The sequence below is a fragment of the Allobosea sp. 05L423 genome (assembly GCF_056397745.1).
Genome location: NZ_JBFTOA010000031.1, coordinates 1 through 45749, shown reverse-complemented (window position 1 = coordinate 45749; position 45749 = coordinate 1). Strand labels below are relative to the sequence as shown.

The following is a 45749-nucleotide window of genomic DNA, read 5'->3' as shown; positions in this document are numbered from 1 at the left end:
GCAACCAAATCAAAAGCCCGCCCCTCAAAAGGCGGGCTTTCGATCGTTCAGAGCGCAAGCGCCACCTGCTCACAAAGATCCACCCCGAAAACCAGGCAAACAGCCAAAGCCCCGAGCTCTCCGCTTGACCGCTCGGCAGGAACGCTGCCTAGTTCGGGGCTGGCTGTCACAGCTCAGCATCATTCCCGCATGATAAAGCGATGTCGGGACAAAGTGGCGTCGTTGTCGGGGGCGGGGATGCGTATTGCGTTACTTCACAAGGTCGGGCTCCGGTCTTTCTGGGCAGGAGCCACCGCCTTGTTGCTCGCGGGCTGCGCCGGGGATGTGAAGGGCGTGCTTCTGCCCGTGAGCTCGTCCGCTACGGATACGAGCAAGGTCACCATGCTGGTGGCGACGACCCGCGCGCCCGACGAGGATGCCGGCGTTCTGTTCTCGGGCGAGCGCGGCAAGCCCGCCTTCGCCGAGATCACTGTCTCCCTGCCGCCGGGGACCCGCCGCAAGGTCGGCGAGGTGCAATGGCCGAGCCGCCTGCCCGGCGATCCGGAGACGGAATTCGTCACGCTCAAGGTCGAGAAGCTCGACCGCGCCCAGGCGGTGTCACGCTTCCACAAGGCCGTGGTCAAGGTGCCCAAGCGCCGGGTGATGGTCTTCATCCACGGCTTCAACAATCGCTTCGAGGACGCGGTTTATCGCTTCGCGCAGATCGTGCACGACTCCAACGCCAACGTCGTGCCGATTCTTTTCACCTGGCCGTCGCGCGGCTCGATCTTCGCCTATGGCTATGATCGCGAGAGCGGCAATTATTCCCGCACGTCGCTCGAGAACCTGCTGCAGGATCTCGCGCGCGATCCGGCTGTCGGCGAGGTCTCGATCCTCGCCCACTCGATGGGGAACTGGGTGACGATGGAGGCGCTGCGGCAGATGGCGATCCGCAACGGCAGCATCCCGCCGAAAATCGCCAATGTCATGCTCGCCGCGCCGGATGTCGACGTCGATGTCTTCCGCAGCCAGATCTCCGACATCCACGGCAAGCTGCCGCGCTTCACTGTGTTCGTCTCGCAGGATGACAGGGCCCTTGCGGTCTCGCGGCGCGTCTGGGGCAGCACGGCAAGGCTGGGCGCGATCGATCCCGATGTCGAGCCCTATCGGACGGAGCTCGCGCAGACCGGCATCACCGTGCTCAACCTGACAAAACTGCGCTCCGGCGACAGCCTGAACCATGGCAAGTTCGCCGAGAGCCCGGAAGTCGTACAACTGATCGGCTCCCGGCTGGTCGAGGGGCAGCCGATCACGGATTCGCGGGTCGGCCTGGGCGAGCGCCTGATGCAGGTGACCGCCGGCACCGCGGCGGCCGTCGGCACGGCAGCCGGCCTCGCGATCTCGGCGCCGATCGCCGTCGTCGACCCGCACACGCGCCGGAATTTCAACGACACGATCGAGCAGGTCGGTCGGTCTGTCGGGGATGCCGGACAAGCCACGGGCGAGGCCGTGACCGCGCCGTTCGAGGCGGGAGCGCCGTCCGGCCGCTGAGAATGAAGCGACCCGCACGCCGGCTGTTGATGATGCAGGCCTTACCCTCCACGGACGCTCTTTCTCATCGGTCTGTGGAGGTCTAACCACGAAGGGATCGGGACGCCGCGAGGCGTCCGGCAGCTTCGAGGCCGCTATGCAGCATGCTTCCGACCACGCCGACATTCGCGATGCGGTTGCCAGGTTGTGCGCGGATTTCCCCGGCGAGTACTGGCGCAAGCTCGACCGTGAGATGGCCTATCCGGCCGCGTTCGTCACGGCGCTGACGGAAAGCGGCTTCCTCTCGGCGCTGATCCCCGAGGAATATGGCGGCGCCGGCCTGCCGCTCTCGGCCGCCGCCGTGATCATGGAGGAGATCCAGCGACAGGGCTGCAACGGCGCCGCCTGTCACGCCCAGATGTATGTGATGGGCACGGTGCTGCGTCACGGCACCGAGGACCAAAAGCAGCGCTATTTGCCGAAGATCGCCTCGGGCGAGCTCAGGCTCCAGGCTTTCGGGGTCACTGAGCCGACCAGCGGCACCGACACCACGGCGCTGCGCACCACCGCTCGCCGCGAGGGCGACCATTACATTATCAACGGCCAGAAGATCTGGACGAGCCGCGCGGCGCAGTCCGACCTGATGCTGCTGCTCGCCCGCACCACGCCGCGCGACCAGGTCGCCAAGCGCACCGACGGGCTCTCGGTCTTCATCCTCGACATGCGCGAGGCGCTGAAGGACGGGCTGACCGTCCGGCCGATCCGCACGATGATGAACCACGCCACCACCGAAGTCTTCTTCGACAATGTGAAGGTGCCGGCGCAGAATCTCGTCGGCGAAGAGGGCAAGGGCTTCCGCTACATCCTCTCCGGCATGAACGCCGAGCGCATCCTGATCGCGGCCGAGTGCGTCGGCGATGCCAAGTGGTTCATCGACAAGGCATCGAACTATGCCAGGGAACGCCATGTCTTCGGCCGGCCGATCGGCCAGAACCAGGGTATCCAGTTCCCGATCGCCAAGGCCTACGCCAATATGCGCGCCGCCGAACTGATGGTGCGCGAGGCGATCCGGCTCTATGAGGCCGGCGCCAATCCGGGTGCAGAGGCCAACATGGCCAAGATGCTGGCGGCGGACGCGTCCTTCGAGGCGGCCAATGCCTGCATCCAGACTCATGGCGGCTTCGGCTTTGCCGAGGAATACGACATCGAGCGCAAATTCCGCGAGACGCGGCTCTATCAGGTCGCGCCGATCTCCACGAACCTGATCCTCTCCTATCTCGCCGAGCACGTGCTGGGCATGCCGAGGTCTTACTGATGGCTGCTTCCGATAGGTCCGCACTCGACATCGATCACCTGCGCGGCTGGATCGGCAACGAGGATATCGGCGTCGACATCGTCAGCGAGGATCTGGCGCGGAAGTATCACGCGACATTCGATGATCCGGGCGAGGCGCCGAAGCCCGGCGAAGTGGTGCCGAGGCTGATCCATTTCTGCCTCGCGCAGCCGGCGGCTCCGACCGGCGCGCTCGGCCCCGATGGCCACCCCGCTCGGGGGGGCTTTCTGCCGCCCGTGCCGTTGCCTCGCCGGATGTGGGCCGGGGGCGCATTCTCCTTTTCCGGCGATCTCAGAGTGGGGGATGTCGTCAGGCGTATCTCCCGCATTGCCGACGTCGTGCTTAAGGAAGGGCGCACCGGGCCGCTCTGCTTCGTCACCGTGGAGCATCGCGTCGAGGCGAATGGAGCGCTCGTGCTGGAGGAGCGACAGGACATCGTCTATCGCGATCTCGACGGCGCCGCGGGCACGACAAAGCAGCCACCCTCTGCCGAGCAGGGCGCCCACCAGCGGCCCATGAGGGCCGAGGCGCCGCTGCTGTTTCGTTATTCCGCCCTGACGTTCAACGGCCATCGCATTCACTATGACCGCCGCTACGTCATGGAGGTCGAGGGCTACCCTGGTCTCATCGTCCATGGGCCGATGCAGGCGGCCCTGCTCTGCAACTACGCCACCGAGTTACGCGGAGCCCCGCCGCGCCGTTTCAGCTTCCGGGGGCTGTCGCCGCTTTTCGATGACGATGCCTTCGCCTTGCACGCGGCGGAGGAGGGGGCCGGATTGAAGCTCTGGACCGCCAAGCAGAACGGCACGCTCTGCATGACGGCGGAAGCCGCCTGGTCGTAAGGGCGCCAACCGCGGTCGTCGGTCAGCCGGCTCGGGCGGCGGACGGCGCCGCCTTCTCGGCGGCGCGCTGCCTCGGCCAGACAATGGCCCAGCTGCCGATGAGGACGATGACCTCCGACAGCGCTCCGCCGAGAAGCACCCAGGAGGGAGCGGCCGTCAGCAGCAGGACCAGCACCACCAGCATGCCGATGGCGGCGGCTATCGCCGAGAGGATCGCGATCGAGCGGAAATCCTGGGCGATCTCGAGCCAGATGCGGGGCATGACATAGAGCATTGGCATGCCGCTCATGACCCAGGCCATCACCGATATCTTGAAGAAGCGGGTGTCCTCGAGGCTTTCCGGCAGGATGAGCGGGAGCGCGAGCAGAATGACGATCCCGTAGACGACGCCGAGGGCAGCCAGCGGTATCGGCCAGTAGCGCAGCAACCGCCCGACCTTCGCGGAGTCGCGATGTGCCATGAGCGCCGTCATCTCCGGATGCATCATGTTGGCGAAGGCGGTGGAGACGATGCGCAGCGGCACGAAATTGACGAGCGCCGCCGCGATCGGCGCATAGGCTGCAGGCCCCGCGATCGTGGCGACCAGCAGTGCCATGCCCTGGCCCTGGAGGTTGGTGATGGTCACGCTCAGCAGCGACCATTTCAGGTCTCGCCAGAGTTTGCGATAGCGCCGCCAGACATGTGTGCCGAAGCTCAACCGTATGGGCCGCCGGCCGAACGCGAGCATCACGGCGATGCCGAGCGCGTTTGCCGTCATCATGACCAGAAACGTGTGTTGCAGGATGTGGGTGCCGTTCCACACCACCCATGCGGCGCCGAGGGAGCCACTGATCGTGAACGTCAGGTCGCTGGCGCTGACCAGCATCTGCCGATTGCGGGCGAAGAAGACAGTGCGGATATGCGCGCGTGCGGTCCACAGAGCGACGAAGGCGCCGCCGCCGAAGGCCCCTTCAGGAAGCCAGCCGCTCAGGGCGCAGGCGACGCCGACGCCGAGCAGCGCCGACAGCAGCGCGGCTGCCGAGCCGAAGGTGATCTCAAAGGCCCCGGCCGCGGCGACGCTGTGGCTGCGGGCGATGAAGATGCTCGCCGGCAGAGCCGTGAGCGCGCGGATATAGGTCAGGCCGATGCCGCCGACCACCATGACCAGCGCGAACACGCCGTAGTCCCACGCGGAAACGGAGTGCAGCAGGACGAGGTTGAGGGCGAGGTGAAACGCGCTTTGCAGTGCCTCGCCGCCGACCATGACGACGAGCTTCAGGATCAGGCGGCGCAGGGATTCGAAATTCATTGCTGCCCCTGCCGGCCGCGGGAGAGCATGTCCTCGACAACCGCACCGATGGCGCGGGCGACGGCCCGATCGCTGAACAGTGCGGAGAAGCGTTCGCGGCCCGCATGCGCCATGGGGGCGAGCATCTCCGGCGCGAGGATCACCTGTTTCAGCGCTTCGGCGAGAGCGCTGGGGTCGCCAGGCGGCAATAGCCGGCCGGTCACACCGTCCACCACCACCTCCTGCAGGCCCCCGATCGCCGAGGCGAGCGGAGGCCGACCGAATGCCATGGCTTCGATCGCGACGCGGCCAAGCGACTCCGGGCGACGGGACGGCACCACGACGATGTCGGCCCACTGATAAAGCGGCGTGGGATCATCGCGGAAAGGCTCGACCTTGACCTGCTCGTCGAGACCCGCGCTCGTCACTGCTTCGTGCAAGCTCTGTTCGAGGGCGGGGTCCTCGAAAGCGCTGCCGACGATTCGCACCTCAAGGCGGTCTCGCAGCTCTGGAGGCAGGGCGCTCACCGCTGCGAGCAGGATTTCCTGGCCCTTGATGCGGTTGATCCGGCCGAGCATGAGGACACGCAGCCGTCGCTTCCCGTCATAATCCGTCGGTGCCCAATCGGCGGGTCCGGCCACGCCATTGTAGATGACGTCCGCCGCATGATCGGCCGGGAGCGGAAAGGCGGCGCGCGTCGCCTGCGAGTTGAAGATCAGCCGCGCCCGGCCCCAGAGGATGAGCCGGCGCAGGAGCGTGCGAGTCATTCCCTCCGGGATTTCGTGGATATGCTGGATTGCCTTGCCGGCAAAGAACCGCGCCGCGAGGACATGGTCCACGATGACCGAGGTATTGATGTAGACGAGGTCGCAGCGGCGCATGCGCCGGGCCGCGCGCAACACGGCGCGGGGCAGCTCGACCGGGGCCGTGGCCATCAATCTGGGCAGGTTCCTGCGGCGCAGGACCCATAGCGGCTCGATGACGATCCGGCTGGCGATCGGCTGCAGCAGGCTGAGAATCGGACCCTCGCGCGGGAGCACGACCTCGATATCGGCGGCCGGGTAGGCCTGCCGCAAGGCAGCCACGCTCTCGGCGAAAGCGCGATCCGAGCCGTAGAGTTCATAGCCCTGATGAATGCAGGCGATACGCAGCGTCACAATCCATTTCCATTCGAGGACGCCGCCATCGCGCTTCCACCGATTCCGCATGGCCGGAAAGCGCGTCCTAACCATCTTCGATAAAAGGAGAATAAACCTCAGAAACTCAAGGTATTATTGGAGGTATGCGCTATCTTCACGCAGCTTTGCGCGCCTCCGGATAAAATCATGGCAAATACCGCTCCCTCGTTGCTGATCCTCGGAACACGGGGGATTCCAGCTGCGCATGGAGGCTTCGAGACCTTCGCCGAGAAGCTCGCCTTGTTTTTGGTCGAGCGGGGCTGGCAGGTCGGCGTGTACTGCCAGGACGAGGTTCCGGTCGTCACGCGCCGGTTTCACAGCGAATCCTGGCGGGGCATAGAGCTTATCCGCACGCAGGTGTCGTCATCGGGGCCGCGCGCGACCATCGATTTCGACTGGCATTGCGTGCGGCACGCGGCGCAGCGCCCGGCGCTCAGTCTCGTCCTGGGATATAATGGCGCGATCTTCCTGCCCTATCTGCGCCTGGCCGGGCGGAAGATCATGACGAATATGGACGGGATCGAGTGGCGTCGGCCGAAATGGTCATGGCCCGTCCGCAGCTGGTTCTGGATCAACGAGTGGGTCGCGGCCTGGTCCTCGAACCGTCTCGTAGCCGATCATCCGGTCATCGCCGATCACCTCGCGACGCGGCGTCCGCGCAGTGCCACGGTCATGATTCCCTATGGCGGCATGCCCATCAGGATGGCGCCGGCAAAGCCGCTCGCGAGGTTCGGGCTGGAGAGCGGCCGCTATCTGATCTCGATCGCCCGGATCGAGCCCGACAATTCGATCCTCACTCTCGTCGAGGCCTTCTCGTCCAAGCGGCGCGGCATGCCCCTCGTCGTCCTCGGCAATTTCTCTGATGAGAACGCCTATCATCGCCAGGTCAAGGCGGCGGCGGGGCCGGAGGTGATCATGCCCGGCGCGATCTACGATGACGAGACGGTAAGGGCCTTGCGCTTCCACGCGCGGGGCTATCTGCACGGACATACGGTCGGCGGGACCAACCCCTCTCTGGTCGAGGCGCTGTGGGCAGGGAACCCGGTCATCGCCCATGACAATCCCTACAATCGCTGGACGGCCGGCGAGGCAGGCCTGTTCTTCGGTGACGAGGCGAGCTGCTCCAATGCGATCGGGAGGCTGCTGGCCGATGACGAGCTGGCCGCGCGCCTGAAGCAGGCTGCGCTCGGGCGCGCCCGGTCCAGCTTCGAATGGCAGACGGTCCTAGAACAGTACGAGCGCGAGGCGCTTGCCCTGCTCGGCCTCGAGCCGGAAGCCACTTTTGCTCCTGTCGAAATGACCGGCAGCCGCCGGGGATGACGGTCAGCCGCCGGTCTCTGCTCGCGGGTGCAATAGGCACGGCGACCATCGGCGGCGGTCGCGCCCATGCCGCGCGGCCCCTCAGCGTCCGGCGCGGCGTCAATCTCTGGCCGTGGTTCTCGTTGACGCGGGAGCACCCGGCGCCGCGAACCGACTATGATTGGCCACCATTCCAGCTCGACCGGCAGGTTCCGACGCGGGCGGATTTGGCGCTGCTGCGTCGTGCCGGCCTCGACTTCGTCCGGTTGCCTGTGGACCCCGGTCCGTTCCTTGCCGGCGCTCCTGCCGCCAGGAAGTCATTGCTCGATCAGGTGATGGCCGCCGTCGCGCTGGCGCAGGGCGAGGGGCTCGCCGTGATCGTCAACCTGCACGCCAACGCCGCGACGCATTATTGGACGCCGTCGCGATTGTTCGGAAGCTTGGATGCTCCGGCGTTTCCGGCCTATCGCGACCTGGTGACGGAGCTGGCGTCGCGGTTGGGACGGAGCGATCCGGAGCGGACCGGTTTCGAGCCGGTCAACGAGCCGCTCCAGGCCTGCGGCTCCGCCGAATGGGGAGAGATGCAGAAGCGGCTTCTGGCCTCGGCCCGGCTGGCCGCGCCAGGGCTGACATTGCTGGCGACCGGCGCCTGCGGCAGCATGATCGCCGGCCTCGAACCCCTCCGGGTTCGCGAGCTCTCGCTCTATGAGCCGCTGCTCTTCACGTTTCACTTCTACGAGCCCTACCTCTTCTCGCATCAGGGCGCGCGCTGGATGAGCGAGCCGGTCTACCGGGCGCTCAACTCCGTGCCCTGGCCGGCGGCGCGGGGAAGCCTCGACGCCACCCTCGCTGCGGTCCGTGCTCGAATGGCGGCGCTGGGCGGGCCGGCACAGGGCAGCGGTGCGGCCGCCTATCGCGAGACCGAGCGTGTCCTGAAGGAGTATTTCGATGCCCAGCCGGACCGCCCCTTCATCGATGGCTATCTGCGCCGGGTCCGTGCCTGGGCGGAGCGCGAGAGCGTCCAGCCCGGCCGGATCCTGATGGGCGAGTTCGGAGCGCTGCGCTCCGGGCGCGGCACGGTCGCCTCCGCTCCGGACGATCGCGCCCGCTATGTGCGTGACGTCAGGCTCGGTGCCGAAGCGCTCGGCTTTCCCTGGGCGTTCTGGAATCTGTTCGACAGCATGGGGATGATGGACGACGTCAGCCGCCGGCTCGACCCGGCCATGATCGCGGCCCTCGGCCTGAGAATGCCGGATTGAGCCGGTCGGAATCGCGCCTTTCCGGTCGATAGAGGCACAGAATCACGACGACGAATTTCGACGGCATCGTCGTCTTCGTCGCGATGCTCTCCGAGCCGTTCAGCAGGATGATCCAGACGATCATCGGGAGCCAGACGCCGGAGCGTCCGCGCCCCAGCTCGTACATGAAGAGGCCGAAGGCCAGCGTCACGAGCGCGGTGATGATCGCCCCTTGATACAGCGTCATGCGCACGAACGGGTTCTCGATGCCCCATTCGAGCCCGTTGACGCGGCGCAGGGTATCGACGAGCTGTACATCCGGCCCGACGATGAGGTCGCCGATCGAAAACATCTGCAGCAGCTCGAACATCTCCTTGCGGGCATTGGCGCTGCCGCCGTCGGAGACGAAGCGCGTGGCCACGTCGTCGAAGAAACCAAGCGCCACCAGCCCGCCGATGGCGACGGGCAGGAGGGCTACGAGCACGCAGCCGATGGCGGCGGCGATCAGCGATATCCGCCCGCTCCGCAGCAGGGCGAACAGCTGTACCGTGCCGTAGCAGAGGCCGAACGCCAGCGACGTCAGAAGCGCGGTCCGGCCGCCGAAGACCACCAGGGCGGCGCTCTGCAGCGCGATGAGAACGCCGCGGACCGCCGGCGGCAGGGAGCGTGATCCGCTGATCAGGGCCATCAGATAGCAGGCGGTGATCATGGCGTTGGCCAGCGGATGGCCGTGAAACGCGCTGGAGCGGGTGTCGGTTTCGAAGACGGCGCCGTCGAAGCGGTAGGGAAAGAGCCGGAACTGCGTGACGAACTCGAAGAGCGCGAGCACGGCGTTGAGGGTCATGACGACATGCAGCATCGTCGTGAGCGTCGTCATGGTCTCGTCGTCGGCATCGACGAGCAACAGGACCAGCAGGCAGACGGCGACATAGGTGTCGACCATGCCGCCGAGGCCCGGCCCGTCGCGCAGCACGGTGACGATGATCGTCCCCATCGTCACCAGCAGCATGAACAGCGTCGCCGGCCGAGCGCTGACGAGATGAATGATGCGGCTGACCGGATCGCCGCAGCCGATCAGGCTCCAGCCGAACAGCAGCACGATCATGTAGGTCGAGGGATGGATCTTCGTGGCGGCGGCGCCGGTGAGGCCGTCGTAATTGTAGCCGACGAGCCAGAGCATGCCGCCCGACACGCAGAACAGCACCAGGACGGTGACGAAAAGACCGTAGCGCGTCAGCCCATCCAGGTGGGCCCAGCCCGGTGCCCCACGGGCCGAGGCGTCGGCCGTGGGATTGGCGGCAGACATCAGCCTCGCCCGTCGGCGTCGATCAGGATCGTTGCCGTCACCGTGCGACCCATGACGCGCGCGGATTCGACCGCCCGCATGATCTCCTGCTGACGCGTGGTGTAGAGGCGAGCGACGAGCACGATCTCCTCGACCATGCCGACCAGCGGCGCGATCTTCACATTGCGCTCCAGCGGCCCGCCGTCGATGACCACGACGTCGAAGTGACGGCTGGCATCCGCCAGCATTCGCATCGCATAGCTGCGCGCCAATGCCTTCTGCGTTGCAGCTTTCGGGCGGCCGGCTGACATCAGCGCAACATCCTTGGCGCCGCTGAAGTGAATGGCATCCTCGAAGCTGCATTCGCCCCGCAGAATATCCATGAGCCCGGCAGGGCCGCCCTGGACTGGTTCGGTCGTCGTATCGACCAGGAGGACGCGCTCTCCATGCTGGACCGCTGCGCTGGCGAGCAGGTCGGCTGCATGCTCCCGCTCATCGCCATCGGCCTCGGCCGAAATCAGCAGGGCGCTGCGTGCGGCCGGGACCGGCACATCCGTGGGCTTGAACAGCAGCAGCAGCGCGAGTTGCGCCGCGCCTTCCGCATCCGCTTTCCGTCCCGTCGAGCGCCGGAACCACCGGCCGAAACCGCGCGCGGGGGCCGTCCGGGAGCGCAGGACACCGATCACCGGAGCGCCGATCAGGGTCTCGGCCTGCGAGCGGGAGAGCAGATGAGGCGCAGCATATTCGCGAAGCAATGCGAGGCCGGCGCCGAGTCCCAGGCCGAGGACGGCCGCTGCCGCTGCAAGCGGAAGCGTCGGCGGCCAGCTCGCCTGCAGCGGCGGCTGAGCCCGGCCGATGATGCGGGCGTTGGTGGTGTCCAAGGTCGCCTGCTCGCGTGTTTCCTGCGCGCGCAGCAGGAACGTCGCATAGACGGCACGGACCGCTTCGAGATCGCGCTGGAGCTCGCGCAGCCGCACTGAAGCCTGGTCCGCCCCTTGCGTCTGGCGCGTCAGGGTCTCGAGCTTGGTGGCGAGGAGCTTCTCATTGCCGAGCGCGCGCTCATATTCGGTGCGCACGGATTGCTCGACCCGCTCGATCTCCGTCGCGATGAGGCGGCGGATGTGGACGAGCTGGTTTTGCACCGCGCCGATCGATGGGTGCCGCGGGCCGAACTGGCTCTGCAGGTCGGCTTCGCGCTGAACCAGCGTGGCCTCCTGCTCACGCAGTCTTCCGATGACCGGAGACTGTATTGCCTCCGTGGAGTTGCCGGCCAGGGCCCCGCGCCGGCGTTGCTGCGCGATCAGCTCGACCTGGGACCGGAGGGTGGCGGTGCGTGCCTGGGCGGCCGACAGCTGATTGCTGATCTCGCTGAGCTGCTGCTCGCTGATGAGGCGCCCGGACGCTGCGACGAGATTGTTCTCGGCACGGTAGCGCTCGACGGCGTTCTCAGCCGCCTCGACCCGCTTCCGCTGTTCAGCGAGCCTGGCGGTCAGCGACTCGGACGCCTCCGTCGCGGCACGGCTGCGCGCATCGGCCTGGTCGGTGAGATAGGCTTCGGCGATAGCGTTGGCGAGCTTGGCGGACTTGTCGGCGTCGCGCGTCGTCACCACCACGTCCAGCACCAGGACCTTGTCCGCGCGCCTGACGGAAACCTTCCGCCGGAGGCTGGCGAGCGTCCGCGCCTCGGCAGGTGTGAGAGCGCCATCCAGGGCCGGAGTATCTGCCGCGATCCGGCCGAGCAGGCGACTGAGAAGCCCGGCGCCGTTGAATTCCGTGTCCTCGGTGAGTTTCGTTGCCCTGATCGCCCGAGCCAGCACGCTGGTGGACTGGATGACACTGGCCTGGCTTTCGATCTGCGCCAGCCCGCCATCCGGAGAGACCGTATTGGGGTTGACGTCATTGCTGACGACGTTCCGGTCGCGCGGGTCGATCAGGATCTGCGTCGAGGCGGTATAGAGCGAAGGCGTCAGCAGCCCATAGGCGAGGGCCAGCCCCGCCAGCACGCCCGCGACGGCCAGGATCGTCAGGCGCCGATGCCAGAGGATGCGCCAGAGCTCGGAGACCTCGACGGCGCCATCCGGGCGGCGACGAAAGGCTTCCTGAGGAGGCGGCTGCACCGTTTCCTCCTGCCGATGAGCGGTCGCAGCCAGACTTGCCATTCCTCTACTCGGACAACGCAACGCGATGCCGCGGCGTCTTCCAGCCGCAGCTTCCAGGCGCGACACTGCCACGAACTCCTTAACAAGTGCCCCGATCGGTCGAGCCGCCCGCATGAGCGGGCTTGCACGCGGGGCTAACCAAATCGAAATGCGGGTATTGGAGAATGCCGGCTGCTTTGGCGCAGTTGCCGCAAGAAATGCGGCTGGGCTTGGATATGAGATTGAGATTGAACATGGGTGCTTCGCCCTTGCGGCGGTGGCATCTGGTCCTGATCGAGCGGCTGCGGGCTATCCCCGGCCTGGCGCTTTCGGTCGTTCCGCCGGCAGCGAACGCAGCCGACCCGCATCGACTCGACGGTCTCTTCCGCGTGGAGGGCTATCTACACGGCCTCCAGCCTGAGGGTCTTTTCACGGCGGCCCCGCCGGCCGAGGCGGCGGCCGTGGCTGCCGCGCCGGGGCACGACGAAGCCGACCTGCTTCTCGATCTCGGCAGCGATGAACCGTCCGGATCGACGCGGCGCTGGAGCCTGCGCTTCGAAGGGCGGGCGGGAGAAGCGGCGCTCGTCTCCGCTCTTCTCGCCGGTGGCGTTCCCTTGGTCGAACTGACGGAGAACGGGGCGCGGATCGCCGCAGCGCGGCCGGGCAGCGATCACGGCCGCATTCTGCTGGCGAAGCTCGACGATATCCTCAGCCGCTTGATCACATTCATCGTGGCAGCGGTCGAAGGCAGCCGCATGCGTGTGCCGCAGCTGCCTGCCGAAGCCGAGCCTTCGCCCCCGCCCCAGACCGGCCTCGCCCGGACCATGGTCCGGGCCCTGACCTCGAATGCGGTCGATCGCATCTATCGCCGCTGCTTCCATGCCCCGCACTGGCGGGTGGGCTGGCGCAAGCTGGCCGGCCCGGATCTGTTCGATCTGAAGCGCCATCCCGGCTCGGGCTGGCGCGACCTGCCCGATGACGGCACCCGCTTCTACGCCGATCCGTTTCCGATCCTGCATCGGGGGCGCCTCACGCTCTTCGTCGAGGATTTTCCCCATGCCACCGGCAAGGGCATCATCTCGGCGGTGGAGTTCGGGCCGGATGGTCCGACAGGGCGCCCCGAGCCGGTGCTCGAGCAGCCCGGCCATCTATCCTATCCCTTCGTCTTCGAACGGGACGGGCAGGTCTGGATGATCCCGGAAAGCTCCGGTGCCGCGCGGGTGGATCTGTTTCGTGCGACGGCGTTCCCCGGCGGCTGGGTCAGGGAGGCGACGCTGATCGACGGCGTGGTCGCGAGCGATGCGACGCTGATCGAGCACGGCGGTCTTTGGTGGCTGTTTGCCACGGTGCGCGATGGCGGCGGCTCCCATTCGGATGCGCTGCATCTTTGGTCGGCGCCGGATTTCCGCGGTCCCTGGAAACCGCACCCCCGCAATCCCGTGCTGATCGACATCGCCTCGGCCCGGCCGGCCGGGCACATGACCATCCGCGACGGTGTTCTGCTGCGTCCGGTGCAGGACTGTCGGTTCGGCTATGGCAAGGCGCTCGGCATTGCCCGCGTCACCCGGCTCGACCCCGAGGGCTTCGATCAGGAGGTCGAGACCATCATCCAGGCAGGTGCTCTCTGGCCCGGTCGCCGCATCCACAGCCTCAACCGGGCCGGCGGATACGAATTCATCGACGGCTCGGCAATGGCTCGCCGGCCGCTTCTGGCTCGTCTGCGGCCTGTGCCGGCGCTCGCCGATTCCTGATGGCGTGCTGGGCGCCGTCGGCAAGGCCGGCGAGCCGTCCGAGCAGCGTGCGGGCCCCCGAAACCGAATCCAGCGTCACCGCCTGGGTGGCGAAGCGCCGCTTGAAATCCTCGCCGCCGCAGAGGAAATCGACCATCGACAGGCCCTGGTCGATCGACCACTGGATGTAGTCCATCATCAGCACCATGCCCGGAGAGGCACGCTCATGGTCCGGATCATAAGTGGTGACGAAGGCCATCATCCTGTCGCGCTGCACCAGATTGATCGAGACCGCGACGATGCTGTCGCCGCATTCGAGCAGGAAGACACGCAGGATGCCGAGCTTCGCCATCACGCCGACGAGCGCGGCGAGAGCCGGCGAGCCTTCGTCGAACAGGTCCGAAGCATGGCCGTGGCGCTCGAGCCATTTGCGCTTGAGGGCGGCGACGCGCTGCAGCACCGGCTCCAGAGGTTCCCCCGGAGCCATCAGCCGGAAGCGGACCTCCCCTGATTCCTCCATGAACTTGCGCCCGCGCCGGTAGTTCTGCCGCGTCTTCTTCGACTGCTGGTCGAACCAGAGCGCGCCACGGTTCCAGGAGCCGCTCACGCGATAGTTGATCTCGCACCGGTGGTTCGGGCGCAGGCGAAGGGCTGCGTTGTCGTCCGTCACGATCTGGCGGGCCACCGCCTCGGGAACGAGCCGGTTGAGATAGGCCATGTCGAAGCGGCCGGCAGCGGCGATCGCGCGCCACATGGCGGCTGCGGCTTCGCGACTCCAGCCGGGAGCCACGAGGATGTCGCCATAATCGCTATGCTCCTTCGCGGCCCATTCGAGAATGCGGATGCCGCGGCGCCGGATCGTGGCGAAAGGCAGCACGGCCTCGAGGTTTTCGCCATTCCAGACCAGGCCGATCAGCAGCTCGCGCTGGTCGCGGCCCGGCGTGGTCCGCCACCAGGCGCTGATCCAGCCATGGCTCTGGAAGACGAGGCCGTCGGCTTGCCGCCACAGCGCATCCCAGGCGGGAGCCAGCGCCGTGAGCCGCTCTTGCGAGGTGACGATCTCCAGCTTTCGGCCGTCGACGGCGGCGAGCGCGGTTGGGGCGCTCACTGCTGTGTTCCCTCGATCTCGGCCTCGGAGCGGCGAGCGGGGCGCAGGCCGAGGCGACGCCGGATCTGGTACCACATGCGTTTCAGCGGCAGCAGATAAAGCCCCGACAGCGACTGGTAATCACGGACGCCGCGTTCCATCAGCCCGAACTTGAAGTCCTCGTCCGGCTTCGGCACGCACAAGGTTCCGAAAAGCCGATCCCAGAACGAGAACAGCAGGCCGAAATTCTTGTCGTAGTGGCGCGGATCGACGCTGTGATGCAGCTGGTGCCAGTGCGGACACAGGATGAGGTTGTTGAGCGGGCCGAACGAGATCTTGAAATGCGTGTGCCTGACGAAGTCCATCATCAGGATATTGCGCATGATGTAGACGTTCACGCCGAAGACGGTGAGTTCGACGAGGTTGAGCGAGACCAGCGACCAGATCCCGAAGCAGATGCCCGGGATCACGCCGTCCCAGGCCCGGTTCATCAACTCGTCGAGCGGGTGGACGCGGTCCTTGGTGATGCCCACCATCACTTCCGCGGAATGATGGACCTTGTGCAGCTCCCAGAGGATGGGAAAGCGGTGCTGCGCGACATGATAGAGATAATAGGAGATGTCATAGGCCAGCAGCATCGTGATCGTGAAGATCACGGTGGTCATCGGCCCGGCCGGCCCCGGAATGAGGGGCGGGTCGATCTGGAAGATCGTCGCGAGGATCTTGTTGGTCGCGTAGCCGACTGCGACGACGAAGGTGACGCCCGCCGGCAGCATCAGGAACGGCATGATCGCCTTGCGCGTCACCCAGAAGAGCAGATCCGCCTTCGCCGAGGGGTGAGTGATGATCTCGTTGGGGAAGATGAAATCGAAGAACTCCCGGAAGTTCTTCTGCTCGGCCGTCCGCCAATAGGCGACCAGCGCGCTGACCAGCGCCGTCAGCAGCAGCAAGCCCGTCGTCAAGAGGCTCGTCGCCGAAATCTTGTCGAGGATTTTGCTAATGAATTCGGTCATTCCGTCTAGCACCTGCGGCGGGGGGCGGTACCCTTAGGCCACAAGGCTATTAAATATTCGACACACCGCAGGAAAGCTCGCGCCTTATGGTTAAGCGCGGCTTCGGGCGGCGCGATTCCGCTGCGGGGCGCGGCTTCAGCCCCGCTCCGCCGCCAGCCGGCAGATCATGCGCGCGGTTTCGTAGGACTTCACGAAAGCCGGAACGGGCAGGAATTCGAAGCGCGAGTGGAAATTGCAGCCGCCGGTGAAGAAGTTCGGCGTCGGCAACCCGCGCGCCGACAGCGCTGCCCCATCCGTGCCGCCGCGCATCGGGATCAGCTTCGGTTCGATCTTCAGTGCATCGAGCGCGGCGAAAAGCAGATCGACCGGGCGGCGGTCGTCGCCCAGGCTGTCATGGATGTTGCCGTAGGTATCGGTGACATCAGACGAGACCCGTCCCCTCGGATAGCGCTGTGCGATCAGCTCCGCGACCGCGCCGATACGGCGCTTGCGCTGTTCGAACCGGGCCTTGTCGAACTCGCGGATCATCACCTTGAGCTTGGCCTCGCTCTGGCCGGCGGCGATCTCGGTGAACCAGAAATAGCCCTCGCGCCCTTCGGTGTTTTCCGGTGTCTCGGCGCGGTCGAACTCGGCGATGAAATCCATCGCCATCAGCAGCGGATTGACCAGCACGCCCTTGGCCGAAATCGGATGGGCGCTGACGCCGGTGAAGCTGATCTCGCCCTGGGCCGCGTTGAAGTTCTCGATGACGACCTCGCCGAGTTCGCAGGCGTCGATCGTATAGGCGAAGTCGCAGGCGAAACGCGTGAGATCGAGAGCCTTGGCGCCGCGCAGGCCGATCTCCTCGTCGGGCACGAAGGCGACGAGGATGTCGCCATGGGCGTCTTCGGGGCCAAGCTCGGCGAGTAGCGTCATGATCGCGGCGACGGCGGCCTTGTTGTCGGCGCCGAGCACGCTGGTGCCGTCGCCGACGATGACGTCCGCGCCGACCCAGGGCTTGATCTGCGGGTTCTCCTCGACGCGCAGCCAGATGTCCTGCTCGCGGTTGAGGCACAGATCCTGCCCTTCGAAGCGCAGGACCTGCGGGCGGATGACCGGCGAGAGCCCGACATCGACGGTGTCGAGATGGGCGATGAAGCCGATGCGCGGCGCGCCCGGCCGTGTGCCGGGCTTGCGCGCGGTGACGGTGGCGTGGTCGTCGATGACGATATCGGCGAGGCCGAGGGCGGCGAGTTCCTCGGCGAGAAGCGCGGCGAGGCGCTGCTGCCCGGGCGTCGAGGGCAGGCTCGTCGCCCGCGCGTCGCTCTGGCTCTCGACCGCGACGTAGCGCAGGAAGCGCTCCGTCAGTTTCGCCGCAATGGACATCTCGACCTCGCTTCGCGTCTCGCCGTGCCCCGCATCCTGCGGATGCCGGGCGCAGCGAGAGCTATCGCGTCGGCCTGCGCTTCGGCAAGGGCCGCCGAAGCGCAGCGGTCACGCCGCCTTGGCGAGGAAGTCCTCGGCGTAGTGGCAGGCGACCTGCCGGCCGTCGATCTCGCGCTTCTCCGGGCGCTCCACCCGGCAGCGATCGGTCACATAGGGGCAGCGCGTCGAGAACACGCAGCCCTTGGGCGGGTTGAGCGGGGAGGGCAGTTCGCCGCGCAGCACGATGCGCTCGCGCTTGCCGGCATCGACGCGCGGCGTCGAGGCGAGCAGCGCCTGCGTATAGGGGTGCAGCGGCCGGGCGTAGATGCGCTCCTTCGGGCCGTGCTCGATGGCATTGCCGAGATACATCACCATCACGTCATGGGCGATGTGACGGACGACGCTGAGGTCGTGCGAGATGAAGAGATAGGCGAGCTTCAGCTCTTCCTGCAGATCCGCCAGCAGGTTCAGCACCTGCGCCTGAATCGAGATGTCCAGCGCCGAGACCGGCTCGTCCGCCACGACGAGCTTCGGCGAGAGGATCAGCGCCCGGGCGATCGCGATGCGCTGGCGCTGACCGCCGGAGAACATGTGCGGATAGCGGGCGTAATGCTCCGGCCGCAGGCCGACCTTGGCCATGATCGCGCGCGCCTTCTCGGTACGTTCGGCCTTGGAGAGGTCGGTGTTGATCTTGAGCGGCTCCTCCAGGATCGTGCCGACCTTCTTGCGCGGGTTGAGCGAGCCATAAGGGTTCTGGAAGACGAACTGGACGGTGCGGCGCAGGCGCTTGCGCTCGCTCGCGGGCGGATTGACGGCATCGACCCCGTCGAGCATCAACGTGCCCGAGGTCGGCGTCTCGATCAGCGTCGCCATGCGGGCGAGGGTCGATTTTCCGCAGCCGGACTCGCCGACGACCGCGAGCGTCCGGCCGGCCTCGACCGAGAAGGACACCTTGTTCACCGCCTGCAACTGCGCCGGCGGGCGGAAGAGCCCCTGCTTGACCGGATAGATCTGCGTGAGTTCACGCGCCTCGATGACGGGGCTGCTCATCGCACGGCCTCCTTCGCCCGGCCGGCTTCGTCGCGGGCGCGATCGGCGTCGCGCTGGGGATCGCCGAGCGGATAGTGACAGCGTACGCGCCCGTCAGCCCAGTTCCTGAGTTCCGGCTGGACATTGCGCGAATGCTCGGTCGCATAGGCGCAGCGCGGGCTGAACAGGCAGCCCTTCGGCCGGTCGTTCAGGCCCGGCACCATGCCGGGGATCGTGGCGAGCCGCGTCGCGTTTTCGCTCCGCTCCGGCAACGCCGCGAGCAGCGCGGCGGAATAGGGATGCTGCGGATCGGCGAAGAGCGCGTCGACCTTGCGCTCTTCCATGATCTGCCCGGCATACATCACCATGATGCGCTGTGCCGTCTCGGCGACGACGCCCATATTGTGGGTGATGAGGACGAGCGCCATGCCGCGCTCGCGCTGCAGCGACATCAGGAGATCGAGGATCTGCGCCTGGATGGTGACGTCGAGCGCGGTCGTCGGCTCGTCGGCGATCAGCAGGCGCGGATTGCAGGCGATCGCCATCGCGATCATCACGCGCTGGTTCATGCCGCCGGACATCTGATGCGGGAAGGCCTTGAGGCGGCTTTCAGGTGCCGGAATGCCAACCTGCTCGAGCAGCTCGATCGAGCGGCGCTTTGCGGCCTTGCCGTCCATGCCCTCATGCTTCCTGAGCGTCTCGGCGAGCTGGAAGCCGATGGTGAAGCAGGGGTTCAGGCTGGTGCTCGGCTCCTGGAAGATCATCGCCACATCCTTGCCTGTGAGCTGGCGGCGCTCGCGGGCGGACATGGTCAGGAGGTCGCGGCCGTCGAAGCGCAGCTTGTCGGCGCGGACGCGGCCGGGATAGCCGACGAGGCCCATCAGCGCGAGCATGGTGACTGATTTGCCGGAGCCGGATTCACCGACCACGCCGAGCACCTCGCCCTCCTCCAGGGTGAGGTCGATGCGGTCGACGGCGCGCAGCGTTCCCTGGGAGGTGGGGAATTCGACGCTGAGGTTTTCGATTTCGAGCAGGGGCATGGGATCAGCGCTTCAGCTTGGGGTCGAGCGCATCGCGCAGGCCGTCACCCAGCAGGTTGAAGGCGAGCACGGTGATGAGGATGGCGAGGCCTGGGAAGGTGACGACCCACCAGGCGCGCAGCACGAATTCGCGCGCATCGGCGAGCATCGTGCCCCATTCCGGGGTCGGGGGCTGGGCTCCGAGGCCGAGGAAGCCCAGCGCCGCGGCGTCGAGGATCGCGGTGGAGACGCCGAGCGTCGCCTGCACGATGAGGGGAGCGGCGCAGTTCGGCAGGATCTCGGAGAACATCAGTCGGATGGTCTGCGCACCGCTGACCTGGGCGGCGATGACGTAATCCTTGCTGGCCTCGGTGATCACGGCGGCGCGGGTGATGCGCACGTAATGCGGCAGCACGACGATGGCGACGGCGAGCATCGCGTTCATCAGGCCGGGGCCGAGGATCGCGACGATGACGATGGCGAGCAGCAGGCTCGGCATCGTCATCAGGATGTCCATCAGCCGCATGATCGCGATGTCGGCGATGCCCTTGAAGTAGCCGGCGATCAGCCCGAGGACGATGCCGACGACGATGGCAATGGAGACGACGGCGATGCCGATCACCAGCGAGAGTCGCGCGCCGAAAAGCAGGCGCGAGAGGATGTCGCGGCCGATGGCGTCGGTGCCGAGCGGATAGGAGAGCGAGCCGCCCGCCTGCCAGAACGGGGGCTTCAGGAAGACCGCGTTGTTGGTCAGGTTCGGGTCATGCGGCGCGATCAGCGGCGCGAACAGCGCGCATACCAGCACCAGCACGATGACGACCAGGCCGGCGACGGCGCCGCGATTGGCGCTGAAATAGGTCCAGAACTCGCGCGCCGGATGGGGCGGCGTGCCGCTCGGTGCAGCGACTGCTGGGGCTTCGAGGGTTTCTGCGCTCATGGACGAGGGCTCCGATGGGAGCTGGAATGTGAAGGGCGGATCATTTGGCGTGCCTGATGCGCGGGTTGATCAGGCCGTAGAGCAGGTCGACGAAGAGGTTGACGCTCATCACGACGATGCCGAGCAGCAGCGTGCCGCCCTGCAGGACGGGATAGTCGCGCCGGCTGATCGCCTCGATCAGCCATTTGCCGACGCCGGGCCAGGAGAAGATCGTCTCGGTCAGGATCGCACCGGTGAACAGCGTGCCGACCTGCAGGCCGATGACGGTGACGACGGGGATCAGCGCGTTGCGTAGCGCATGCAGCGCGACGACGCGGATCGGCGCCATGCCCTTGGCCCGCGCCGTGCGGATATAGTCCTCGCCGAGCACCTCGAGCATCGCCGAGCGCGTCATGCGCGCGATCACGGCCAGCGGCACGGTGCCGAGCACGATCGCCGGCAGCACCAGATGCGACAGCGCCGACCAGAAGGCGTCGATGTCGCCGGCCAGCAGGCTGTCGATGGTGAGGAAGCCGGTGACCGGCTCGATGAAGTACTGCACCGCGATGCGTCCCGACACCGGCGTGATGCCGAGCTGCACCGAGAACAGCAGGATCAGCAGCAGGCCCCACCAGAAGATCGGCATCGAATAGCCGGTGAGCGAGATGCCCATCACGCCATGATCGAAGATCGAGTTTCGTTTGACCGCCGCAATGATGCCGGCAGGCAGCCCGACGATCAGCGCGATCAGGATGGCGCAGAGAGCGAGCTCGATGGTGGCGGGGAAGAGCTGGCCGAATTCCGTCAGCACGTTCTCGCGCGTCACGATCGACTTGCCGAGGTCGCCCTGCACGACGCGCTCGATATACTTGCCGTACTGGACGAGCAGCGGCCGGTCGAGGCCGTATTCGGTGAGGAGCTGCGCATGGCGGGCGGCGTCGATGCCGCGCTCGCCGGCCATCGTCTCGATCGGGTCGCCCGGCACGAGCCGCACCAGGAAGAAGGCCAGCAGCGTGATGCCGATGAAGGTCGGGATGACCAGGCTCAGCCGTGTGAAGATGAAGCGCAGCATGGTTCTGCCATTCTTGTCGGCCCGGGCATGTCATCTGCGCGGCGGCCTGTCTTGTCATTTTAGTCGAATTTGAATTCCGGCGCAGCGGAAACACCAGAATCCACGAAAGATCAAGAACGCGATGACAAAAACCGTGGATCGCCGTCAGAGGCCGCGGTTCTCGGATGTTCGGCTGGTGAAATACTTGGGAAAAACTGAGAAGTCTGGCGCAACAATGCGAAGTGTTTCGGCGCCGGCAAGGCAATGAATGCTCTGCTGGCGCCGCTGATCGTTGGGTGTTCAGATCCTACTTGGCGATCGACACACCATAGAACGGCTGTCCTCCGAAGAAGTGGATCTTGTAGTCCTTCACTTCCTTGCGGACCGGCGTGAAAGCCTGCGCATTGGCGAAGAGCAGGCCCGCGACATCCTCGTGGAAGAGCTCCTGGAAGCGCTTGTAGAGCTTGGTGCGTTCGCCCTGATCGGTGATGGTGTTGGCCTTGGCGAGCGCGTCCGAGGCTTCCTGGTTGCACCAGCGGGCCCGGTTGGCGCCGGTCTTCACACCCTCGCAGATCCAGCCCGAGAGCAGGATCTGGCTCGGATCAGGGTAGTCCCAGGTGTAGCCGAACATGCCGACTTCGTGCTCGCCGGCCCGGCCGCGCTTGAGATACTCGCCCCATTCGAAGGTCTGGATCGTCGCCTTGACGCCGATCCTGGCCCAGTCGGCCTGGATCAGTTCGGCCGCGCGCCGGCCGTTCGGCATGTAGGCGCGCACCACCGGAATGGCCCACAGCGTCGTCTCGAAGCCGTTCGGATATCCCGCCTCTGCCAGCAGCGCCTTGGCCTTGTCGGGATCATAGGGGCGCGGCTTGAGCTCGGCGTCATGCGACCAGAGCGAGGGCGGCACCGCCGCCGCAGTGGGGTTGCCGGTGCCCTGATAGACCGCGTCGATGATGGCGGGGATGTTGGTGGCGTAGGCCAGCGCCTCGCGCACCCGCTTGTCGCCGAAGGGCTTCTTCTGCTGGTTGAAGGCAAGGAAGCTCTGATCGGCGATGCTGCCCTGCAGCAGGTTGACGGTCGGCTCGGTCTTCATCGCCGGCAGGTCACCGGGATTGGGGTAGCGCGCGATCTGGCATTCGCCCGAGCGCACCTTGGCGAAGCGGACGGCGGCATCCGGGGTGATCACGAAGATCAGGTCGTTGACCAGCGCCATGCGGTCGCGATTGCCGACGGCCTTGGTCCAGTGATCCGGCACCGCCTTGAAACGGATGATCGCATCCTTCTGGTAGGACAGTAGCGAGAACGGGCCGGTGCCGATCGGCGCGAAATCGACCTGCTCCGGCGTGCCGGCCTTCAGCATCGCGGCCGCATATTCGGCCGAGAGGATGGACATCGGCTCGACCGAGAGTGCCGACAGCATCGGCGAGTTCGGCTTGGTCAGCGTCAATTTGACCGTGTAGTCGTCGACCTTCTCGATCGACTTCAGGCTCGGCTTCACGATCTCGCTGAAGAACTGGTAATTGCCGCTGCCGACCTTGTTGTAGGGGTTGCTCGCATCGAACATCCGTTCGAACGAGAAGACGACGTCGTCGGCATTGAACTCGCGGCTCGGCGTGAAGGCCTTGTTGGCGTGCCACTTCACGCCCTTGCGCAGCTTGAAGGTGTAGGTCAGCGCGTCGTCGGAGATCGTCCAGGAGTCGGCGAGGCTCGGGATGATCTGCGATCCCCCGCGTTCAGTCGCCGTCAAGCGCTCATAGATCTGCGCCGCCACGTCGTAGGCGGTGTTCTGGCTGCTGAATTGCGGGTTCAGGAAATCGGGACTGGCTTCGGAGCAGACGACGAGCGCCTGGGCGCTGGCGACGGCGGGCAGCAAAAGGACACTCAGCCCCAGCGTCAGAGCGAAGGAGCGGGCACGAGCGGACATGGCGTTTCTCTCGGATAGGCAAGGAGACGGATCGGGCGCGGGGCGTCATGCCCCATCGTCTCCGCCTCCCGAAACGCGGCCCCGCAGGGGCCGCGTCGTTTGGCACGCATCAGCCGCGCCGGATCGGGGCGCGGCTGGCACTTCGCTCAGTTGGCGATGTCGACGCCGTAGAAGACATGGCGGCTGAACGGCGAGAGCTTGAAGTCCTTCACTTCCTTGCGGACGGGCTTCAGCTGCACCGCATGCGCGATGGTGAACCAGGGCGACTGCTCCTTGAACACCACCTGCGCCTGCCGATAGAGCCTCTCGCGTTCGGCCTGGTCGGTGACGGTCTTCGCCTTCGTCACCAGCTCCTCGAAGGGCTGGTAGCAGAACTTGGCGACGTTCGAGCCGTTGGTCTTGGCCGAGTCGCAGCCCAGCAGCGTGTGCAGGAAGTTGTCCGGATCGCCGTTGTCGCCGGTCCAGCCGAGCATGCCCGTCTGGTGCTCGCCGTTCTGCATGCGCTTGCGGTACTCGCCCCATTCGAAGCTCTTGATCTCGGCCTTGACGCCGACCTTGGCGAGGTCCGCCTGCATCAGCTCGGCGATGCGCTTGGCGTTCGGGTTGTACGGACGCTGCACCGGCATCGCCCAGAGGTCGATCTCGAGCCCGTTCGGATAGCCGGCCTCGGCCAGCTCCTTCTTGGCGGCCTCCGGATCATAGGGGTCGTCCTTGATGGTCTCGTTGTAGGACCACATCGACGGCGGGATCGGGTTGATCGCCGCGATGCCGCTGGAAAGATAGACCGCGTCGATGATCGCCTTCTTGTTGATCGCCTTGTTGACGGCCCGGCGAACCCTGACGTCGTCGAAGGGCTTCTTGGTGGTGTTGTAGGCGAGATAGCCGATGTTCAGGCCGGGCTGCTCGAGGATCTGGACATTGGCGTCCTTCTTGATCGCATCGAGATCGGCCGGGTTCGGATAGGGCATGACATGGCATTCGCCCTTCTGGAGCTTGGCCCAGCGCACCGAGGCGTCCGGCGTGATCGCGAAGATGAGGTCATCGATCTTCGCCTTGCCGGCCCAATACTCCGGGAAGGCCTTGTAGCGGATGATCGCGTCCTTCTGGTACTGCACCAGATAGAACGGGCCGGTGCCGATCGGGTCCTGATCGAGCTTTTCCGGCGTGCCGGCCTTCAGCATCGCGTCGGCGTATTCCTTCGACTGCACGCTGGCGTACTGCATGGCGAGGTCGGAGAGAAACGGCGCCTCGGGCTGGTTCAGCGTGAACTTGACCGTATAGTCATCGACCTTCTCGACCGACTTCAGCAGCTTGGGCATGCCCATGTCGTTGAAGTAGGAGTGGTTCGAGCTCGTCACCTTGAAGAACGGGTGATCTTCCTTCCACTGCCGCTCGATCATGAACATGACGTCGTCGGCGTTGAAGTCGCGCGTCGGCTTGAACGTCTTGTTCGAATGCCACTTCACGCCCTTGCGCAGGTGGAAGGTGTAGGTCAGGCCGTCCGGCGAGATGTCCCATTTCTCGGCGAGCGCCGGCTGGACCTTGGTGCCACCGCGCTCGAACTGGACGATGGTGTCGTAGATCTGGGTGTTCGCGTCGAAGGAGGTGCCGGTCGTGTTGACGCTCGGCGCGAAGTTCTCAGGGCTGCCCTCGGAGCAATAGACCAGCGTCTTCGCCATCAGCGGCTGCGCCGCCATCAGCGCCGAGGCCGACAGCGTCGTCAACAGAATTTTCTTCATGGATGTCTCCTCGAACGCCTCTCTCCGCCGCCTCAGGCGGATGATGATCCCGTTGCATCGGAAGCTTCATGGGCGGAATTCCCCGAGCCGCCTTGTCAACAGCTTATTGAAAGTCGAGGGGCGCGAATAGTCGTCTCCGCGGGCATTTCGCGATCCGCGGAGGGGAGGGTAAACGATTGCGCTGTGCGTCCGCGTGGCCTGGAAAGAGGCGCCGCAGGGGCCGGCCAGCCTTCCGGCTAGAGCACCTCGCGCACGCGCAGCAGGGTGACATCCATATGACGGCCGATCGCCTCCGACAGGGCATCGGCGTCGCGCTTGAGCAGCGCCGCCATCATCTCTTCATGCTCGGCCACCGCGCCGGCCCATTTCTCCGGGCCTTCATTGCCGACGAAGCGCAGCCGCTTGATGCGCGACTGCAGGGTGGTGTGCATCTCGAGCAGCACCGGGTTGCCGGAGGCGGCGACGATGGCGCTGTGAATGGCCTGGTTGAGCTTGAAATAGTCGAGGCGATCGCGCGTCGCGTAGAGCGCCAGCATGTCCTGATGCATCTTGTGGATCGCTGCGATCGTGGCGTCGCTGGCCTGGGCGCAGGCGATCCGGCCGCCGAGTTGCTCCAGGCTCTTGATGACCTCGAGGATGTCGGCGAGGTCGCGCGCCGAGAACTTGCGGACCACGGCGCCCTTGGCCGGCAGGATCTCGACCAGCCCCTCGCTGGCGAGCGTCTTGATCGCCTCGCGCAGCGGCGTCCGCGAGACGCCGAGCTGCGTGCCGATCAGCCCCTCGTTGATGCGCTGACCGGGAGCGAGCTGGCCCTCGATGATCATGTCGCGCACGCGCTCCAGGACCTCGTCATGGAGGGTCCGCCGCGTGATCCGGGGGAAGTCGGCCGCCGTCTCGCTCATCGCTGCTCCATTGTTCTCGGCTGCTCCGTTACGGCATGCGGCTTCGTCGCTGTCAAACGGCGGCGAAGAGCTTGTCCTGGCGCTGGCGCATCGCCAGCAGGCCGGAATCGCCGGCGATCTCGACATCGCCGAGGCGGATCGCCTCGCCGGCCTTGACGGCGCGGACGAGCGGCCGGTCGGCGACGAGATAGAACGGGGCAGGGCGGTCGGCCGCGAGCGGAGCGGCAGGGCGAACCTCGGCGCCGATGCCGTCGATGCTGTGATGGTGGCCGCCCATCTTCAGAACCGTGCCGGCCGGGAGGTCACGCTGCGCCACCGCCACGAGATCCTGCCGCGGCCGATAATCCTCGCCATAGCCGGAGCGGCCGAGGCCGGCGGCGTCGAGGATGGAGGTGGCGACTTCCACGCCCAGCAGGTGGCGCGGCAGGTAGAGCGCCGCAGTTCGGCCGGTGCGGCTGACGACATGGCCCTTGCCGGCGAGCATCTCCCAGGTCTCGGCATTGTCTGAGCGTACGACGATGAAGACGCCGCCGGCGAAGCTCGCCTCTTCCGCCAGGCGGAGGTGATGGAACACGTCGATGCGGCGCGTGCCCGACATCAGGCCGCCCTCGCTGCGCTGCGCAAAGAGATCGGCGAGCTCCGGGATACGCGCCGGCGGTGCATGGAAGCCGGCTGCGTCGGCCGAGAAGCCGAGCGCGTTGGCGACCAGCGTCATCTCGCAGAGATCGGGCACGGCTCGCAGCGGGAAGGCCTCGCCCAGAATGCGCGCACGCTCCGCCGCATTGGCGACGATGGAGCGCGAGCCGGGCAGCCAGTGCTCGCGCAGCGCCGGCAGCGAGCGGGTCACCCCATTGCAGGTGACGTTGCCGGTGGCCGCGTCGAGCACGAAGTCGTACTCGCTCGACTTGCCGGCCGCGATGATGTCGAGGCCGAGCACCTCGGCCCAGCTCGCCAGCGCGATCAGCAGGCTCGGCTGGTCGCCGTCGACCGGCGTCACCACGACACCCTTCTCGCGGGCGAGGCGCGCCAGCCCCGGCCCGACGACGCTGTCGGCCTCCTTCGAGACAAGAGCGACATGGCGGCCGGCATCGATCGCTGCGAGGCTGTGGCGGGTCGCGCCTTCCGGGCTGCCCGTCGCTTCGACGAGCAGCTGGAAGGGGAGGCCGAGGACGATGCCGAGGCTCGCTGCTGCGACGCATTTGCCGCTGTCCCAAGCCGCACGCGCTTCGGCTGTGGTCTCGCACAGGGCGATTTCGGAAGGCGCGAAGCCGGCCGCGGCGAAGGCGCGCCCGGCGGCGTCGGCCGTCATGTCCACGGCAATGCGCGCGCCAACCAGCCGCGTGCGGCGCGACTGCGCCAGATAGCTGCGGCCGAAGCTGCCGCTGCCGACGAGGCAGGTTTCGACCGGTTCGGTGATCCCGGCGTAATGCGCGTGGAAATTCATCGCTCTCCTCCCGGCACGGCCGATGACGGCGTGGCCGCGCTTTTGGCGATGACTACAGCAATCTCGTTATGCTGCATACAGCATACTTGAGGCGATGAGAGGCCTGTGTTAGCGAGGAGGGGCAAGAATGCTGGGCAGCGGAGTGCGGCCATGAACGAGCGGATGAATGAGGCCCTGCCGGTGATTGCCGTTGCGATGGGCGATCCTTCGGGCATCAGCCCGGAGCTGACGGCGCGGATTCTTTCAGAGGCCGATCTCAGGGCGGCGGGGCGTTATGTCGTGTTCGGCGACAAGCGGCTTCTCGATCTCGGCATCGAGGATGGCGGCGTCGATCCGCAGGTTCAGGTCGTGAAGGACGGCGATGCATTGCCGCTCGGCGACAAGCCCGTCTTCGTCGATCTCGGCAACCACGACCCGGCCGATCTCCAGCGCGGCAAGGCGACGCTCGCCGGCGGCAAGGCTGCGACCGAGAACTTCCGCCGCGCGCTGCAGTTCGCCGCTGCCGGCAAGGCTGATGCGGTGTTCTTCACGCCCTTCAACAAGGCGGCGATGCGCTTCGCCTATCCCGGCTATGACGACGAGATCCGCTTCGTGCGCGATGCCATCGGCTTCGAGGGCGCGGCGAGCGAGTTCAACATCCTCGACAAGCTCTGGAACGCCCGCGTCACTTCGCATATCCCGCTCTCCGAGGTGGCCAAGAACATCACCCAGGAGCGCATTCTGCGGGCGCTGACGCTGGCGGACGCCAATCTGCGGGCGGCCGGCTTCAACCCGCCGCGCATCGCGGTTGCCGGCATCAATCCGCATGCCGGCGACGGCGGCAATTTCGGCCGTGACGAGATCGAGACGATCGAGCCGGCAGTTGCGGCGGCCAAGGCCAAGGGCTTCACCGTCGAGGGACCGTTCCCCTCGGATACGGTCTTCCTGCGTGCCAAGAACGGCGATTTCGACGCCGTGCTGACGATGTATCACGACCAGGGGCAGATCGCGATGAAGCTGATCGGCTTCGACCGCGGCGTTACCCTGATCGGCGGCTTCCCCTTCCCGATCTGCACGCCCGCCCATGGCACGGCCTATGAGATCGCCGGCAAGGGAATCGCCAATCTCGGCGCGACGCGCGCCGCGCTCTCGCTCGCCATCAAGATGGCTCAGGACGGAAAGGCGAGGGCGCGCGCTGCGGCCTGAGTTTCAGCTGCTTTCAGTGAAGCCGCCAATAAGAGCGGCGTCGCAAAAATCCAATTCCTAGGGAGAAAAACCATCATGAAGACCATTGCCATCTCGGCTGCGTTCGCCGGCGCGCTCGCGCTCGGCGGCGTCGGTGCGGCGCAGGCCTGGGAGCCGACCAAGCCGATCGAGTTCGTCGTGACCTCGGGCGCCGGCGGCGGCACCGACAATTTCGCTCGCATCATCCAGTCGATCATCACCAAGCATAAGTTCACCGAGCAGCCGATCGTGGTGGTGAACAAGGGCGGCGGCTCGGGCGCCGAGGGCTATGTCTATGGCAAGGGCGCCAAGGGCGATCCGAACCGCGTCATCTTCGGCACCAACAACGCCTATCTGCTGCCCTATGTCGCCAAGCTCGGCTACAAGTTCACGGACCTCACGCCGGTCGCCTCGCTCGCGCTCGACGAGTTCCTGATCTGGGTGAAGGGTGACGCGCCCTATGCCGACGCCAAGAGCTATATCGAGGCGGTCAAGGCCAAGCCCATGGGCTTCAAGATGGGCGGCAGCCAGTCCAAGGACACCGACCAGACGCTGACCTCGATGATCCAGGACGCCACCGGCGTGAAGTGGATCTACGTGCCGTTCCAGGGCGGCAGCGCCGCGGCCGTGCAGCTCGCCGGCGGCCATATCGACTCCAACGTCAACAACCCCAACGAGAATATCGGCCAGTGGAAGGCCGGCCAGGTGAAGCCGCTCTGCGTGTTCTCGCCGGTTCGCCTCGCCAAGAGCGATCCGGTCTTCGAGGGCAAGGGCTGGGGCGACATCCCAACCTGCAAGGAGGCGGGTCTGCCGCTCGAGACCTTCCAGATGCCGCGCACCGTCTGGCTGCCGGCCGACGTCCCCGCCGATGCCGTTGCCTACTACGCCGACCTGATGGAGAAGGTCTCCAAGACGCCGGAGTGGCAGGAGTTCGTGCAGCGCACCGCCCAGACCGCCCGGTTCATGAAGGGCAAGGAGCTCGCCGACTTCGTCGCCAAGGACGAGGCTGCGAACAAGAAGGTCTTCGAGAACGAAGGCTGGGTCGCGAAGTAAGGTGTAGTCGGCGCGTGCCGATTTGCCTCGGAACCCCGCAGTCATCCCGGGCTTGACCCGGGATCCATGCCAGAACCTCTATCGGGTAGGCTCAGGCATGGATCCCGGATCTCCGCTTCGCTCCGTCCGGGATGACCCGCTTCTCCTTTGAAACGCGCGTTCCCGCCGCCCCCCGCAAGGAGGAAACCACCGCATGATCACCCGCTTCTGGGCTGAAATCGGGACGGCGATCCTGACGCTGGTCTTCGGGCTCGTCATCGTGAAGGGCTCGCTGGAATTCGGCATCGGCTGGGATTCCGCCGGGCCGCAGCCCGGTGCCTTCCCGTTCTATGCCGGGGTGCTGATCGCGCTGGCGAGCCTCGGCACGCTGGCGATGACGGTCGGCCAGCGTGTGGCCGGCAAGGCCGCACTCGCCGAGTCCTTCCTCGATGCCGAGCGCGGCAAACGGGTGCTGTCCTTCCTGCTGCCGCTCATCGGCTTCGTGGTGCTGAGCGCGACGCTCGGCATGTATGTCGCGACGATCCTCTATCTTGTCTTCGCGATGCGCTTCCAGGGTGGTTACGGCTGGCTGCCGACGCTCGTCACCGCCTTCGCGACGGCGGCGTTCTTCTACTTCGCTCTCGAAAAATTCTTCCAGATCGGCCTGCTCAAGGGCCCGATCGAGCCGCTCATCGGCCTCTGAGGCGGCAGGGAAACGCGCATGGACAACGTCGCCAACCTGATGCACGGCTTCTCGGTCGCGCTCACCACGCATCATATCCTGCTGATGATGGCAGGCGTGCTCCTCGGCGTGCTCGTCGGGGTGCTGCCGGGGCTCGGCGCCCCCAACGGCGTCTCGCTGCTGTTGCCGCTGACTTTCTCGATGGACCCGGTCTCGGCGATCATCCTGCTGACCTCGCTCTACTGGGGGGCGCTCTTCGGCGGTTCGACCACCTCGATCCTGTTCAACATCCCCGGCGAACCGTCTTCGGTCGCCACCACATTCGACGGCCATCCCATGGCCAAGCAGGGCAAGGCGACCGAGGCGTTGTCCTTCGCCTTCCTCTCCGCCGGCTTCGGCGCCATGGCCGGCGTCATCCTGATCACGCTGCTCTCCGGCTGGGTCGCGAAATTCGCGCTGCGCTTCTCCTCGCCCGAGTATTTCGCCGTCTATTTCATGACCTTCGCGAGTTTCATCGGGCTCGGTGGTTCCTCGCCCTTCAAGACGGTCGTGTCGATGGCGATGGGCTTCGCGCTGGCGACGATCGGCATGGACTCGGTGTCGGGAAATGTCCGGCTCACCTTCGAGTTCGACGTGCTGCTCGCGGGCGTCAGCTTCCTGATCGCGGTCATCGGCCTGTTCGGCATCGGCGAATTGCTGCTGACGATGGAGGAGGGGCTGCGCTTCGAAGGTGTCGCCGCCAAGGTCCGCATCAGCGACGTGCTGCGCACCGCCGCGAAGCTGCCGCGCTACTGGCTCGCTTTGCTGCGCTCCTCGCTGATCGGCATCTGGATGGGCATCACGCCGGGCGGGCCGACCGCGGCCTCCTTCATGAGCTACGCCATGGCCAAGCGCTCCTCGCGCAACCCGGCGAAGTTCGGCAAGGGCGAGCCCGAGGGCGTGATCGCACCCGAGACGGCCGACCACGCCGCCGGCTCCGCCGCCATGCTGCCGATGCTGGCGCTCGGCATTCCCGGCTCGGCGACAGCGGCGGTGATGATGGGCGGTCTGATGATCTGGGGCCTCAACCCCGGCCCGACGCTCTTCACCGACCGGCCGGATTTCGTCTGGGGCCTGATCGCCTCGATGTATCTCGGCAATGTCGTCGCGGTGGTGATCGTGCTGGCGACGGTGCCGCTCTTCGCCTCGATCCTGCGCATTCCCTTCTCGATCATCGGGCCGATCATCGTCGTGATCTGCTTCATCGGCGCCTACACCGCCGCGAGCAAGGAGTTCGACATCTGGCTCGCGCTGATCTTCGGGCTCGTCGGCTACGTCTTCAAGAAGCTCGATTATCCGATCGCGCCGCTGGTGCTCGCCATGGTCATCGGCGACAAGGCCGAGGACGCCTTCCGCCAGTCGATGATCTTCAGCCAGGGTTCGCTCTCGATCTTCTGGTCGAACCCGCTGGTCTCGACGCTGATGACGATCGGTCTGGCGCTGCTGGTCATGCCGGTCGTCGGCGGCGTTGCCCGCCGGCTGCGCGGCACCAAAGCCGCCAGCACTGCTTGACAACCGTATCGCCCGCGCGAATTCCGCCCTGTCCGCCATACGAGATGACGCCATGACCGAACCCTACAAGGGCATCCTGCCGATCGCGCCGACCATCTTCCACGACAATGGCGACCTCGACATCGAGGGCAACAAGCGCGTCATGGACCTGATGGTCGATCAGGGAGTCGACGGCATCTGTATCCTCGCGAATTTCTCGGAGCAGTTCCTGCTCACCGACGAGGAGCGCGATCAGGTGATGCGGCTCTCGATCGAGGAGGTCGCCGGCCGCGTGCCGGTCATCGTCACCACCTCGCATTTCTCGACGCGCATCGCCGCCGCCCGCGCCAAGGCGGCGGCCGATGCCGGCGCCAAGATGCTGATGATGATGCCGCCCTATCATGGCGCGCTGCTCAGGGCCGACGAGCAGGGCATGATCGAGCACTTCAAGGCGGTCACTGACGCCTGCGGCTTGCCCGTCATCCTGCAGGACGCGCCGCTCTCCGGCGTCACCATGACCGTGCCCTTTATGGTGCGCCTGGCCAAGGAGGTGCCGCTCGTCCGCTACTTCAAGATCGAGGTGCCCGGCACGGCGAACAAGCTGCGCGCGCTGATCGAGGCCGGTGGCGAGGCCGTCGTCGGTCCCTTCGACGGCGAGGAGGCGATCACGCTGATGGCCGATCTCGACGCCGGTGCGACCGGCACCATGACCTCGGCGATGATCCCGGACCTGATCAAGCCGATCCTCGCCGCCCATGCCGCGGGCGATCGCAAGCAGGCGGCGGCGCTCTATGCCAAGGTGCTGCCGATCATCAACTACGAGAACCGCCAGTGCGGCCTGCGCTCGGCCAAGGCGGTGATGAAGGAAGGCGGCGTGATCAGGTCGGAGGCCGTACGCCATCCGCTGACCCCGCTGCATCCGAAGACCCGAGAGGGCCTGATCGAACTCGCGCGCGAGCTCGATCCGCTGGCACTGCGCTGGGGCAAATAGGGCGGATGGACGTGGCGTGCGCCCGTGCGCGCCGCTTCGTCTTTACAAAGCGCGGAGGGGCGGCGAGAACACCCGATGACGGCCGGGCCTGAAGGGCCGCGACACAGGGGAAGTTCCCGACGATGACCGAAGCTTTCATCTGCGGCTATGTCCGCACGCCGATCGGCCGCTTCGGCGGCTCCCTCTCCTCGGTGCGGGCGGACGACCTTGGAGCGGTGCCGCTGAAGGCCCTGGTCGAGCGCCATGCCGGCGTCGATTTCGGCGCGATCGACGATGTGATCTTTGGCTGCGCCAACCAGGCTGGCGAGGACAACCGCAACGTCGCGCGCATGTCGCTCCTGCTCGCCGGCCTTCCCAAGGAAGTGCCGGGCACGACGATCAACCGGCTCTGCGGCTCCGGCATGGACGCCGTCATCACGGCGGCCCGCGCGATCAAGGCGGGCGAGGCCGAGCTGATGATCGCCGGCGGCGTCGAGAGCATGTCGCGCGCGCCCTTCGTGCTGCCGAAGGCCGACAGCGCCTTCTCGCGCCACGCCGAGATCCACGACACCACCATCGGCTGGCGCTTCATCAACCCGCTGATGAAGAAGCAATACGGCGTCGACTCCATGCCGGAGACCGGTGAGAACGTCGCGGCCGACTGCAATATCAGCCGTGCCGATCAGGACGCCTTCGCCCTGCGCTCGCAGCAGAAGGCCGTCGCCGCCCAGCAGAACGGCCGGTTCGGCAAGGAGATCGTGCCGGTCGTGATTCCGCAGCGGAAGGGCGACCCCGTCGTCGTGGAGAGCGACGAGCATCCGCGCGGCGACACCACGCTGGAGAAGCTGGCCAAGCTGCCTACGCCTTTCCGCAAGGAGGGCGGCACCGTCACCGCCGGCAATGCCTCGGGCGTCAATGACGGCGCGGCGGCGCTGATCATCGCCTCGGAGAAGGCCGCGGCGAAATATGGCCTGACCCCGCTGGCGCGCGTCGTCGGTGGCGCTGCGGGCGGCGTCGCGCCGCGCGTGATGGGGCTGGGGCCGATCCCGGCGACCCGCAGGCTCTGCGCGCGGCTTGGCCTGAAGCCGACGGATTTCGACATCGTCGAGCTCAACGAGGCCTTCGCCAGCCAGGGCATCGCCGTGCTGCGCGACCTCGGCATTGCCGAGGACGGCGCGCATGTGAATCCGAATGGCGGCGCGATCGCGCTCGGCCATCCGCTCGGCATGTCCGGTGCGCGTATCGCCGGCACGGCCGCACTTGAATTGTCGCTGACCGGCAAGCGCCGCGCACTCGCCACCATGTGCATCGGCGTCGGCCAGGGCATCGCCATCGCGCTCGAAGCGGTCTGAGAGGCCGTCCGGCGCCACTGTAGCCGGCGTCATTCCTGATTGAGACAGGTCAATTCCAGGGTGTGGGCTCCATTCGAGCCCGCCCCAGAACCATCACGCGATCGACCTGGAAGCCCGAACGCTGCAGCGCGTCGTGGTCCTGCGGCCAGGCTGCGGAGCGCTCCAGGGAGATCGAGATTCGGGGCAGGCCGAGCTCGACCGCGAGCTGATTGGCAAAGCGCAGCATCGCATCGACCAGATGCGTTCCCGGCAGGCGCAGCATCGCCAGCTCGAAGATTTCGAGCGTGGTTCCTCCAGCGATGGTCTGCGCGACGCGGAAGGTGAACAGGGCATGCGGCATGCCGCGGGCATCGCGCAGGGCAAAGACGCCGCGCGGGCGGGCGCCGTCCTGCGAATGGTCGCGCACGAAGGCGGCCCAGTCATCGGGCGTTACCTCCGGATGCAGCATGGCGACGAGGCCGTAAACGGCGTCGGCTCCGGCCGGCGCGATGCGCGCGACCTCGAAGATGTCATCGCCGGTCACGTGCGGCTCTCCCGAATTTCTGGAGCGCACGGTGGTTGCGGGGGCGATGTTGTCGCATTGATCTGGATCAATTCCGCCGGCTACGGTGGCAAGCGTGCTTTGTGACCCTGTTGGCCTCGGCTATGGTCGCCGTGAAAAGCGGGAAGATGCGATCGTGAACTGTCACCCTTCGGTCTGTAGCGCTGCCAACCGCGGCGAAGGCAATTGCCGCACCTGCATGGTTCGCCTGGTGAGCGTTTGCGCCTCGCTCTCGGACGACGAGCTGGCGCTGCTCGAATCCCTGGCGCACACCACGCATTTCGCATCCGGCGAGACGCTGTTCACGCAGGGGCGCGAGGCCCACTCCGTCTACAATGTCACGGCTGGCGTGGTGCGCCTCTACAAGCTGTTGTCGGACGGGCGTCGCCAGGTCGTCGGCTTCGCCCTGCCGGGGGATTTCCTCGGGCTCGCCATGCGCGACGCCTATGGCTTCTCGGCCGATGCGATCGGCGATGTCGCGGCCTGCGCGTTCTCGCGCGGCGCCTATACGGCGCTGGTCGACGCCAAGCCGCATCTCCTGAAGCGCCTCCACGAGTTCGCCACGCATGAGCTGACGCTGGCGCATGAGCAGATGATGCTGCTCGGCCGGCGTACGGCCGAGGAGAAGCTGATCTGCTTCCTGCTCGGGATGCAGCAGCGCTGGGCACGGCTCGGCAAGCCATCGGTCACGGTGCCGCTGCCGATGACGCGGCAGGACATCGCGGACTTCCTCGGCCTGACCATCGAGACCGTCAGCCGCACCTTCACCCGCCTCGCCAAGGACAAGACGATCCTGATCGTGCCGGGCGGCGTGCGCGTGATGAATCCCGAGCGCATGAGCATGGTCGCGGCCTGAGGCCTGCGCCCTCTCGCCGCAACCCGCCGCCGGCTCCCCTTGACCTGAATCAACGCCCGGCCTCCGGCCGCTCGGTAAGGCTCCCCTTCATGGCGCGCTCATGCGCCGGCGACGAAGCGGGAGTCGAATGTGACGGCAACGGCGAGCCAAGTCAGGCAGGCGACTGTCGGCGAAATGATCGGCATGCTGATCGCGGCGGCCTGCGTGCTGCCGCTGATCGTGATCTCGGCACTGGCCGAAAATTCGGGCTATGCCTTCCACGCCATGCTGGGCGTCGTGGCGGCTGCCGCCAGCGTCATCCTGATCGCGAACCGCTGCTTCGACGGCACGCCCGCGACTGAGCCGCAAGAGATCGACGGCAAGCCGAACTACAATATGGGGCCCGTCAAGTTCGCGACAGTCGCTGCGATGGTCTGGGGCATCGCCGGTTTCACGGTCGGGCTGCTGATCGCCTCGCAACTGGCCTTCCCGGATCTCAACTTCGATCTGCCCTGGATCAATTTCGGCCGCATGCGGCCGCTGCACACCTCGGCCGTGATCTTCGCCTTCGGCGGCAACGTGCTGATCGGCACGTCCTTCTACGTCGTGCAGCGCACCTGCCGCGCACGCCTGGCGGGCACGCTTTCGCCGTGGTTCGTCGTCCTCGGCTACAACCTCTTCATCGTCATCGCCGGCACCGGCTACCTGCTGGGCATCACCCAGGGCAAGGAATACGCCGAGCCGGAATGGTATGCCGACCTCTGGCTGACCATCGTCTGGGTCGCCTACCTGCTGGTCTTCCTCGGCACGGTGATGAAGCGCAAGGAGCCGCATATCTATGTGGCGAACTGGTTCTATCTCGGCTTCATCCTGACCATCGCCGTCCTGCATATCGGCAACAACGTTGCCGTGCCGGTCTCGGTCCTGTCGCCGAAATCCTACGGCCTCTGGTCGGGCGTGCAGGATGCGATGTTCCAATGGTGGTACGGCCATAACGCCGTCGGCTTCTTCCTCACCGCCGGCTTCCTCGCGATCGTGTATTACTTCGTGCCGAAGCGTGCGGAGCGGCCGATCTACAGCTACCGGCTCTCGATCATCCACTTCTGGGCCCTGATCTTCATCTACATCTGGGCCGGCCCGCACCACCTCCACTATACCGCGCTGCCGGACTGGGCGCAGACGCTGGGCATGACCTTCTCGATCATGCTGTGGATGCCCTCCTGGGGCGGCATGATCAATGGCATCATGACCCTGTCGGGCGCCTGGGACCGGCTGCGCACCGACCCCGTCCTGCGCATGATGGTGGTCTCGCTCGCCTTCTACGGCATGTCGACCTTCGAAGGCCCGCTGATGTCGATCAAGGCGGTCAACGGCCTGTCGCACTACACCGACTGGACCATCGGCCACGTCCATTCCGGCGCGCTCGGCTGGGTCGCCTACATCTCCTTTGGCGCGATCTACTGCCTCGTGCCCTGGCTGTGGAACCGCAAGGGGCTCTACTCGCTCAAGCTGGTGAGCTGGCACTTCTGGATCTCGACGCTCGGCATCGTCTTCTACATCTCGGCGATGTGGGTCTCGGGCATCCTCCAGGGCCTGATGTGGCGCGCCTACACCTCGCTCGGCTTCCTCGAATACTCCTTCATCGAGACCGTCGCGGCGATGCATCCCTTCTATGTGATCCGCGCGATGGGCGGTGCCCTGTTCCTGATCGGCGCGCTGATCATGGCCTTCAACCTCTGGATGACCGTGCGCTCCGAGAGCGCGGCCGAGATGCCGCGCGTGGACGACGCGCCGGCGCCGCTGGCCATGGCCGTCTGAGGAGTTTCCGCAATGACGAGCATCGAACACAAGCCCGCGCGCCGGTCGCTCTGGGCCAAGCACAAGATCTTCGAGACCAACTCGATCATCCTGGTCATCGGCGTGCTGCTGGTGATCTCCGTCGGCGGACTCGTCGAGATCGCGCCGCTCTTCTACCTGAAGAACACGATCGAGACCGTGCAGGGCATGCGCCCCTACACCCCGCTCGAGCTGGCCGGCCGCTCGATCTACGTCCGCGAGGGCTGCTACAACTGCCATAGCCAGATGATCCGGCCGCTGCGCGACGAGGTCGAGCGCTACGGGCATTACTCGCTGGCGGCCGAGAGCATGTACGACAAGCCCTTCCAATGGGGCTCCAAGCGCACCGGGCCCGACCTCGCCCGCGTCGGCGGCAAGTATTCCGACGAATGGCAGCGGGCGCATCTCGCCGAGCCGCGCGCGGTCGTGCCGCAGTCGATCATGCCGGGCTATCCCTTCCTGGCGAAGACCGAGCTGTCCTATGGCGACATCGCCGACGAACTGCGCGCCAATCGCGCCGGCGGCGTGCCCTATACCGACGAGATGATCGCGCAGGCGCAGAGCGACCTGAAGGCGCAGGCGACGCCGGACCATCCCGGCCAGTCCGATCTGGAGAAGCGCTATCCCCGGGTCCAGTCGCGCGATTTCGACGGCAACCCGCAGCGCATCACCGAAGCCGACGCCCTGATCGCCTATCTGCAGGCGCTCGGCACGCTGGTCGACTTCAAGCTCTACGACGACAAGGCCAACATCCGCTGAGCGAGACGACGATGCAAACGACCTATCACTGGCTCGCCGGCTTCGCCCAGTCCGCCGGCCTCCTCTACTTCGTCGCCGTCTTCCTCGGCGTCTGCCTCTACGCCTTCTGGCCGAAGAACCGCGCCCGCTTCGAGGAAGCCGCGCTCAATCCGCTGCGCGAGGACTGAATGATGGACCAGCACCACGACGTCCCCAAGGTCCACGCCCCCCATATCGATGCCGCAACCGGCCAGGCTACGACCGGCCACGAATGGGACGGCATCCGCGAACTCAACACGCCGCTGCCGCGCTGGTGGCTCGGCATCTTCTACGCCACCATCATCTGGTCGTTCGGCTACTGGATCGTCTATCCGGCCTGGCCGTTGCTGACCGACGCGACGAAGGGCGTGATCGGCTATGCCACCCGCTCGGACATCACCGTGCAGATGAACGAGCTCAAGGCCCAGCGCGCCGCGCTGGCCGCCGGCATGACCGACGCGACGCCAGCCCAGATCAAGGCCGATCCGGCGCTGTTCCAGATCGCGATGGCACAGGGCAAGGCCGCCTTCGGCGACAATTGCGCCGCCTGCCACGGCGTCGGCGGTGCCGGCGCCAAGGGCTATCCCAACCTGAACGATGACGACTGGCTCTGGGGCGGTTCGCTCGACACGATCATGCAGACGCTGCGCCACGGCGTCCGCGTCGCCGGCAATGACGAGACGCGGGTGAGCCAGATGCCGGCTTTCGGCCGCGACGGCATGCTCAAGCGCGACGAGATCAACGCCGTCGCCAACCATGTCCGCGAGCTCGCCGGCCTGTCGACCGAGCCGAAGGCCGACCTGGCGCTGGGGCGCAAGCTCTTCGCCGACAACTGCGCCGCCTGTCACGGCCCCGCCGGCAAGGGAAACCAGGAGCTGGGTGCGCCCAACCTGACCGACGCGATCAGCCTTTACGGCATGGACATGGCCTCGCTGACCGAGACCATCACCAACAGCCGGGGCGGCGTGATGCCGGCCTGGGGCGGCCGCCTCGACGAGACGACGCTCAAGGCGCTGACCGTCTACGTCCATTCGCTGGGGGGAGGGCAGTAGCGTGAGCACGGCCGAGGCCGATACCGACGACATCCCGCTGTTTGCGGCGTCGCGGAAGGTCTATCCGCAGAGCGTCTCCGGTCCGTTCCGGCGCGCGAAGTGGCTCATCCTGTTCCTGTGCCTCGGCATCTACTATCTGCTGCCGTTCCTGCGCTGGGACCGTGGCCCGCATTTGCCGAACCAGGCAGTGCTGGCCGACATCGCCAACAATCGCTTCTACTTCTTCTTCATCGAGATCTGGCCGCAGGAGGTCTACTACTTCACCGGCCTGCTGATCCTGGCGGCGTTCGTCCTCTTCCTGATGAACGCCGTCGCGGGCCGGGTCTGGTGCGGCTATCTCTGCCCGCAGACGGTCTGGACCGACCTATTCCTCGCCGTCGAGCGCTTCTTCGAGGGCGACCGGCGCGAGCGCATGCGCCGCGACGAGGCGCCCTGGAGTTTCGACAAGCTCTGGCGCAAGAGCGCCAAGCACGCCGTCTGGCTCGTCATTGCCTGGTGGACCGGCGGCGCCTGGGTCCTCTATTTCGCCGATGCGCCGACGCTGGTGCGCGAGCTTGCGACCTTCACTGCGCCGATCTCGGCCTATGTCTGGATCGCGATCCTGACCTTCACCACCTATTCGCTCGCCGGCATCATGCGCGAGCAGGTCTGCAAGTTCATGTGCCCCTGGCCGCGCATCCAGGCGGCCCTGACCGACGACGAGGCGCTCAACGTCACCTATCGCTATGATCGCGGCGAGCCGCGCGTCTCGGTCAAGCAGGCGCAGAAGCTCAAGGCGCAGGGCGCGCCGGCCGGCGACTGCATCGACTGCCACCAATGCGTCGCCGTCTGCCCGGTCGGCATCGACATCCGCGAGGGCGCCCAGCTCGACTGCATCCAGTGCGGCCTGTGCATCGACGCCTGCGACACCGTCATGGCCAAGATCGACCGTCCCAAGCGGCTGATCGCCTATGACACAGAGATCAACGTCAAGCGGCGCATTGCCGGAAAGCCTGCGGTCTACAACCCGCTGCGGACGCGCACTCTGATCTATGCGGCGCTGATCCTCGTCGTCGGCGGAGCCATGATCTGGCAGCTCGCGACACGCCGCACCGCCGATATCTCGGTGCTGCACGAGCGCGCGCCACTCTTCGTTACGCTCAGCGACGGCTCGATTCGCAACGCCTATACGGTCCGCCTGCTCAACAAGCGCCCGGAGGATCGCCCCTTCGCGCTGACCGTGGACGGGCTGCCGGGCGTCCGCATCGACGCGGTCGGGGTCGCGCCCACCGCCGATCTGCGGCCGGTCGTGACGGTCGACCCGGATTCCTCGCGCGAAGTGCGTGTCCTCGTCACCGTGCCGGCCGGCGTGCCGCTCGAGGCGTCTCAGCCCATCACCATCACGGCCTCGGATCTCTTCGCCGGGGAAACCGTGCGCGCAACCGACCACTTCATGGCGCCCGGAGGCAAACCATGAGCTGCTGCGGAGTTTTCCTGATGTCGTGCGACACCCAAGCCGCGCCGCGCCTGCGCCGTCCTTTCCAGCTCACCGGGCGCATGGTTGCCGCGATGCTGGTGCTGTTCTTCGGCGTCATCATCTCGGTCAATGCGACGATCATGACGGTCGCGCTGCGCACCATGCCGGGGGTCGAGACCCGCAGCGCCTATGAGGACAGCCAGCACTTCAACGAGGAGATCGCGCGCCAGCACGAGCGCGATGCGCGTGGCTGGAACGCCGCGGCCACGCTCGCAAGGCAGGGCGAGGGAGCAGCGCTCGACGTGACGCTGGCGGACCGGCTCGGCCAGCCGCTCTCCGGCTTCACGGCGACGGCGCGGCTGCGCCACCCCGCCACCTCCGCGCGTGATCACAGCGTCGCGCTGAGCGAGCGCCAGCCGGGGCGCTACGAGGCGCGCTTCGACCGTATCGAGGCCGGTGCCTGGATCCTCGAGCTGAAGGCGCGTCGCGGCGAGGAGGTCGTCTTCGTCTCGCGCAGCCGCATCACCCTGCCGGAGAAGTGAGATGGCGGCGCAGGATCTCTCCGTCTTCGTGCGCCATCGCGATGGCGGCGTCGCCAGCATGGAGCTCGCGGTCGACGGCATCCGCTGCGCCGGCTGCATGCAGGCCATCGAAAGCGGCCTCGGCCGCGAGCCCGCCATTCTCGGTGCCCGCGTCAATCTCGCGCTGAAGCGCGTCTCGGTCGAATGGCGCGAAGCTCTGCTGCGGCCGGAGGCCGTCGTCGACAAACTCGCGGCGCTCGGCTTCAAGGCCTATCCCTTCGTGCCGGAGCGGCAGGAGGATGGCGCCGCCACCGAGGAGCGCAGCCTGCTGCGTCGGCTGGGCGTCGCCGGCTTCGCCTCGATGAACATCATGCTGCTCTCGGTCGCGGTCTGGTCCGGCAACAGCGGCGACATCGACCCGACGACGCGGGATTTCTTCCACTGGCTCTCCGCGCTCATTGCCCTGCCGACGGCGGCCTATGCCGGCCGCCCGTTCTTCGAGAGCGCGCTCAGGGCTCTGAAGGCCGGAGCCGTCAACATGGACGTGCCGATCACCATCGGCGTCGTGCTGGCGCTCGCGATGTCGGTCGCCGAAACCTGGACCCATGGCCGCCACGCCTATTTCGACGGCGTGGTGATGCTGCTCTTCTTCCTCCTGATCGGCCGCTATCTCGACCAGCTGATGCGGCGGCGCACCCGCGACCTCGCCGGCAACCTCGCGGCTCTCAAGGCCGAGACGGCGACGCGTCTTGCCGACGACGGCAGCTGGACGATCACGCCGATAGCCGCGATCGTGCCGGGCGACCGCGTCCTCGTGCGGCCGGGCGAACGGGTCTCGGTCGACGGCATCGTCGAGACCGGCCGCTCCGAGCTCGACCAGAGCCTCGTCACCGGGGAGACCGCACCTATTGCGATCGGGCATGGAGAGCGCGTTCACGCCGGCACGCTCAACCTCACCGGCGCGCTGACGGTACGCGTCGAGGCGGCGGGCCAGGGCACCCTGCTTGACGAGATCGATCGGCTGATGAGCCAGGCTGTCGGCAGCCGCTCGCGCTATGTCCGCCTCTCGGACCGGGCTGCGCGGCTCTATGCGCCGGTGGTTCACACTCTGGCGGCCACGACCTTTCTCGGCTGGCTCGCCTGGGGGCTTTCCTGGCCGGAGGCACTGATGATCGCCGTTACCGTGCTGATCATCACCTGCCCCTGCGCGCTTGGCCTCGCGATTCCGGCAGTGCAGGTCGTGGCAGCCTCTGCCCTGTTCAAGCGCAAGATCATGCTGAAGGAGGGCGATGCGCTGGAGCGCCTCGCCGAGGCCGACATCGCGGTCTTCGACAAGACCGGGACGCTGACGCTGCCCGAGCCGGACATCCTCAATCCCGAGGCGCTGCCGCCGGAGCATCGCGCCGAGATCGGCGCGCTCGCGGCGGCGAGCAATCACCCGCTGGCACAGGCCTTGGCGCGAGCGCTGGGTGGCACCTCTGCGAGAACAGACGTCCGCGAGGAGCGCGGACAGGGGCTGTCGGCGGGCGAGGGGAACGACGAGCAGCGCCTCGGCAGCATCGAATTCTGCGGCGCGCAAGCAGATGCCGAGTCAGTGAAGGCGCTTCACCCCGGCGCCTCGCTCATCGCCTATCGCCACGGCTCCTATCGCACCGTGCTGGCGCTCGGGCAGAGCCTGCGCCCGGAAGCGCGCGAGACGATCGCCGCCTTGCGCGCGGCGGGGCTGGAGATCGCGATCCTCTCCGGTGACCGGCCGGAGGCAGTCGCGCCGATTGCGGCCGAGCTCGGCATCGCGCATGTTCAGGCCGGCCTGCTGCCGGGCGACAAGCTCAACCTGCTCGACAGCATGGCGGCGAATGGCCGCAAGGTGCTGATGGTGGGCGACGGCCTCAACGATGCACCGGCGCTCGCAGGGGCCCATGTTTCGATCTCGCCGGTCAGCGCGACTCATCTCGCGCAGGCGGCAGCCGATGTCGTCTTCCTCGGCGACAGCCTCGCGCCGGTATCGGCTGCGCTCGAGATCGCCCGCAAGGCGCGCGGGCTGATGCTGCAGAACCTGTGGTTCGCCGTGCTCTACAACGCTGTGGCGGTGCCGATCGCGATTGCAGGATTGGCGACACCGCTGGTGGCCGCCGCCGCGATGTCGGGCTCGTCGCTGGTCGTGACGCTCAACGCCATGCGCGCACGCAGCCGCAGGGCCGCGCCGGAGGCAGAAGCGTGAACATTATCGTGATCCTGTTTCCGCTCGCGCTGGGGCTCGGGCTGGCCGGCCTTGGCGCCTTCTTCTGGTGCATGCGATCAGGCCAGTTCACCGATCTCGAGGGGGCGGCCTGGCGCGTCCTGCAGGACGACGACGCGGAAAGAAGCACGCCGGAAAAGGAAGCGCGCTGATTGGCACGCGGGCTTGAGCGCGCCACCTTCGGGCATCGAAAAGGAGACTGCCGGAACGGTCTCTTAACCGTGCCGGGCTAGGACTGGGTCTCAGGTTAACGAAGCGTAGTGTTCGCCTAAGCCCATGCAAAAACTGGATCGTTTCCGCCGCGCGAACGCCGTCGCTTCCGAGGATAATCGCCTCGCTCATCCGCAGGAGGGCGTGGCGTCCGCGACCCCGCAAATGCCTGTCTTGGAGCCGATTCGGACCGAGCCGGCATCATCCAGTCTCTGGCCGGCCTATGTCCGGCCCTCGCGCTCCACCGACGCCCATCGCAAGCTGGCGCAGGCCGAGCGGGAACTCTCCGCCTCGCCGGTGCTGGGACAGCGCTTCGACATCAGCCTGTCTCCGACCGCCCCTGCGCCGGGAGAAAGCCGCGTTCGCTTCTGGCGCACGCCGGATCACCTGATCCGGCAGGTCTGGGGTGCGCCCGGCGGCGAGCCGGCGCCTGAACCCGCCATGGACGAGCCGGCAGACGTCGAGTTGACTTTCGACGCGGACGAGAACGCCTTTGTCGATGAGATGCAGCCCGTCGAGGCGGATTTCGCGGCTCACGAGGAGATTGCTGCCTTCCCGGAGCAGGATGTTGCGACGCCGCTCGATTTCATCTCGGATCACGCCTTCTGGGAATGCGTGCCCGAGGCCGAGCGCGACGACGCCGATTTCACCTTCGATCCGATCGCTCCATCGATGATGGCGGAAGCGACGGTCCATGCCCCGGTCGTGGTGTCCGACGAAGAGCCGCGAGTCGCGATGCGCGCACCCACGCCGCTTGCGATCGCAGCACCGGTCGTTGCGCCTGCCTGGTCCGGCTTTGGCTGGGGGCAGAGCTATCAGGTGAGTTTCCAGATCGCGGCACCGTCCTGGCAGATGCCGGCCGCGGATGTGCCGGCGGTCGAAGACGAAACTCCGATCCCGGACGAACCCGTGCCTGCGGCAAAGCCCGGCGTGCCGCTGGCGCGCCGCACGCGGCCTCCGGTCGAGCCCAAGCCCGTTCTGTCCAAGCCTGTTCAGCCCGAGCCCGCTCAGCCTGAACCTGTTCGTCGCGAGCCGGTCGCGGCCGAATCCGCGCAGGTCACCCCCTTCAGGGCCAAGCTTCGCCTCGTCGAACTCCCTGTCGTGCGCGGTGGTGCAGGGCAAGAACGCCATCGGCATCGAACTGCCCAACAGCAAGCGCGAGACCGTCTTCCTGCGCGAATTGCTCGCCAGCCAGGATTTCGAGGCGACCAAGCACAAGCTCGCGCTCTGCCTCGGCAAGACCATCGGCGGCGAGCCGGTCATCGCCGACCTCGCCCGGATGCCGCATCTCCTCGTCGCCGGCACCACCGGCTCGGGCAAGTCCGTCGCGATCAACACCATGATCCTGTCGATCCTCTACCGGCTGAAGCCCGAGGAATGCCGGCTGATCATGGTCGATCCCAAGATGCTCGAGCTCTCCGTCTATGACGGCATCCCGCATCTGCTCACCCCCGTCGTCACCGATCCGAAGAAGGCGGTCGTCGCCCTGAAATGGGCGGTGCGCGAGATGGAGGAGCGCTACAAGAAGATGTCGAAGCTCTCGGTGCGCAACATCGACGGCTTCAATGCCCGGGTCGGYGAGGCCAAGGCCGCCGGCGAGATCATCACCCGCACGGTCCAGACCGGCTTCGACAAGCATTCGGGCGAGGCKRTCTAYGAGGAGGAGGTCATGGACCTCGAGCCTCTGCCCTATATCGTCGTCATCGTCGACGAGATGGCCGACCTGATGATGGTCGCCGGCAAGGAGATCGAGGGCACGATCCAGCGCCTCGCCCAGATGGCGCGCGCCGCCGGCATCCATGTSGTSCTCGCSACGCAGCGCCCCTCGGTCGACGTCATCACCGGCACGATCAAGGCGAACTTCCCGACCCGSATCTCCTTCCAGGTCACCTSGAAGATCGACTCGCGTACGATCCTGGGCGAGATGGGCGCCGAGCAGCTGCTCGGCCAGGGCGACATGCTCTACATGGCCGGCGGCGGGCGCATCACCCGCGTGCACGGCCCCTTCGTCTCGGACAACGAGGTCGAGAAGGTCGTCGCGCATCTCAAGACGCAAGGCCGGCCGCAATATCTCGACGCCGTCACCTCCGAGGAGGAGGAAGGCGCAGAGGACGAGGACGGCGCCGTGTTCGACAAGACCGGCATGGGTTCGGTCGACAGCGACGA

Annotated in this window: 38 protein-coding genes and 1 pseudogene; 22 read left to right on the top strand and 17 right to left on the bottom strand. The window is 66.6% G+C overall.

Features of this window, described 5'->3' with window-relative positions:
- Nucleotides 1-297 precede the first annotated feature (297 nt).
- From AC1DNE_RS29755 to AC1DNE_RS29745, 3 genes are all read left to right on the top strand, one after another.
- A complete protein-coding gene (locus AC1DNE_RS29755; protein WP_441473738.1) occupies nt 298-1530 on the top strand; it encodes an alpha/beta hydrolase in 1233 nt (410 codons plus the stop codon).
- 136 nt (nt 1531-1666) lie between these two features.
- Nucleotides 1667-2824, top strand: coding sequence for an acyl-CoA dehydrogenase family protein (locus tag AC1DNE_RS29750; RefSeq protein WP_441473739.1), 1158 nt, complete (start codon nt 1667-1669; stop codon nt 2822-2824).
- Nucleotides 2824-3684 carry an HTD2 family dehydratase gene (locus tag AC1DNE_RS29745; RefSeq protein WP_476767134.1) on the top strand — a complete coding sequence of 287 codons (861 nt, stop codon included), beginning with the start codon at nt 2824-2826 and terminating at the stop codon, nt 3682-3684. The genes AC1DNE_RS29750 and AC1DNE_RS29745 overlap by 1 nt, the downstream gene beginning before the upstream one ends.
- Nucleotides 3685-3706: 22 nt before the next feature.
- On the opposite strand, the gene AC1DNE_RS29740 is transcribed toward AC1DNE_RS29745, so the two are convergent.
- Nucleotides 3707-4972, bottom strand: a complete 1266-nt coding sequence (locus AC1DNE_RS29740) for an MATE family efflux transporter (protein WP_476767133.1) — start codon at nt 4970-4972, stop codon at nt 3707-3709.
- The gene (locus AC1DNE_RS29735) at nt 4969-6108 is read right to left on the bottom strand and encodes a glycosyltransferase family 4 protein (RefSeq protein WP_476841355.1); all 1140 of its coding nucleotides are present in this window, start codon (nt 6106-6108) and stop codon (nt 4969-4971) included. The genes AC1DNE_RS29740 and AC1DNE_RS29735 overlap by 4 nt, the downstream gene beginning before the upstream one ends.
- 168 nt (nt 6109-6276) lie before the next feature.
- On the opposite strand from AC1DNE_RS29735, the gene AC1DNE_RS29730 reads away from it, so the two are divergent.
- Nucleotides 6277-7449, top strand: coding sequence for a DUF1972 domain-containing protein (locus AC1DNE_RS29730; RefSeq protein ID WP_441473742.1), 1173 nt, complete (start codon nt 6277-6279; stop codon nt 7447-7449).
- Nucleotides 7446-8687, top strand: a complete 1242-nt coding sequence (locus tag AC1DNE_RS29725; RefSeq protein WP_476767131.1) for a glycoside hydrolase family 5 protein — start codon at nt 7446-7448, stop codon at nt 8685-8687. The genes AC1DNE_RS29730 and AC1DNE_RS29725 overlap by 4 nt, the downstream gene beginning before the upstream one ends.
- Here AC1DNE_RS29725 and AC1DNE_RS29720 read toward each other — a convergent pair.
- Together AC1DNE_RS29720 and AC1DNE_RS29715 are read right to left on the bottom strand one after the other, a co-directional pair.
- Entirely contained in the window at nt 8629-9972 is a 1344-nt protein-coding gene (locus AC1DNE_RS29720; RefSeq protein ID WP_476767130.1) for a VpsF family polysaccharide biosynthesis protein, read from the bottom strand. The genes AC1DNE_RS29725 and AC1DNE_RS29720 overlap by 59 nt on opposite strands.
- The gene (locus AC1DNE_RS29715) at nt 9972-12068 is read right to left on the bottom strand and encodes a GumC family protein (protein WP_441473745.1); all 2097 of its coding nucleotides are present in this window, start codon (nt 12066-12068) and stop codon (nt 9972-9974) included. The genes AC1DNE_RS29720 and AC1DNE_RS29715 overlap by 1 nt, the downstream gene beginning before the upstream one ends.
- Nucleotides 12069-12343: 275 nt before the next feature.
- Here AC1DNE_RS29715 and AC1DNE_RS29710 point away from each other — a divergent pair, with 275 nt between their 5' ends.
- Nucleotides 12344-13840, top strand: a complete 1497-nt coding sequence (locus AC1DNE_RS29710) for a glucosamine inositolphosphorylceramide transferase family protein (protein WP_476767129.1) — start codon at nt 12344-12346, stop codon at nt 13838-13840.
- Here the strand turns inward: AC1DNE_RS29710 and AC1DNE_RS29705 are convergent.
- The 11 genes from AC1DNE_RS29705 to AC1DNE_RS29655 all read right to left on the bottom strand — a co-directional run bounded on the left by AC1DNE_RS29705 (nt 13764) and on the right by AC1DNE_RS29655 (nt 27347).
- The gene (locus tag AC1DNE_RS29705; RefSeq protein ID WP_476767128.1) at nt 13764-14927 is read right to left on the bottom strand and encodes a GNAT family N-acetyltransferase; all 1164 of its coding nucleotides are present in this window, start codon (nt 14925-14927) and stop codon (nt 13764-13766) included. The genes AC1DNE_RS29710 and AC1DNE_RS29705 overlap by 77 nt on opposite strands.
- The gene (locus tag AC1DNE_RS29700) at nt 14924-15919 is read right to left on the bottom strand and encodes a sterol desaturase family protein (protein WP_476767127.1); all 996 of its coding nucleotides are present in this window, start codon (nt 15917-15919) and stop codon (nt 14924-14926) included. Before AC1DNE_RS29700 ends, AC1DNE_RS29705 begins: the two co-directional genes overlap by 4 nt.
- Before the next feature lie 135 nt (nt 15920-16054).
- A complete protein-coding gene (gene pepT, locus AC1DNE_RS29695) occupies nt 16055-17284 on the bottom strand; it encodes a peptidase T (RefSeq protein ID WP_441473749.1) in 1230 nt (409 codons plus the stop codon).
- A 108-nt stretch (nt 17285-17392) separates the two neighbouring features.
- Nucleotides 17393-18373: a peptide ABC transporter ATP-binding protein gene (locus tag AC1DNE_RS29690; RefSeq protein WP_476767126.1), complete on the bottom strand. Its 981-nt coding sequence runs from the start codon at nt 18371-18373 to the stop codon at nt 17393-17395.
- The gene (locus AC1DNE_RS29685; protein WP_441473751.1) at nt 18370-19392 is read right to left on the bottom strand and encodes an ABC transporter ATP-binding protein; all 1023 of its coding nucleotides are present in this window, start codon (nt 19390-19392) and stop codon (nt 18370-18372) included. The genes AC1DNE_RS29690 and AC1DNE_RS29685 overlap by 4 nt, the downstream gene beginning before the upstream one ends.
- Before the next feature lie 4 nt (nt 19393-19396).
- Nucleotides 19397-20308 (bottom strand): ABC transporter permease subunit, encoded by a 912-nt coding sequence (locus tag AC1DNE_RS29680; protein ID WP_441473752.1) that lies wholly within the window; start codon nt 20306-20308, stop codon nt 19397-19399.
- Between the two features lie 40 nt (nt 20309-20348).
- Nucleotides 20349-21359, bottom strand: a complete 1011-nt coding sequence (locus AC1DNE_RS29675; RefSeq protein ID WP_441473753.1) for an ABC transporter permease subunit — start codon at nt 21357-21359, stop codon at nt 20349-20351.
- A gap of 286 nt (nt 21360-21645) precedes the next feature.
- The gene (locus tag AC1DNE_RS29670) at nt 21646-23262 is read right to left on the bottom strand and encodes an ABC transporter substrate-binding protein (protein ID WP_476841354.1); all 1617 of its coding nucleotides are present in this window, start codon (nt 23260-23262) and stop codon (nt 21646-21648) included.
- 146 nt (nt 23263-23408) lie between these two features.
- Entirely contained in the window at nt 23409-25001 is a 1593-nt protein-coding gene (locus AC1DNE_RS29665; protein WP_476841353.1) for an ABC transporter substrate-binding protein, read from the bottom strand.
- A 236-nt stretch (nt 25002-25237) separates the two neighbouring features.
- Nucleotides 25238-25903, bottom strand: coding sequence for a GntR family transcriptional regulator (locus AC1DNE_RS29660; protein WP_441473756.1), 666 nt, complete (start codon nt 25901-25903; stop codon nt 25238-25240).
- A 52-nt stretch (nt 25904-25955) separates the two neighbouring features.
- A complete protein-coding gene (locus AC1DNE_RS29655; RefSeq protein WP_476767122.1) occupies nt 25956-27347 on the bottom strand; it encodes a flagellar biosynthesis protein FlgA in 1392 nt (463 codons plus the stop codon).
- A 150-nt stretch (nt 27348-27497) separates the two neighbouring features.
- Here AC1DNE_RS29655 and AC1DNE_RS29650 point away from each other — a divergent pair, with 150 nt between their 5' ends.
- From AC1DNE_RS29650 to pcaF, 6 genes are all read left to right on the top strand, one after another.
- The gene (locus tag AC1DNE_RS29650) at nt 27498-28532 is read left to right on the top strand and encodes a 4-hydroxythreonine-4-phosphate dehydrogenase PdxA (protein WP_476767121.1); all 1035 of its coding nucleotides are present in this window, start codon (nt 27498-27500) and stop codon (nt 28530-28532) included.
- Nucleotides 28533-28607: 75 nt separating this feature from the next.
- Nucleotides 28608-29603: a Bug family tripartite tricarboxylate transporter substrate binding protein gene (locus tag AC1DNE_RS29645; RefSeq protein ID WP_441473759.1), complete on the top strand. Its 996-nt coding sequence runs from the start codon at nt 28608-28610 to the stop codon at nt 29601-29603.
- Nucleotides 29604-29796: 193 nt separating this feature from the next.
- Entirely contained in the window at nt 29797-30285 is a 489-nt protein-coding gene (locus AC1DNE_RS29640) for a tripartite tricarboxylate transporter TctB family protein (protein ID WP_441473760.1), read from the top strand.
- A gap of 18 nt (nt 30286-30303) precedes the next feature.
- Nucleotides 30304-31815 carry a tripartite tricarboxylate transporter permease gene (locus tag AC1DNE_RS29635; protein WP_441473761.1) on the top strand — a complete coding sequence of 504 codons (1512 nt, stop codon included), beginning with the start codon at nt 30304-30306 and terminating at the stop codon, nt 31813-31815.
- Nucleotides 31816-31867: 52 nt separating this feature from the next.
- Nucleotides 31868-32785, top strand: a complete 918-nt coding sequence (locus tag AC1DNE_RS29630) for a dihydrodipicolinate synthase family protein (protein ID WP_441473762.1) — start codon at nt 31868-31870, stop codon at nt 32783-32785.
- Nucleotides 32786-32907: 122 nt separating this feature from the next.
- Nucleotides 32908-34116: a 3-oxoadipyl-CoA thiolase gene (pcaF, locus tag AC1DNE_RS29625; RefSeq protein WP_441473763.1), complete on the top strand. Its 1209-nt coding sequence runs from the start codon at nt 32908-32910 to the stop codon at nt 34114-34116.
- Nucleotides 34117-34165: 49 nt separating this feature from the next.
- Here the strand turns inward: pcaF and AC1DNE_RS29620 are convergent, their stop codons facing one another.
- Entirely contained in the window at nt 34166-34639 is a 474-nt protein-coding gene (locus AC1DNE_RS29620; RefSeq protein ID WP_441473764.1) for a hypothetical protein, read from the bottom strand.
- A gap of 217 nt (nt 34640-34856) precedes the next feature.
- Between AC1DNE_RS29620 and AC1DNE_RS29615 the strand changes: the two genes are divergently transcribed.
- The 9 genes from AC1DNE_RS29615 (at nt 34857) to ccoS (ending at nt 43525) form a co-directional block, all read left to right on the top strand.
- Nucleotides 34857-35513, top strand: coding sequence for a helix-turn-helix domain-containing protein (locus AC1DNE_RS29615; RefSeq protein ID WP_441473773.1), 657 nt, complete (start codon nt 34857-34859; stop codon nt 35511-35513).
- 183 nt (nt 35514-35696) lie between these two features.
- Nucleotides 35697-37310 (top strand): cytochrome-c oxidase, cbb3-type subunit I, encoded by a 1614-nt coding sequence (gene ccoN / locus AC1DNE_RS29610; RefSeq protein WP_441473774.1) that lies wholly within the window; start codon nt 35697-35699, stop codon nt 37308-37310.
- 12 nt (nt 37311-37322) lie between these two features.
- Complete coding sequence (ccoO, locus tag AC1DNE_RS29605; protein ID WP_441473765.1) at nt 37323-38087, top strand: cytochrome-c oxidase, cbb3-type subunit II; 765 nt, start codon at nt 37323-37325, stop codon at nt 38085-38087.
- Nucleotides 38088-38098: 11 nt separating this feature from the next.
- Entirely contained in the window at nt 38099-38254 is a 156-nt protein-coding gene (locus AC1DNE_RS29600) for a cbb3-type cytochrome c oxidase subunit 3 (RefSeq protein WP_441473766.1), read from the top strand.
- Entirely contained in the window at nt 38255-39157 is a 903-nt protein-coding gene (gene ccoP, locus AC1DNE_RS29595) for a cytochrome-c oxidase, cbb3-type subunit III (protein WP_441473767.1), read from the top strand.
- Nucleotide 39158: 1 nt separating this feature from the next.
- Nucleotides 39159-40613 (top strand): cytochrome c oxidase accessory protein CcoG, encoded by a 1455-nt coding sequence (gene ccoG, locus AC1DNE_RS29590; RefSeq protein WP_441473768.1) that lies wholly within the window; start codon nt 39159-39161, stop codon nt 40611-40613.
- Between the two features lie 20 nt (nt 40614-40633).
- Complete coding sequence (locus AC1DNE_RS29585; protein ID WP_441473769.1) at nt 40634-41155, top strand: FixH family protein; 522 nt, start codon at nt 40634-40636, stop codon at nt 41153-41155.
- Between the two features lies 1 nt (nt 41156).
- Nucleotides 41157-43355 (top strand): heavy metal translocating P-type ATPase, encoded by a 2199-nt coding sequence (locus AC1DNE_RS29580; protein WP_441473770.1) that lies wholly within the window; start codon nt 41157-41159, stop codon nt 43353-43355.
- A complete protein-coding gene (gene ccoS, locus AC1DNE_RS29575; protein WP_441473771.1) occupies nt 43352-43525 on the top strand; it encodes a cbb3-type cytochrome oxidase assembly protein CcoS in 174 nt (57 codons plus the stop codon). Before AC1DNE_RS29580 ends, ccoS begins: the two co-directional genes overlap by 4 nt.
- Nucleotides 43526-43784: 259 nt before the next feature.
- On the opposite strand, the gene AC1DNE_RS29570 is transcribed toward ccoS, so the two are convergent.
- On the bottom strand, nt 43785-44720 hold the full coding sequence (locus AC1DNE_RS29570) for a hypothetical protein (protein WP_476841356.1): 936 nt from the start codon (nt 44718-44720) through the stop codon (nt 43785-43787).
- Here AC1DNE_RS29570 and AC1DNE_RS29565 point away from each other — a divergent pair.
- A pseudogene (locus AC1DNE_RS29565) lies at nt 44683-45749 on the top strand (DNA translocase FtsK); the annotation flags it as partial. The gene AC1DNE_RS29570 and the pseudogene AC1DNE_RS29565 overlap by 38 nt on opposite strands.

Excerpts from the sequence above, each read along its gene's own strand:
- AC1DNE_RS29750 (WP_441473739.1), top strand. The coding sequence starts at position 1,667 with ATGCAGCATGCTTCCGACCACGCCGACATTCGCGATGCGGTTGCCAGG.
- AC1DNE_RS29745 (WP_476767134.1), top strand. The coding sequence starts at position 2,824 with ATGGCTGCTTCCGATAGGTCCGCACTCGACATCGATCACCTGCGCGGC.
- AC1DNE_RS29740 (WP_476767133.1), bottom strand. The coding sequence starts at position 4,972 with ATGAATTTCGAATCCCTGCGCCGCCTGATCCTGAAGCTCGTCGTCATG.
- AC1DNE_RS29730 (WP_441473742.1), top strand. The coding sequence starts at position 6,277 with ATGGCAAATACCGCTCCCTCGTTGCTGATCCTCGGAACACGGGGGATT.
- AC1DNE_RS29725 (WP_476767131.1), top strand. The coding sequence starts at position 7,446 with ATGACGGTCAGCCGCCGGTCTCTGCTCGCGGGTGCAATAGGCACGGCG.
- AC1DNE_RS29720 (WP_476767130.1), bottom strand. The coding sequence starts at position 9,972 with ATGTCTGCCGCCAATCCCACGGCCGACGCCTCGGCCCGTGGGGCACCG.
- AC1DNE_RS29710 (WP_476767129.1), top strand. The coding sequence starts at position 12,344 with ATGGGTGCTTCGCCCTTGCGGCGGTGGCATCTGGTCCTGATCGAGCGG.
- AC1DNE_RS29700 (WP_476767127.1), bottom strand. The coding sequence starts at position 15,919 with ATGACCGAATTCATTAGCAAAATCCTCGACAAGATTTCGGCGACGAGC.
- pepT (WP_441473749.1), bottom strand. The coding sequence starts at position 17,284 with ATGTCCATTGCGGCGAAACTGACGGAGCGCTTCCTGCGCTACGTCGCG.
- AC1DNE_RS29690 (WP_476767126.1), bottom strand. The coding sequence starts at position 18,373 with ATGAGCAGCCCCGTCATCGAGGCGCGTGAACTCACGCAGATCTATCCG.
- AC1DNE_RS29685 (WP_441473751.1), bottom strand. The coding sequence starts at position 19,392 with ATGCCCCTGCTCGAAATCGAAAACCTCAGCGTCGAATTCCCCACCTCC.
- AC1DNE_RS29680 (WP_441473752.1), bottom strand. The coding sequence starts at position 20,308 with ATGAGCGCAGAAACCCTCGAAGCCCCAGCAGTCGCTGCACCGAGCGGC.
- AC1DNE_RS29675 (WP_441473753.1), bottom strand. The coding sequence starts at position 21,359 with ATGCTGCGCTTCATCTTCACACGGCTGAGCCTGGTCATCCCGACCTTC.
- AC1DNE_RS29670 (WP_476841354.1), bottom strand. The coding sequence starts at position 23,262 with ATGTCCGCTCGTGCCCGCTCCTTCGCTCTGACGCTGGGGCTGAGTGTC.
- AC1DNE_RS29665 (WP_476841353.1), bottom strand. The coding sequence starts at position 25,001 with ATGAAGAAAATTCTGTTGACGACGCTGTCGGCCTCGGCGCTGATGGCG.
- AC1DNE_RS29660 (WP_441473756.1), bottom strand. The coding sequence starts at position 25,903 with ATGAGCGAGACGGCGGCCGACTTCCCCCGGATCACGCGGCGGACCCTC.
- AC1DNE_RS29655 (WP_476767122.1), bottom strand. The coding sequence starts at position 27,347 with ATGAATTTCCACGCGCATTACGCCGGGATCACCGAACCGGTCGAAACC.
- AC1DNE_RS29650 (WP_476767121.1), top strand. The coding sequence starts at position 27,498 with ATGAACGAGCGGATGAATGAGGCCCTGCCGGTGATTGCCGTTGCGATG.
- AC1DNE_RS29645 (WP_441473759.1), top strand. The coding sequence starts at position 28,608 with ATGAAGACCATTGCCATCTCGGCTGCGTTCGCCGGCGCGCTCGCGCTC.
- AC1DNE_RS29640 (WP_441473760.1), top strand. The coding sequence starts at position 29,797 with ATGATCACCCGCTTCTGGGCTGAAATCGGGACGGCGATCCTGACGCTG.
- AC1DNE_RS29635 (WP_441473761.1), top strand. The coding sequence starts at position 30,304 with ATGGACAACGTCGCCAACCTGATGCACGGCTTCTCGGTCGCGCTCACC.
- AC1DNE_RS29630 (WP_441473762.1), top strand. The coding sequence starts at position 31,868 with ATGACCGAACCCTACAAGGGCATCCTGCCGATCGCGCCGACCATCTTC.
- pcaF (WP_441473763.1), top strand. The coding sequence starts at position 32,908 with ATGACCGAAGCTTTCATCTGCGGCTATGTCCGCACGCCGATCGGCCGC.
- AC1DNE_RS29615 (WP_441473773.1), top strand. The coding sequence starts at position 34,857 with ATGGTTCGCCTGGTGAGCGTTTGCGCCTCGCTCTCGGACGACGAGCTG.
- ccoN (WP_441473774.1), top strand. The coding sequence starts at position 35,697 with ATGCTGATCGCGGCGGCCTGCGTGCTGCCGCTGATCGTGATCTCGGCA.
- ccoO (WP_441473765.1), top strand. The coding sequence starts at position 37,323 with ATGACGAGCATCGAACACAAGCCCGCGCGCCGGTCGCTCTGGGCCAAG.
- AC1DNE_RS29600 (WP_441473766.1), top strand. The coding sequence starts at position 38,099 with ATGCAAACGACCTATCACTGGCTCGCCGGCTTCGCCCAGTCCGCCGGC.
- ccoP (WP_441473767.1), top strand. The coding sequence starts at position 38,255 with ATGATGGACCAGCACCACGACGTCCCCAAGGTCCACGCCCCCCATATC.
- AC1DNE_RS29585 (WP_441473769.1), top strand. The coding sequence starts at position 40,634 with ATGTCGTGCGACACCCAAGCCGCGCCGCGCCTGCGCCGTCCTTTCCAG.
- AC1DNE_RS29580 (WP_441473770.1), top strand. The coding sequence starts at position 41,157 with ATGGCGGCGCAGGATCTCTCCGTCTTCGTGCGCCATCGCGATGGCGGC.
- AC1DNE_RS29570 (WP_476841356.1), bottom strand. The coding sequence starts at position 44,720 with ATGCCGATGGCGTTCTTGCCCTGCACCACCGCGCACGACAGGGAGTTC.